At 64.2% G+C, this 54,798-nt stretch carries 57 protein-coding genes, 2 tRNA genes and 1 riboswitch (1 of these 60 only partly in view); of the genes, 34 read left to right on the top strand and 25 right to left on the bottom strand.

Going from position 1 to position 54,798, the window contains the following annotated elements; translation table 11 throughout:
- From V6M52_RS06445 to glyS, 4 genes are all read left to right on the top strand, one after another.
- Positions 1-613 carry the 3' portion of a glycine--tRNA ligase subunit alpha gene (locus V6M52_RS06445; protein WP_332700473.1) on the top strand. 290 nt of this gene lie to the left of the window's left edge, so 613 of the gene's 903 nt are visible here — the last part of the coding sequence; its start codon lies off the left edge, out of view; its stop codon occupies positions 611-613.
- Between the two features lie 238 nt (positions 614-851).
- A complete protein-coding gene (locus V6M52_RS06440) occupies positions 852-1,409 on the top strand; it encodes a LemA family protein (RefSeq protein WP_332688439.1) in 558 nt (185 codons plus the stop codon).
- A 6-nt stretch (positions 1,410-1,415) separates the two neighbouring features.
- On the top strand, positions 1,416-3,323 hold the full coding sequence (locus V6M52_RS06435) for a DUF2207 domain-containing protein (RefSeq protein ID WP_332700455.1): 1,908 nt from the start codon (positions 1,416-1,418) through the stop codon (positions 3,321-3,323).
- A 66-nt stretch (positions 3,324-3,389) separates the two neighbouring features.
- The gene (glyS, locus tag V6M52_RS06430; RefSeq protein WP_332700454.1) at positions 3,390-5,414 is read left to right on the top strand and encodes a glycine--tRNA ligase subunit beta; all 2,025 of its coding nucleotides are present in this window, start codon (positions 3,390-3,392) and stop codon (positions 5,412-5,414) included.
- A 30-nt stretch (positions 5,415-5,444) separates the two neighbouring features.
- Here glyS and rnhA read toward each other — a convergent pair whose 3' ends face one another.
- Positions 5,445-5,912: a ribonuclease HI gene (gene rnhA / locus V6M52_RS06425; RefSeq protein WP_332688443.1), complete on the bottom strand. Its 468-nt coding sequence runs from the start codon at positions 5,910-5,912 to the stop codon at positions 5,445-5,447.
- Positions 5,913-5,979: 67 nt separating this feature from the next.
- Positions 5,980-6,951, bottom strand: a complete 972-nt coding sequence (ispH, locus tag V6M52_RS06420) for a 4-hydroxy-3-methylbut-2-enyl diphosphate reductase (RefSeq protein WP_332700453.1) — start codon at positions 6,949-6,951, stop codon at positions 5,980-5,982.
- A gap of 99 nt (positions 6,952-7,050) precedes the next feature.
- On the opposite strand from ispH, the gene V6M52_RS06415 reads away from it, so the two are divergent.
- The 3 genes from V6M52_RS06415 to V6M52_RS06405 all read left to right on the top strand — a co-directional run bounded on the left by V6M52_RS06415 (position 7,051) and on the right by V6M52_RS06405 (position 11,281).
- Positions 7,051-9,333 (top strand): putative PEP-binding protein, encoded by a 2,283-nt coding sequence (locus V6M52_RS06415; protein WP_332700452.1) that lies wholly within the window; start codon positions 7,051-7,053, stop codon positions 9,331-9,333.
- Positions 9,334-9,407: 74 nt separating this feature from the next.
- Positions 9,408-9,965, top strand: coding sequence for a hypothetical protein (locus V6M52_RS06410; RefSeq protein ID WP_332700451.1), 558 nt, complete (start codon positions 9,408-9,410; stop codon positions 9,963-9,965).
- 272 nt (positions 9,966-10,237) lie between these two features.
- A complete protein-coding gene (locus V6M52_RS06405) occupies positions 10,238-11,281 on the top strand; it encodes a cell wall hydrolase (protein ID WP_332700450.1) in 1,044 nt (347 codons plus the stop codon).
- 4 nt (positions 11,282-11,285) lie between these two features.
- Here the strand turns inward: V6M52_RS06405 and V6M52_RS06400 are convergent, their stop codons facing one another.
- The 3 genes from V6M52_RS06400 to ygfZ form a co-directional block, all read right to left on the bottom strand.
- Complete coding sequence (locus V6M52_RS06400; RefSeq protein ID WP_332693018.1) at positions 11,286-11,735, bottom strand: hypothetical protein; 450 nt, start codon at positions 11,733-11,735, stop codon at positions 11,286-11,288.
- Positions 11,736-11,859: 124 nt separating this feature from the next.
- Positions 11,860-12,462: an HD family hydrolase gene (locus V6M52_RS06395; RefSeq protein ID WP_332700449.1), complete on the bottom strand. Its 603-nt coding sequence runs from the start codon at positions 12,460-12,462 to the stop codon at positions 11,860-11,862.
- Positions 12,463-12,533: 71 nt separating this feature from the next.
- A complete protein-coding gene (gene ygfZ, locus V6M52_RS06390) occupies positions 12,534-13,373 on the bottom strand; it encodes a CAF17-like 4Fe-4S cluster assembly/insertion protein YgfZ (RefSeq protein ID WP_332700448.1) in 840 nt (279 codons plus the stop codon).
- Between the two features lie 70 nt (positions 13,374-13,443).
- On the opposite strand from ygfZ, the gene V6M52_RS06385 reads away from it, so the two are divergent.
- The 3 genes from V6M52_RS06385 to V6M52_RS06375 all read left to right on the top strand — a co-directional run bounded on the left by V6M52_RS06385 (position 13,444) and on the right by V6M52_RS06375 (position 15,844).
- Positions 13,444-14,775 carry a dihydroorotase gene (locus V6M52_RS06385; protein WP_332700447.1) on the top strand — a complete coding sequence of 444 codons (1,332 nt, stop codon included), beginning with the start codon at positions 13,444-13,446 and terminating at the stop codon, positions 14,773-14,775.
- A gap of 145 nt (positions 14,776-14,920) precedes the next feature.
- A complete protein-coding gene (locus tag V6M52_RS06380) occupies positions 14,921-15,259 on the top strand; it encodes a hypothetical protein (RefSeq protein ID WP_332700446.1) in 339 nt (112 codons plus the stop codon).
- Between the two features lie 6 nt (positions 15,260-15,265).
- Complete coding sequence (locus V6M52_RS06375) at positions 15,266-15,844, top strand: DUF6680 family protein (protein WP_332700445.1); 579 nt, start codon at positions 15,266-15,268, stop codon at positions 15,842-15,844.
- 40 nt (positions 15,845-15,884) lie between these two features.
- Here the strand turns inward: V6M52_RS06375 and V6M52_RS06370 are convergent, their stop codons facing one another.
- The 3 genes from V6M52_RS06370 to V6M52_RS06360 all read right to left on the bottom strand — a co-directional run bounded on the left by V6M52_RS06370 (position 15,885) and on the right by V6M52_RS06360 (position 17,069).
- Positions 15,885-16,145 (bottom strand): hypothetical protein, encoded by a 261-nt coding sequence (locus V6M52_RS06370; protein WP_332687660.1) that lies wholly within the window; start codon positions 16,143-16,145, stop codon positions 15,885-15,887.
- A gap of 123 nt (positions 16,146-16,268) precedes the next feature.
- A complete protein-coding gene (locus V6M52_RS06365) occupies positions 16,269-16,637 on the bottom strand; it encodes a TIGR02301 family protein (protein ID WP_332687661.1) in 369 nt (122 codons plus the stop codon).
- Between the two features lie 27 nt (positions 16,638-16,664).
- Positions 16,665-17,069: an NUDIX hydrolase gene (locus V6M52_RS06360; RefSeq protein WP_332700444.1), complete on the bottom strand. Its 405-nt coding sequence runs from the start codon at positions 17,067-17,069 to the stop codon at positions 16,665-16,667.
- A 68-nt stretch (positions 17,070-17,137) separates the two neighbouring features.
- On the opposite strand from V6M52_RS06360, the gene V6M52_RS06355 reads away from it, so the two are divergent.
- Positions 17,138-17,866 carry an SOS response-associated peptidase gene (locus V6M52_RS06355; protein ID WP_332700443.1) on the top strand — a complete coding sequence of 243 codons (729 nt, stop codon included), beginning with the start codon at positions 17,138-17,140 and terminating at the stop codon, positions 17,864-17,866.
- Here V6M52_RS06355 and V6M52_RS06350 read toward each other — a convergent pair.
- Positions 17,863-18,444 (bottom strand): hemerythrin domain-containing protein, encoded by a 582-nt coding sequence (locus V6M52_RS06350; RefSeq protein WP_332700442.1) that lies wholly within the window; start codon positions 18,442-18,444, stop codon positions 17,863-17,865. The genes V6M52_RS06355 and V6M52_RS06350 overlap by 4 nt on opposite strands.
- Before the next feature lie 685 nt (positions 18,445-19,129).
- Between V6M52_RS06350 and V6M52_RS06345 the strand changes: the two genes are divergently transcribed.
- Positions 19,130-19,369, top strand: a complete 240-nt coding sequence (locus V6M52_RS06345; RefSeq protein WP_332700441.1) for a hypothetical protein — start codon at positions 19,130-19,132, stop codon at positions 19,367-19,369.
- Here the strand turns inward: V6M52_RS06345 and V6M52_RS06340 are convergent.
- The gene (locus tag V6M52_RS06340) at positions 19,366-20,781 is read right to left on the bottom strand and encodes an FAD-binding oxidoreductase (protein ID WP_332700440.1); all 1,416 of its coding nucleotides are present in this window, start codon (positions 20,779-20,781) and stop codon (positions 19,366-19,368) included. The two genes, V6M52_RS06345 and V6M52_RS06340, sit on opposite strands and share 4 nt — an antisense overlap.
- 328 nt (positions 20,782-21,109) lie before the next feature.
- On the opposite strand from V6M52_RS06340, the gene V6M52_RS06335 reads away from it, so the two are divergent.
- The gene (locus V6M52_RS06335) at positions 21,110-21,721 is read left to right on the top strand and encodes a histidine phosphatase family protein (RefSeq protein WP_332687667.1); all 612 of its coding nucleotides are present in this window, start codon (positions 21,110-21,112) and stop codon (positions 21,719-21,721) included.
- Between the two features lie 58 nt (positions 21,722-21,779).
- Positions 21,780-22,895, top strand: coding sequence for a chorismate synthase (gene aroC / locus V6M52_RS06330; protein ID WP_332687668.1), 1,116 nt, complete (start codon positions 21,780-21,782; stop codon positions 22,893-22,895).
- A gap of 37 nt (positions 22,896-22,932) precedes the next feature.
- On the opposite strand, the gene V6M52_RS06325 is transcribed toward aroC, so the two are convergent.
- Genes V6M52_RS06325 through V6M52_RS06310 form a run of 4 tightly spaced genes read right to left on the bottom strand, consistent with a single transcriptional unit; the run spans position 22,933 to position 25,512 of the window.
- Positions 22,933-23,667 carry a TlyA family RNA methyltransferase gene (locus V6M52_RS06325; RefSeq protein ID WP_332700439.1) on the bottom strand — a complete coding sequence of 245 codons (735 nt, stop codon included), beginning with the start codon at positions 23,665-23,667 and terminating at the stop codon, positions 22,933-22,935.
- Positions 23,664-24,269 carry an SCO family protein gene (locus V6M52_RS06320; protein ID WP_332700438.1) on the bottom strand — a complete coding sequence of 202 codons (606 nt, stop codon included), beginning with the start codon at positions 24,267-24,269 and terminating at the stop codon, positions 23,664-23,666. Before V6M52_RS06320 ends, V6M52_RS06325 begins: the two co-directional genes overlap by 4 nt.
- Positions 24,270-24,304: 35 nt before the next feature.
- Positions 24,305-24,553 (bottom strand): exodeoxyribonuclease VII small subunit, encoded by a 249-nt coding sequence (locus V6M52_RS06315; RefSeq protein ID WP_332686237.1) that lies wholly within the window; start codon positions 24,551-24,553, stop codon positions 24,305-24,307.
- 11 nt (positions 24,554-24,564) lie between these two features.
- Positions 24,565-25,512, bottom strand: a complete 948-nt coding sequence (locus V6M52_RS06310) for a histone deacetylase family protein (RefSeq protein WP_332700437.1) — start codon at positions 25,510-25,512, stop codon at positions 24,565-24,567.
- Between the two features lie 91 nt (positions 25,513-25,603).
- Between V6M52_RS06310 and V6M52_RS06305 the strand changes: the two genes are divergently transcribed.
- Entirely contained in the window at positions 25,604-26,536 is a 933-nt protein-coding gene (locus V6M52_RS06305) for an L-threonylcarbamoyladenylate synthase (RefSeq protein WP_332700436.1), read from the top strand.
- A gap of 148 nt (positions 26,537-26,684) precedes the next feature.
- Here the strand turns inward: V6M52_RS06305 and V6M52_RS06300 are convergent, their stop codons facing one another.
- Positions 26,685-27,638 carry a DnaJ C-terminal domain-containing protein gene (locus V6M52_RS06300; protein WP_332686243.1) on the bottom strand — a complete coding sequence of 318 codons (954 nt, stop codon included), beginning with the start codon at positions 27,636-27,638 and terminating at the stop codon, positions 26,685-26,687.
- Between the two features lie 115 nt (positions 27,639-27,753).
- Between V6M52_RS06300 and pdxH the strand changes: the two genes are divergently transcribed.
- The 4 genes from pdxH (at position 27,754) to V6M52_RS06280 (ending at position 31,740) form a co-directional block, all read left to right on the top strand.
- Positions 27,754-28,383, top strand: a complete 630-nt coding sequence (gene pdxH / locus V6M52_RS06295; protein ID WP_332686245.1) for a pyridoxamine 5'-phosphate oxidase — start codon at positions 27,754-27,756, stop codon at positions 28,381-28,383.
- 116 nt (positions 28,384-28,499) lie between these two features.
- Positions 28,500-29,678 (top strand): DUF898 family protein, encoded by a 1,179-nt coding sequence (locus V6M52_RS06290; protein WP_332686246.1) that lies wholly within the window; start codon positions 28,500-28,502, stop codon positions 29,676-29,678.
- Positions 29,678-30,832 (top strand): M48 family metallopeptidase, encoded by a 1,155-nt coding sequence (locus V6M52_RS06285; RefSeq protein WP_332700435.1) that lies wholly within the window; start codon positions 29,678-29,680, stop codon positions 30,830-30,832. Before V6M52_RS06290 ends, V6M52_RS06285 begins: the two co-directional genes overlap by 1 nt.
- A gap of 137 nt (positions 30,833-30,969) precedes the next feature.
- Positions 30,970-31,740 carry a DUF1499 domain-containing protein gene (locus V6M52_RS06280; protein ID WP_332694096.1) on the top strand — a complete coding sequence of 257 codons (771 nt, stop codon included), beginning with the start codon at positions 30,970-30,972 and terminating at the stop codon, positions 31,738-31,740.
- Here V6M52_RS06280 and V6M52_RS06275 read toward each other — a convergent pair.
- Positions 31,737-32,645 (bottom strand): MBL fold metallo-hydrolase, encoded by a 909-nt coding sequence (locus V6M52_RS06275; protein WP_332694093.1) that lies wholly within the window; start codon positions 32,643-32,645, stop codon positions 31,737-31,739. The two genes, V6M52_RS06280 and V6M52_RS06275, sit on opposite strands and share 4 nt — an antisense overlap.
- A gap of 95 nt (positions 32,646-32,740) precedes the next feature.
- Here V6M52_RS06275 and V6M52_RS06270 point away from each other — a divergent pair, with 95 nt between their 5' ends.
- Together V6M52_RS06270 and V6M52_RS06265 are read left to right on the top strand one after the other, a co-directional pair.
- Entirely contained in the window at positions 32,741-33,352 is a 612-nt protein-coding gene (locus tag V6M52_RS06270) for a biotin transporter BioY (RefSeq protein ID WP_332694088.1), read from the top strand.
- Positions 33,353-33,416: 64 nt separating this feature from the next.
- Positions 33,417-34,133: a spermidine synthase gene (locus V6M52_RS06265; RefSeq protein WP_332700434.1), complete on the top strand. Its 717-nt coding sequence runs from the start codon at positions 33,417-33,419 to the stop codon at positions 34,131-34,133.
- 15 nt (positions 34,134-34,148) lie between these two features.
- Here V6M52_RS06265 and V6M52_RS06260 read toward each other — a convergent pair.
- Positions 34,149-34,225: transfer RNA gene (locus V6M52_RS06260), tRNA-Pro, on the bottom strand.
- 177 nt (positions 34,226-34,402) lie between these two features.
- Between V6M52_RS06260 and V6M52_RS06255 the strand changes: the two genes are divergently transcribed.
- The 5 genes from V6M52_RS06255 (at position 34,403) to ribH (ending at position 38,258) form a co-directional block, all read left to right on the top strand.
- Positions 34,403-34,477, top strand: a tRNA-Gln gene (locus V6M52_RS06255).
- 261 nt (positions 34,478-34,738) lie between these two features.
- Positions 34,739-34,888, top strand: a riboswitch (FMN riboswitch).
- 89 nt (positions 34,889-34,977) lie between these two features.
- Entirely contained in the window at positions 34,978-35,991 is a 1,014-nt protein-coding gene (ribD, locus tag V6M52_RS06250; protein WP_332700433.1) for a bifunctional diaminohydroxyphosphoribosylaminopyrimidine deaminase/5-amino-6-(5-phosphoribosylamino)uracil reductase RibD, read from the top strand.
- Between the two features lie 9 nt (positions 35,992-36,000).
- Entirely contained in the window at positions 36,001-36,612 is a 612-nt protein-coding gene (locus V6M52_RS06245) for a riboflavin synthase (protein ID WP_332700432.1), read from the top strand.
- Positions 36,588-37,787, top strand: coding sequence for a 3,4-dihydroxy-2-butanone-4-phosphate synthase (ribB, locus tag V6M52_RS06240; RefSeq protein WP_332700431.1), 1,200 nt, complete (start codon positions 36,588-36,590; stop codon positions 37,785-37,787). Before V6M52_RS06245 ends, ribB begins: the two co-directional genes overlap by 25 nt.
- Before the next feature lie 9 nt (positions 37,788-37,796).
- Positions 37,797-38,258: a 6,7-dimethyl-8-ribityllumazine synthase gene (gene ribH, locus V6M52_RS06235; RefSeq protein WP_332694076.1), complete on the top strand. Its 462-nt coding sequence runs from the start codon at positions 37,797-37,799 to the stop codon at positions 38,256-38,258.
- A 123-nt stretch (positions 38,259-38,381) separates the two neighbouring features.
- Here the strand turns inward: ribH and treY are convergent, their stop codons facing one another.
- On the bottom strand, positions 38,382-40,811 hold the full coding sequence (gene treY, locus V6M52_RS06230) for a malto-oligosyltrehalose synthase (RefSeq protein ID WP_332700430.1): 2,430 nt from the start codon (positions 40,809-40,811) through the stop codon (positions 38,382-38,384).
- Between the two features lie 243 nt (positions 40,812-41,054).
- On the opposite strand from treY, the gene V6M52_RS06225 reads away from it, so the two are divergent.
- The 6 genes from V6M52_RS06225 (at position 41,055) to V6M52_RS06200 (ending at position 47,537) form a co-directional block, all read left to right on the top strand.
- Complete coding sequence (locus V6M52_RS06225) at positions 41,055-41,801, top strand: SDR family NAD(P)-dependent oxidoreductase (protein ID WP_332694070.1); 747 nt, start codon at positions 41,055-41,057, stop codon at positions 41,799-41,801.
- A 398-nt stretch (positions 41,802-42,199) separates the two neighbouring features.
- Positions 42,200-43,528, top strand: a complete 1,329-nt coding sequence (gene ugpB / locus V6M52_RS06220; RefSeq protein WP_332700429.1) for a sn-glycerol-3-phosphate ABC transporter substrate-binding protein UgpB — start codon at positions 42,200-42,202, stop codon at positions 43,526-43,528.
- A gap of 107 nt (positions 43,529-43,635) precedes the next feature.
- On the top strand, positions 43,636-44,520 hold the full coding sequence (gene ugpA / locus V6M52_RS06215) for a sn-glycerol-3-phosphate ABC transporter permease UgpA (RefSeq protein ID WP_332700428.1): 885 nt from the start codon (positions 43,636-43,638) through the stop codon (positions 44,518-44,520).
- Positions 44,521-44,536: 16 nt separating this feature from the next.
- Positions 44,537-45,385, top strand: coding sequence for a sn-glycerol-3-phosphate ABC transporter permease UgpE (ugpE, locus tag V6M52_RS06210; protein WP_332700427.1), 849 nt, complete (start codon positions 44,537-44,539; stop codon positions 45,383-45,385).
- Position 45,386: 1 nt separating this feature from the next.
- On the top strand, positions 45,387-46,436 hold the full coding sequence (locus V6M52_RS06205) for a sn-glycerol-3-phosphate import ATP-binding protein UgpC (RefSeq protein WP_332700426.1): 1,050 nt from the start codon (positions 45,387-45,389) through the stop codon (positions 46,434-46,436).
- Between the two features lie 84 nt (positions 46,437-46,520).
- A complete protein-coding gene (locus V6M52_RS06200) occupies positions 46,521-47,537 on the top strand; it encodes a LacI family DNA-binding transcriptional regulator (RefSeq protein ID WP_332700425.1) in 1,017 nt (338 codons plus the stop codon).
- A 140-nt stretch (positions 47,538-47,677) separates the two neighbouring features.
- Here V6M52_RS06200 and cobM read toward each other — a convergent pair whose 3' ends face one another.
- The 7 genes from cobM to cobF all read right to left on the bottom strand — a co-directional run bounded on the left by cobM (position 47,678) and on the right by cobF (position 54,109).
- Entirely contained in the window at positions 47,678-48,436 is a 759-nt protein-coding gene (gene cobM / locus V6M52_RS06195) for a precorrin-4 C(11)-methyltransferase (protein WP_332700424.1), read from the bottom strand.
- A 154-nt stretch (positions 48,437-48,590) separates the two neighbouring features.
- Positions 48,591-49,796, bottom strand: coding sequence for a precorrin-6y C5,15-methyltransferase (decarboxylating) subunit CbiE (gene cbiE / locus V6M52_RS06190; RefSeq protein ID WP_332700423.1), 1,206 nt, complete (start codon positions 49,794-49,796; stop codon positions 48,591-48,593).
- Entirely contained in the window at positions 49,793-50,554 is a 762-nt protein-coding gene (locus V6M52_RS06185; RefSeq protein ID WP_332700422.1) for a precorrin-3B C(17)-methyltransferase, read from the bottom strand. Before V6M52_RS06185 ends, cbiE begins: the two co-directional genes overlap by 4 nt.
- Positions 50,551-51,273 carry a precorrin-2 C(20)-methyltransferase gene (locus V6M52_RS06180; protein WP_332700421.1) on the bottom strand — a complete coding sequence of 241 codons (723 nt, stop codon included), beginning with the start codon at positions 51,271-51,273 and terminating at the stop codon, positions 50,551-50,553. The genes V6M52_RS06185 and V6M52_RS06180 overlap by 4 nt, the downstream gene beginning before the upstream one ends.
- Entirely contained in the window at positions 51,270-51,902 is a 633-nt protein-coding gene (locus tag V6M52_RS06175; protein ID WP_332700420.1) for a precorrin-8X methylmutase, read from the bottom strand. The genes V6M52_RS06180 and V6M52_RS06175 overlap by 4 nt, the downstream gene beginning before the upstream one ends.
- Before the next feature lie 2 nt (positions 51,903-51,904).
- Positions 51,905-53,089 (bottom strand): precorrin-3B synthase, encoded by a 1,185-nt coding sequence (gene cobG / locus V6M52_RS06170; RefSeq protein ID WP_332700419.1) that lies wholly within the window; start codon positions 53,087-53,089, stop codon positions 51,905-51,907.
- Between the two features lie 291 nt (positions 53,090-53,380).
- Entirely contained in the window at positions 53,381-54,109 is a 729-nt protein-coding gene (cobF, locus tag V6M52_RS06165) for a precorrin-6A synthase (deacetylating) (protein WP_332700418.1), read from the bottom strand.
- 91 nt (positions 54,110-54,200) lie between these two features.
- Here cobF and V6M52_RS06160 point away from each other — a divergent pair, with 91 nt between their 5' ends.
- On the top strand, positions 54,201-54,542 hold the full coding sequence (locus V6M52_RS06160) for an ArsR/SmtB family transcription factor (protein ID WP_332700417.1): 342 nt from the start codon (positions 54,201-54,203) through the stop codon (positions 54,540-54,542).
- Positions 54,543-54,568: 26 nt separating this feature from the next.
- Positions 54,569-54,798, top strand: a 230-nt coding sequence (locus V6M52_RS06155) for an SRPBCC domain-containing protein (RefSeq protein WP_332700416.1), incomplete at its 3' end; no start/stop codon positions are given.

Here is a 54,798-nt window from a genome sequence, read left to right as displayed (position 1 = left end):
CCAGTCGCTGGCCGAGATCGGCCTCGACGCATCCCTGCACGATATCCGCTTTGTCGAGGACGATTGGGAAAGCCCCACTTTGGGCGCCTGGGGCCTTGGCTGGGAATGCTGGTGCGACGGCATGGAAGTCAGTCAGTTCACCTATTTCCAGCAGGTGGCGGGCTTTGAATGCTCGCCGGTGCCGGGCGAAATTACCTATGGGCTGGAACGGCTTGCCATGTATGTGCAGGGCGTCGAGAACGTCTACGACCTTAACTTCAATGGCCGCGAAGGCGACGACAAGGTCACCTATGGCGATGTCTTCCTGCAGAACGAGCAGGAATCCTCGAAGTATAATTTCGAGGTCGCCGACACAGAAATCCTGTTCCGCCATTTCGCCGATGCCGAGCAGGAATGCCGGGCCATCCTGGCGCGCGGCGCCGACGGCAACCGCCAGTCCATGGCCATCCCTGCCTATGAGCAGGTGGTCAAGGCCAGCCACAATTTCAACATGCTCGACGCGCGTGGCGTCATCTCGGTGACCGAACGCCAAAGCTACATCCTGCGCATCCGCGAACTGGCCAAAAGCTGCGGCGAGGCCTGGCTGCAGACCGCGGGCGGCGGCGCGGAATAAGCTGCCCCTCCTCCCCCTCTCCCCTTGAGGGAGAGGGACGACCTGACGCGTTCAGCGGAAGGTCAGGGTGAGGGGTGCTGCGCCATCCCATGCCCGACGACTGGAAGAGACCTCTCATCCGCCCCTTCGGGCACCTTCTCCCTCAAGGGGAGAAGGCAGCAATTCCGCGCCTTGCGCTTATCCCACCCCAATGCCAATGTCCGCCGCAATTGCTGGTGCGCTTGAGGGAGCTACATCTATGTTCGGTTGGATCATTCTGGGCCTGGTCGTTGCGGCCGCCGCCTATGCCGTCGTCATCTATAACGGGCTGGTCAAGAACCGGCAGATGGTCGAAGAGGGCTGGTCGGGCATCGATGTGCAGCTCAAGCGCCGCACCGATCTCATCCCCAATCTGCTCGAAACCGTGAAGGGCTATATGGGCCATGAGCGCGAGACGCTCGAGGCCGTTGTGCAGGCCCGCGCTGCCGCCACCGGTGCGGCCAATGGCACACCCGATCAGCGCGCGCAGGCCGAGGGCATGCTTTCGTCGGCCCTGGGCAAGTTGCTGGCCGTTGCCGAGGCCTATCCCGACCTCAAGGCCAACACGACCTTCCTCGAATTCCAGGACGCCCTGCAAACCGTGGAAGACGAAATCCAGATGGCCCGCCGCTACTACAACGGCGCCGTGCGCAACATGAATGTCATGGTCGAGTCCGTCCCCTCCAACTTCATCGCCGGCCCGTTCGGCTTCCAGAAGGCGCAGTATTTCGAGCTTGAGAACGAGGCCGACCGGGCCGTCCCCACAGTCAAGTTCTGAGCCGTCATGCGCCTGCTGCTTCGCTTCGTCCTCGCTGCGCTCCTCGCGCTGACGCTGGCTTTGCCGGTGTCGGCGCGCGAGGAGATCTCGGGCTTCATCACCGATATCACCCTGCGCGACGATGGCTCCGTACGGGTCATTGAGACCATCGATGTCAACGCCGAAGGCATCGACATAAGGCGCGGCATCTATCGCGATATCCCCACGGTGCAGCTGTCCATCTCCGGCCAGAAGATCCGCTCGGACCTTGTGGTCGAGACCGTCACCCGCGGCGGCGCCGACGAGCCCTTCCGCACCGAGCGCATGGGCAATTTCGTCCGCATCTGGATCGGCAACAGCGAGCAGTTCATCGCCCGCGGCCAGCATCGATATGTGCTGACCTACACCATGGACCGCATGGCCCGCAGCTTTGCCGAGCATGACGAACTCTATTGGAATGCCACCGGCAATTACTGGATATTCCCCATTGTCCGCTCGCTGGCGCGGGTGACGCTGCCGGACGGCGCGGTCATCTCCGACCTGGTTGCCTATACCGGTCCCGTCGGCTCCACCGAGCAGGCCGTCACCATGACGCGGAACACCGACAATACCGCGACCTTCCGCACCAACCGCGGGCTGGGCGCTGGCGAGGGCATGAGCTTCGCGGTCAAGTTCCAGAAGGGCATCCTGGTGCCGCCCAGCGGCGCCAATGCCCTGTTGCAGTGGCTGTCGGATATGCGCGAGATCATCCTGCCGATCTTCGGCGTGGTGCTGGTGCTGGCCTATAATCTGATCGCCTGGAACAGGGTGGGCCGCGACCCGGCCAGGGGCACGATTATCCCCCTGTTCCACCCGCCCAAGGATTTCTCGCCGGCACTGACGCATTATGTGCATCGCTGGGGCTTCCAGGAATGGACGGCCTTCACCGCCACCCTGTTCGACCTCGGGGTAAAGGGTCTGGTCAAAATCGACAATCCCGCCAGCGGCCTCTCCGTCGAGGTGACCGGAAAGTCCCCGGAAGAACCGCTTCCAGCGGGCGAGCAGAAGCTGTTCCACTATCTGCAGTCCAAGGGCACCGTGAGCGTCGACAAGAGCAACGGCGTCGAACTGGCCAAGCAGCGTGCCGATTTTCAGTCAGCCATCGAGAGCGAAAACCGCAGCGTCTGGTTCAACCACAATTTTGGCTATGCCGCGCTGGGCTTTCTGATCACCATTGCGGTGCTGGCGGCCATGGTCTGGTTCGAGGCGCTGGGGCCGATCTGGCTTGTGGTTGGCGTGGTGGCCGGCGTGCTGCTCGGACTGTTCGGCACGGTCGCCAATGCCCTGTGGAAGGGCGGCGGTTTCCGGCGCTTCTTCCTGCTGCTCTGGATCGGCATTGTGGGGTTCAATTTCGTCGGCGGCGGCCTCGAAATGTTCACCCAGCTGACGGTGAACACGGCCGCTATCGCCGCCGCGTCCATCGTCCTGCTCACCGTGGTTTTTGCCGTGCTGATGCGCGCCCCGACCATCCAGGGCCGCAAGATCATGGATCAGATCGAGGGCTTCAAGCTCTATCTGGAGACGGCAGAAAAGGAGCGCCTGAACATTGTCGGCGAACCGCCGATGACCATCAGCCGCTTCGAGCGCATCCTGCCCTATGCTATCGCGCTGGGCGTGGAAAAGCCGTGGTCGGAACATTTCGAGGGCGAACTGGCGCGCAATGCCGTCAGCGATGCGGATAGCGGCGCGATCTACCAACCCCGCTGGTATTCGGGCAGTACCTCCTTCTCCCCCGGCAAGATTTCCAACGCGATCAGCGCTACCGCAGCCGGCATGACGGCGGCCATGGTCGCCGCCCAGCCGGTGCAGGCCAGCTCGTCCGGCTTCAGCTCTGGTGGCGGTGGCGGCGGATCGTCAGGCGGTGGCGGCGGCGGTGGTGGCGGCGGCGGCTGGTAATCGCCAATAGACATCCCGGCCTGCCCAAGCTAAGCAAACCCGCGCTTTCCAACCTTGGTATCCACCATGCCCGAACTGCTGCTCGAACTCTTTTCCGAGGAAATCCCGGCCCGCTTCCAGCGGCGCGCGGCCGATGATCTCAAGAAGGCCGTGACCAATGCGCTGGTCGATGCCGGGCTGGTCTATGAGGGCGCCAAGGCATTCGTGACGCCGCGCCGGCTGGCGCTGACCGTTACCGGCCTGCCGGGCCGCTCGCCCGATACGCGCGAGGAAAAGAAGGGCCCAAAGGTTGGCGCACCGCAGCCCGCCATCGATGGCTTCCTGCGCTCGGCCGGCTTGAGCTCGATCGATCAGGCCAAGGTCGAAAGCGACCCCAAGAAGGGTGATTTCTATGTCGCCCATATCAACAAGCCGGGCGCTGAGGCGGTGGACCTTCTGTCTGCCATCCTGCCGAAAATCCTGACTGACTTTCCCTGGGCCAAGTCGATGCGCTGGGGCAATGGCAGCTTCAATTGGGTGCGCCCGCTGCGCGCCATTACAGCCACTTTCGGCGCGGAAAACGAAGAGCCGGTCGTCATCCCCTTCGCCTCCAACGAGTTGGATTCCGGCCAGACCACGTTCGGGCATCGCTTCCTGGCGCCCGAGCCGATTCGCGTGCGGCGCTTTGACGATTACGCCGCGGCGCTCGAGCGCGCCAAGGTGGTGCTCGACATCGACCGCCGCAAGGACATCATCAAGACCGACGCCGAGCAACTGGCCTTTGCCCAGGGCCTGACCGTGATCGCCGACGAAGCCCTGCTCGAAGAAGTGGCGGGCCTCGTCGAATGGCCCGTGGTGATGATGGGGTCGTTCGATCCCGCTTTCCTCGAGCTTCCCGAGGAAGTCATCATCGCCACCATCCGCGCCAACCAGAAATGCTTCTGCCTGCGCGATGCAGCGGGAAAGCTGGCGCCCAATTTCATCATCACTGCCAACACCGAAGCCAGCGATGGTGGCGCGGTGATCATTGCTGGCAATGAGCGCGTCATTCGTGCCCGCCTCTCCGACGCCGCCTTTTTCTATCGCGGTGACCTGGCGCTGCCGCTCGAACACGGCCTGCCCAAGCTCGAAGAAACCGTGTTCCACGCCAAGCTGGGGACGCAGTTCGCCCGCGTCGAACGGCTGGTCAAGCTCGCCGCCGAAATCGCGCCAAAAGTCGGTGCCGATCCCGAACGCGCCAAGCGTGCGGCCATGCTCGCCAAGGCAGACCTGACCACCGGCATGGTCGGCGAGTTCCCCGAACTGCAGGGCCTGATGGGCCGTTACTATGCCACCGCGCAGGGCGAACCGGCGGATATAGCGACCGCTGTCGAGTTGCATTACAAGCCGCTCGGCCCCACCGACAAGGTGCCGACCGAGCCGACCTCGATTGCAGTTGCGCTGGCCGACAAGCTGGATCTCCTGACCGGCTTCTGGGCCATCGACGAAAAGCCGACCGGCTCGCGTGACCCCTTTGCGCTGCGCCGCGCTGCGCTGGGCGTGATCCGGATCATTTCGGAAAACGGGCTGCGCTTCCCGCTCAAGGTGGAACCGGATCTGCTGGCGTTCTTTCATGACCGGCTCAAGGGCACGCTGCGCGACGCGGGCGCCCGCCACGATCTGGTCGACGCGGTGATCTCGGCCGATAGCGACGACATCCTCGAAATCATCCAGCGCGTCGGCGCCCTGTCCGAACTGCTGTCCTCCGACGACGGTGTCAACCTGCTCGCCGGCTACCGCCGTGCCGCCAACATCCTGGCGGCCGAGGAAAAGAAGTTCAACCTGACCTATAACGGCGCCATTGATCAGGACCTGTTGCGCCTGTCCGAGGAAACCGATCTGGCCTTCTCGGTCGATGCCGTCCACGCCGCTGCGCTGAGCCATGTCAGTGCCAATGACTACAAGGGCGCCATGGCCGAACTGGCGACGCTGCGGGGTCCCGTCGATGCGTTCTTCACCGCCGTCATGGTCAATGACGACGACTCCATGGTTCGCGTCAACCGGCTGAACCTGCTCAGCCGCCTGCGCGATACCATGCATCTGGTGGCCGATTTCTCCAAGGTCGCGGGCTAGGCCTCTCCCGCTCGGCGGAGGCAGGAAGGCTCAGACCGGCGGCATCAGCTTTTCGCGCTTGGGCTTGAACGGCGCCATGCCTTCATTGGCCAACTGGTCGGCGCGTTCGTTCAGCTCGTGCCCGGCGTGACCCTTGACCCATTTCCACGCGATGGTGTGGCGCTTGGTGGCCTCGTCCAGCGCCTGCCAGAGTTCGAGGTTTTTCACCGGCTTCTTGTCGGCGGTCTTCCAGCCGTTCCTCTTCCAGCCATGCATCCAGCTCTGCACGCCATTCTTGACATACTGGCTGTCGGTATGGATTTCGACCGTGCAGGGGCGCTTGAGCGCATTGAGAGCCTCGATGGCGGCGGTGAGCTCCATCTTGTTGTTGGTGGTCAGCGCCTCGCCGCCCTTGAGTTCCCTGGTGTGCCCGCCATATTCGAGAATGGCCCCCCAGCCGCCAGGACCAGGATTGCCCGAGCAGGCGCCGTCGGTGTGGATGATGACTGTGTCGGTCATGGCCGGCTCCAAAATCATGCAGGAGCGGTCAGGCTAATGCCTGCCGACGCATAGGGGGATAACTCCATCATCGCGCGACGGCGGCTTCGATGGCGCGCAGTTCACGCGGAATGTTGAAGGCGATGTTTTCCTTGGCGGTGACGCGCGCCTCGACCTTGATGTCGTAGCGCTGGGCAAAGGCCTCGATCACTTCGTCCACCAGCTTCTCCGGTGCCGAGGCGCCAGCCGAAACGCCCAGCGTGCGGATGCCCGCAAGCCGGCTCCAGTCGATTTCCAACGCTCGGTCTACCAGCATAGAGACCTTGCAGCCGGCCCGTTCGGCGACCTCAACCAGCCGCAGCGAATTGGACGAATTGGGCGAGCCGACGACGATCATCGCATCCACCTCCGGTGCCACCGCCTTGATGGCCTCCTGCCGGTTGGTGGTGGCGTAGCAGATGTCTTCCTTGTGCGGACCATTGATCGCGGGGAAGCGCTGCTTAAGCGCACTCACGATCTCCTTGGTATCGTCCACCGACAGGGTGGTCTGCGTCACGAAAGCCAGCGTCTGCGGGTCGCGCGGCTCGAACACCATGGCGTCGGCAACGGTCTCGACCAGGCTGATGGCGCCGGGCGGCAGCTGGCCCATGGTACCGACGACCTCCGGATGCCCCTTGTGGCCGATCAGCACGATCTCGTGCCCCTCGGCAAAGTGCCGCTGCGCTTCCACATGCACCTTGCTGACCAGCGGGCAGGTGGCGTCGAGGAAGAACATGTTGCGGCTCTTGGCGTCGGCCGGCACCGATTTGGGCACGCCATGCGCCGAAAACACCACCGGAGCATCGGTCTCGGGGATCTCGCTGAGTTCCTCGACAAACACCGCGCCCTTGTCACGCAGTCCGTCCACGACATATTTGTTGTGCACGATGGCATGGCGCACATAGACCGGCGCGCCGTATTTCTCCAGCGCCAGCTCGACAATCTGGATGGCCCGATCGACGCCGGCGCAAAATCCGCGCGGGGCGCAGAGCAGAATGTCTAGTTGTGGCCGCTTTTCCATATCAGTCAGATGCTTTCGTGGCTGGCGCAAGTCAAGTCTTGTTGCAGCGCCAAAGCTGCGCAGGCATGATGCGCACGCAATTAAGGCAAGGACTTAACGGTGAGTCTGGCTCAGGAAATGTTTGCGATTGCCCCGGCCATGGGGAAGGCGAACCTGTCCGCCAGCCAGCTGAAGCTGCTCAGCGGCAAGGCGCGCTGGATTTTCCGGGTCGGGGAGGCGGGTTTCCCCACCGTTCCCACCATCGTCCTGACGCGCGCCGCATGGGAAGCCCTGCAAGGCGAGCGCACGCACAGGGAGCACAAGCTGCGCACCCACTGGGTCGCCTGCCTGTTCAAGCTGGTCGGCAAGGATGCCGTCCCTCCCATGCTCGTGGTGCGAACCTCGGCAGCCGCGCACAATGGCGGGCTGATGCCGGCCAAGCTGGGCATCGCCGCACCCGCCAACCCTGAGGATTCGGTCGATCCCACCAGGCCCCTGGCCAAGGCGATCAAGGCGGCTTTCGACAGCTATGGCTTCGGACAGGGCTGGACCAGCCGTCCGGACGAGGACCGCGGCCGCCAGATCGTGCTGGTGCAGGCGGTGGCGGACGGCGAGATCGAGCAGTTCCTCACGCGCAATGCAGTGACGGGAGAGATGGGTCCGGCGCCGGTCAATGGCGCGCCATTGCCGCGCATGTCGGAATCCATCGATGCCCTGGTGACCTTGCTCGACGCCAAGGCGGGCCGGCACATGAACTGTCTCGTATCCATCACGCGCAGCCAGGTGCGGTTCCTGTCGGCCCGACCGGTGCAGGTGACCGCTGCGGCCGAGCTGGAAGCGGCGGTGGACCGCGTCAATCGCAAGATCTGGTCGGCACAGAACGCGGTGAGCCGCGTCGATCCCACCCGCCTCACGCAATTGCTGCATCCTCGCCTGAAGTCCGCTGAGGGCGCCGCACCCATCGCCACGGGCCTTGGCGTGTCGCCAGGCGCCGCCAGCGGCGTCATCGTCTTCAACACCGAGGATGCGGCGCGGATGCGCGCGCGCGGCAAGCACTGCATCCTCGTGGTCAACGAGACCGGACCGGCCGATATCGAGGGCATGAAGGCCGCAACTGGCATCCTGACGGCCCGCGGCGGCATGTCCAGCCACGCCGGCGTCATCGCCCGCATCACCGGCAAACCCTGCGTTGCCGGGGTGCGGACCATGTCCGTCGATACCACAGAAATGGTGTGCCGCATCGGCGACCGCGAACTCCGCACTGGCGACCGCATCACCATCGATGGCAGCGACGGGCGCGTCTATATCGGCATGCTGCCGCTGGCCCAGCCGCATATCGGCGGCGCCATCGGCACGCTGCTCGGCTGGTCGGATGCCAGCCGCACCATCGCCGTGCGCACCAATGCGGAAACCGTGGAATCGGCCAAGACGGCGCTGAGCTTCGGTGCCGAAGGCATCGGGTTGGCTCGAAGCGAGCATATGTTCTTTTCTCCCGAGCGCATGGTGGCGCTGCGCCGTGTCATTCTGAGCGAGGACGAGGAAGATCGGAATCGCGCCATAAATGGTCTTGTCGACTACCAGACCGGCGACTATTCGGCGCTGTTTTCGACCATGAACGGCCTGCCGGTCACGGTGCGCCTGTTCGATCCGCCGCTGCACGAATTCCTGCCGCGTACCGATGAGGAGATCGAGGAGACTGCAGCCTCGTTTGGCCTGGCCGTGCGCGCGCTGCGGCTCCGCCTCGACCGGATCGCTGAGATCAACCCTATGCTGGGCCATCGCGGCGTGCGGCTGGCGATCACCTATCCCGAAATGCTGCAGATGCAGATGCAGGCGCTGATGGCGGGTGCGCGCGCGGCCAGTGAAACGCAGACCGAGCCGGTGGCGGTCGAGGTGATGGTGCCCTTCGTCTCCACGGCCAGCGAGGTGGCCTGGGTGCGTGAACGGGTCAGCGCCATTGCTGCCAATTCAGGCCTGTTGCGCACGGGCCGGGTTAAGTTCTCGTTTGGCACCATGATCGAACTGCCCCGCGCCTGCCTTCGGGCGGCGGATATCGCGCAGATGGTCGATTTCATCTCCTTTGGCACCAATGATCTGACCCAGACCACTTTCGGCATTTCGCGTGACGATGCACCGACTTTCCTGGCCGCGTACCAGCGCAAAGGGATCTATGAACGCGATCCCTTTGTGACCATTGACGAGAAGGGCGTGGGCGAATTGATCACTATTGCCATTGAGCGGGGCAGGGCTGCCAATCCCCGCCTCAAGATCGGTATCTGCGGCGAACATGCCGGCGATCCAGTCTCGCTTAAATTCTTTGCCGGTCTGGGCGTCGACTATGTCAGCTGCTCACCCTATCGTGTGCCGGTCGCAAGGCTGACGCTGGCGCAGGCTTCTGCTTAAATAGCGGGCGGACGACCCCCATATGCAGGGGACCAGGCCGGCTTGCCGGCCGGTACAAGGGAGATAGTACCAACGTGAGACTTTTGCCGGTACTGGCGCTGTTGCCGATATTGTTTTTTTCGACACCTGCCGTCATGGCCCAGCAAACGGGCATGCAATGCACCACGATCGCCGATAACGCGGAACGGCTGGCCTGTTTCGATGCGGCTTTCGCCGCCCCCAAGAGTGACGCCGGCGGCATCCAAATTGTCTTCGAATCCGAGCAGCTTATTCCCGCCCGCCCAAATGGCCGCCGCCCCGCCACCATTACCGTCGCCTGCGACGCCGGGGTGCTGAGCGTGGCTTTTGCCTTCGCGGGCAATACCATGTCGGCGCTGGGCAGGGACGCGGGGATCACCTGGCAGTTCGACCTGCAGGCCGCGCGCAGTCGCACGCTGCCGGTGAATGGCGACAACACTGCCATCCTGCTGGACAATACCAGCGACGCGCTGGCCTTCATCCAGAGCCTGGAGGGCGCAACAAACCTGACGGTGCGCGTAACGCCGGTGAACTCGCGCTCGCTCTCGGTCCGCTATCGCGTCGACAGCTTCGGCGATCAGGTAGCGCCCGCTAGGGCGGCTTGCGGCGTTTAGCCAGGGAGCCGTTCCCGCCATTCGGCCGTAGGCCTCGTGGCCTTCTCGCCTCAAATCACTCCACTGGAGCGATTTGCCCTGCGGGACGGCTCGAAGTGCGACAAATCGACCGTTCACATTTCTGCCCGGCCAGCGCCTTGGTTGGTCCATGGCCGCGCCGCAAACCCTGTTTACCCGCTGCTAACCCTAATCAGACATCATCACGACCGTCGGCATTTTAGCGTCACTTTCGCCGATCAGTAGTTTTGTTGCGTAGTGTTGAGTAGCGTTTAATGGCTTCATCCCACCGGCCGGTGGCGCGTTTGCGTCCGGTCAGAGCGGTTCGCCGACATCCCTTCACCAGATTTCTGGTCGTCGGGATTTTTTGTGGCCTGACCTATGCCGGGCTCACCAACGGCGCTTTCGGCCCCGCTACCGGGCTCGCCGACGCCTTGCCGGCCGAGATCGATCTGGTCGCAGCAAGCATCTCCTATTCAGGCGTGGATCCGGTTATCACCGGCTCCGTCGACCATCTGTTCGATACTGCCAGCTTCACTGGCCCCAACCGCGCCGAAAAGGCCGACCGCCTGCGCCCGCCCGTGGACGTTCTCGCGATATCGCGCAGCTTTGCCGAAGTACGCACGCGGCTGGCCGCGCTGCGCACCGGCGCCGCCGATCCGACAGATCTCGGCCAATCTCGTCTGGCAGATGTGACCATCGAAGCGACGGGCGATGTCGAGTATGGACCGCGCATGTCGGTCGCCGCCATCGACCCCGCCACGGCCTCGGCGCTTGACGCCATCGCCGGCATTGCGCCGGCTTCGAGCACGCCTCTGCCGGTCCTGGCTTCAGAACAACTGGCTTACGCCCGCGCCACGGCGCCCGTTACTGGCGGTTTTTCAACGGGGCCGGCGGTCGCGGTATCGGACAAGGAACTCTGGTGCCTGGCTACGGCCATCTATTTCGAGGCTCGTGGCGAAAGCTATCGCGGGCAGGTGGCGGTGGCACAGGTGGTGCTCAACCGAGTCAAGGATCGTCGCTATCCCGACACTATCTGCGGCGTCGTGTTTCAGAACCAGAACCGGCGCAATTCCTGTCAGTTCTCCTTTGCCTGCGATGGCATTCCAGAGACGATCAGTGATCGCCAATCCTGGGCGCAGGCGGAAGACATCGCCAGCCGGTTCACCGCTGGTGAGCTGTATCTGACCGAAGTGGCCGACGCGACGCACTATCACGCCACTTATGTGCGCCCGGCCTGGGCCCCGCGCATGAACAAGGTCACCCAGATCGGGCTGCACGTCTTCTACAAGTTCAAGCGCGGCTGGTTGTTCGGTTAGGGGTTCAGCGCCGCCAGGCGCGGTAATAGGTGAAGGAACCCGCATTGCCCGTGCTGAACGCTGACCACTTGCCGTTGGTCCAGTACGAGAACCGGTTCGCACGGGGCTCGGCGTCCTCGACACTTATCCCCGGATACTGGACGTGCTTGGAGAACATGGCATCGGTCGAGTAAGTGCCGCTCGCCGTGGTGGTGATGGTCACATAGCTGACCTTGCCGGCCTCCACCTTCTTGACGCGCGTGGTCGACAGCGGATCGGTCGCGACCCAGTCTTCGTAATCGACATTGTAGTCGCGGTTCTCGAAGCGAACGAGCCGCGCGGCATCGACGCCAGTGATCACGCCCTCGTCGCCAAAGGCCTGCAGCACCATGCCGGGACCTATGGCCGCCAGGGCTGTGGCGCAGATAGCGCCCAGAGTCATGCCGAGGAGGAGATGGCGATCTGGCAGGTTCATGGCGGTCTGTCCCGAAATGACGCGGATGGGGTCTTCGTCTTAACGGATTAGAAACCATAATTGCCCGGCAGGGGCAAAGTTCATCCTTTGTTAGGGTTAATCTTCACAGGCCAAACCATTGTCGCTAAATGGAAATTGCCTCGAAGGCGGCGACGAACCGATCGTGCGCTTCGCGTGTCGGCCAGGGGCGGATCAAACGGTCGAACGCATCGACATCGAAGGCCGGCAGGCTGGGCTCGCCGAAGAACTTGCGCGCCTCACTGTCCTCGAAGCCGGCAAGATGGATCGCCTCGAAGAAGGCCGCTTCCCGATCGGCCTTCTTGACCTGCTTGGCGAGGGCCGCGGGCATGCTGGCGGGCAGGGAGAAGCGCAGGTAGATCGCCGAGAGCAGGCGGTTTTCCACGTCCTTGTAATTGCCGCCCATGGCCGCCTTGAACGGCGAGATTATGTCGCCCATTACATATTCGGGCGCGTCGTGCAGCAGCGCCTGGACCTGCGCTACGGGCTCGCTACCGGGATTGTGGGTGCGGAAGAGTTCAAGCACGAGCACCGAATGCTGGGCCACCGAAAACGGGTAGTCCCCATGCGTCTGGCCGTTCCAGCGGGCGACACGAGCCAGGCCATGCGCGATGTCGGAGAGTTCGACATCCATTGGCGAGGGGTCAAGAATATCGAGCCGGCGCCCCGACAACATACGTTGCCAGGCCCGTGCATGAGCGCGTGCCATGATGCCCCAATTGGTTAGCAGCCTGTTAGCGTCGAGCCTAGCAGTTGGGCCCGATTCGGCGAAGCTGGCGCCTATTCTTCCGGTGTGCTTTCACCGAACGCGTAGGTCGCCCAGACGGGCAGCGCCACGCCGACCGGCTTGCCGTCGACCGTGACGGCAGATGGATCGGAAATGCGGTCGAGCCGGAGAATGGCGACGGCCACGCCATCGACCACCTGGCCGATTGTACCCGCTTCTCGACCGCCGGCGATAACGGCGCTGCCCGCCGGTGCTTCGATACCGAGGACAATGACCGGACGGCGGCGGGCGGTGCCGCGATGCTTCATGCGGCTGACGACTTCCTGGCCGACATAGCAGCCCTTGGCGAAGTCGATGCCGTCGAGAATGTCGAGCCCGATATCATGTGCGAAGGCGTCATTGGCCGGGAAGTCATTGCCTTGATGCGCGATGCCGACACCAATCCGCTCGGCGTGGTAGAATTCGTCGTTTTGCACCCAGTCTGCCGTCGCTTCCACTGGAGCAATGGTGCGGTAGCCCATGTCGATGGGGCCCATGCGGTCGGTATGGCGGATGCCGCTGGGCTCCTCATCCTGCGCGAAGCCGACGCGATGGGTTCCCCGCAGGTCGTCTATCGTCGCCTGAGCACGCAGGCGATACATCTTCATGCGCTTGAGGAAGTCATCGGCGACCGATTGGTGCACGTCGACCCAGATGGCGTCCTCTGCGTGGCCAGCCAGTCCCTCGGCCAGGATCTTGCCCTGCGCGGACAGCAGCGCCCAGGCCGCCGCCACTTCGCCATCTCCGCTTCCGGTTGCCGGTATCTCGCCGGTCACGACATCGTTGAGCAGCTTGTGCGCGTCCGGCCCCGAAAATCGGAAAACGGCACGGTCGGCACGCAGATGGATGGTCATGATCTCTTGCTTCCCGAACGGAGCGTCCGCTACACCGGCCCAAGGCATTGCACACAGGCGGGACCAAGACATGGCGCAGTATGACACCATTTTCAAGAACGCCACGCTGGTCAACCAGGACGGCGAAGGCCTCGGCGATATCGCAGTGCGCAATGGCCGTGTCGCGGCTCTGGGCAGCGTCGGCGACAGTGCCGCCGAGATCGTTGATTGCAAGGGGCTGCACATCCTGCCAGGGGTCATCGACACGCAGGTGCATTTCCGCGAACCAGGCCTGACGCATAAGGAAGACCTCGAGTCCGGTTCGCTCTCCGCGGTGATGGGCGGCGTGACGGGCGTCTTCGAAATGCCCAATACCAACCCGCTGACCACCAGCCGCGAAACATTCGAGGCCAAGATCGCTGCCGGCACCAACCGCATGCATTGCGACTTCGCCTTCTATATCGGCGGCACGCATGAAAATGTTGGAGAGCTGGCCGAGCTGGAGAAGCTGCCGGGCTGTGCCGGCATCAAGGTCTTTATGGGCTCGTCCACCGGATCGCTGCTGGTGCAGGACGATGCCGGCGTCGAAGCCATTCTGCGCGCCATTTCGCGCCGCGCCGCTTTCCACTCCGAAGACGAATATATGCTCGAAGAGCGCAAGCACCTCCGCGTGCCGGGCGATCCGTCGAGCCACCCCATCTGGCGCTCGCCCGAGGTGGCGATGAGCTGCACGACCCGACTGGTGAACCTCGCCCGCAAGACCGGCAAGCGCATCCACGTGCTGCATATCTCGACCAAGGAAGAGATTATCTACCTGGCTGACCACAAGGATGTGGCGAGCGTCGAGGTGACGCCGCACCATCTGACGCTGGACGAAACCGCCTATACCCGCCTTGGCACCTATGCCCAGATGAACCCACCAGTGCGCGACAAGGCCCACCGCGAAGGCATCTGGAAGGGCGTAGCCAACGGCGTCGCCGACATCCTGGGCTCGGACCACGCGCCGCATACCCGCGAGGAAAAGGATCATCCTTATCCGGCGTCCCATTCCGGCATGACCGGCGTACAGACGCTGGTGCCGACCATGTTGGACCACGTCAACGCCGGCAAGCTGAGCCTGCAGCGTTTCGTGGATATGACCAGCGCCGGCCCCAACCGCCTGTTCGGCATCGCCAACAAGGGCCGCATCGCGGTGGGTTATGACGCCGATTTCACCATAGTCGACCTGAAGCGCCGCGAAACCATCACCAATGAATGGGTGAAGAGCCGCGCGGGCTGGACGCCTTATGACGGGGTGACGGTGACCGGTTGGCCGGTGGGCACCGTGGTGCGTGGCAATACGGTGATGTGGCAGGGCAAACTGGTGACGCCCTCGGTGGGGCAGCCGATGCGGTTTCTGGAGGCATTGCCGGCTCAATCATAGGCCTTGCTGCTCGTCGGCGCCTAACCACCGGCGAGCAGCAGCCGAGCTGAACGGTACGTCAACGAGCGGGATTTCCGATCCGTGCCTATCAATTTCTAGAAACTGCGACCAATATACGCGGCTTAGGTCACGAGGAGACGCTGCAGTGGATGGATTCTATTCGGCCTACTTTACGGGCGTTGCGGGCAATAGCCTTGGCCTATTTGCTTTCAAAGAGGGACGTATAACTGGGGCCGACGTTGGCGGCATGCAGTACGACGGCAATTACGTTGTCGATGAACAGCGTTCTGTCATTTCGGGCAAGATCGTCTACATAATTTTGCCTGGTCATCAGCTGGTCACAGGCATTGCGGCGGGGGCGGAACCAATACGTGTGGAGTTTCCCCTAGAGCTTCCGGTTGGGTTTTCAGACGGACGAGTTCTGCAGATCCCAACGCCAAGTGGCGTGGTGAACGCACGTTTTCAGAAGCTTCGTGATTGGTAGAGACGAATGACCGCCTATGAGACTCTGAATGTTTGGATTCTGGTAGTGACAGTTGCCGCCATCATAGCTGGTCCAATTGCGGCTGTTGTCGTTACGCGTTGGGGCGACGGGCGAAGAGAAACTCGGCGTCGCAAGTCAGAAATATTATCTGCTTTGATGAAGACTAGACCGATGCGGTTATCGTTTGAGCATGTCGCCGCATTGAATCTTATCCAGCTGGAATTTCACGGTGAGAATGAAATCCAAGCTGCGTATGGAAACTATGTAGCCCACCTCAATCAGGAAATGCCCAAGGAAGGTGTGGCGCTAGACAAATTTGTTGAGCTGCGGGCGGACCTGTTCATTGAGTTGCTTCATTCCATAGGGAAACATCTCGGCTTTGGCTTTGACAAACGGGACTTGGCAAAATTATCCTATGGTCCGGTCGGGTGGGAAAACGATGAAAACTCGATCCGGATGCTTCGATCGCTTTCGGTCGATGTGCTAACTGGCCGGCAGGCGCTTTCTGTCATAATGCGTCCGTCGGCGGCACCTAGCACCATGTTTCCTCCGCCACCCGAGGTGCAGAGTGACCCTGCTGGCTGAAGGGCGTTCTCTCGAGCCCACCTGACTTTGGTCTTCAAGCCTATTGCAGGATACGCTCGAGATTGTATTCGCCGGAGCGGATGCGGTCGGGCAAGAGGGCGATGAGGTCGGCGGTGGCTTCGTCGCCGTGCATTTTGACGAAGGTGGCAAGCGCCGCAAACAGCGAAGCATGCGCCAGCGCGGCGCTCTGCACGCCGTCGTCCTCCGCGCCATTCCACGCCTCGGCCAGATATTCCAGCGCGAGCTGTCGCTCACCCTGGTCACGGTCAAAAACGGCCTTCCCCGAGGCAGGCGCAAACATGGTTTTGCTCGTCGTCATGGACTTGGGGTTAGCACGAGAAAATGAGGCAGGCCCGCAAGAAGTAACCCGAAGGTTAACAGGATGTGCGCAACTGTATGAAGAGCGCTCGCGTCAGTCGGTCGCCTATTCGGCAAAACGGGTATGGATGTCGCGCGCGGTGCGTTCGGCCTCGACCAGCAGGCGCGTCAGCGCCTCGCGCGCCGCGGGCGTGCAGGCCCGGTGGAAGCGTGAATAGGCCGTGTAGCCGACATTGAATGCACCGGCCAGGCGTTGACGGCGATCCTCGTCCGGCTCGTCCAGGGTGATGAGTTCGGCCATCTGGGCGCGCCAGTCTTCCGGGCCGGCATCGCAGAGCGGCTGCAGGAAATAGAGGCTGCCCATGATCTCGGCCAGCCGCTCCATCTGCCGCTGATAGGGCGGGTCGATGGCGAGGCTCGGCGCGGTGCCAAGGGCAAGCAGCAGGGCGATGATGGTCAGTTGAAGCTGTTTCAAGATGGCGGTCCGCACGGTCGGCTTTGTTTACCAGTTTTCCGCCAGGACCGCGAAGGCCCTCGCAAGCACGTCATCGAGTCGAGTCGTGGTGCGCAGGGCGATCAGCGCCGCCGGGTCCAGCCACTTGTGATCGGCCACTTCGTCGGAGGCCCTGACTTGGCCGGTGAAATCGCGTGTGGCGAAGACGGCGAGCCGGAAAGTGCCGTCGCGGCCCAGTTCCTGCACCAGTACGGGGCGGGGATTGCGGATGACGAGACCGACCTCCTCGGCGACCTCGCGGACGGCGCATTGCTCGATGGTCTCACCAGCCTCGATGCGGCCGCCGGGCAGGGTCCACAAGTGCTGGTAGGGTGCATAGGCGCGCTTGATCAGCAGCACCTTGCCCTCGCGCACGATGGCGACGCTGGCGGCGTTGGGGAGGTCGTCGGTCACACTGTGTCCATTTGCGATTCGTAAGGCCAGAGACTACCTCTATCTGGCTGATTCCGGAGACATGAAACATGTGCGGACGCTACGCTTCGACGCTGCCGCCCGAGATGATGCAGGAGCTGTTCAAGCTGCTCAACCAGGTAGAGTTGGTGCCGCGCTACAATATCGCGCCAACCCAGCCGATCGTTGCCATCTGGGAGCAGGAGGGGCGGCGCGAGGCGCATTTCGCGCGCTGGGGACTGGTGCCTGGCTGGGTCAAGGATCCGCGTGAATTTCCGCTGCTGATCAATGCGCGGGTCGAGACCATGGCGGAAAAGCCGGCATTCCGCGACGCGCTCAAGCATGGTCGCTGCATCATTCCGGCCAGCGGCTACTATGAGTGGCACACCAATCCCGACAAGACCAAGCAGCCCTATTACATCACCATGGCGGACGACCGGCCTATGGCGCTGGCCGGACTCTATGCCAGCTGGATGGGTCCCAATGGCGAGGAGATCGACAGCGTCGCGACGATCACCGTCGCAGCCAACCATCAGCTCTCGGACATCCATGATCGCATGCCGTCCATTCTGGACGGGGACGCAATCGAGCAGTGGCTGAATGTGCGCGAGGTGCGGGCGCGTGAGGCCGGGCAACTGGCTTTGCCGCTGGCCGATGGCGCGCTGAAATTCCACCCCGTGTCGACGCGGGTCAATTCAGCGCGCGACGATGATGCCGGGTTGATCGAGCCAGTGACGGTGCAGAAGCCGGAGCCGCGACCGAAAAAGGTCGCGGGCGGCGGACAGTTGGATTTGTTCTAGCTACCCAGTCCGAAATAGCCCAGCGCATCGCCCATGGCCTCCTCCTCGTAGCCGAGGTGTGACAGCAGCACGCGTTCGAGCGCGTGATAGACGGTCATCGCGTCTCCGAAGCGCGCCGGGGTGGTTTCCTCTGCGAGGGCATTGAGCGCGTCGACCAGCCGCACCAGCAGCTCATGGACGACGACATGCTCGGCCTGCAGCCGGTCGGCTATGGCCTTGAAAGCCGCCCCCTGCTGCGCCAGTCCGGGGAAGATGGCATAGTCCTCGATGGAATGATGGCCGTGGACGAACTGGCAATACTGGCCGCAGAGATTGCCGAAACGGCGATAGTTGGCGACCATGGCCAGATCGCCGGTTTCCGCGGCAATCTCGGCCTGTGTGGCGGTGCCGGCATTGGCCCGCTCGATCAGCTTGCCGAGGGTGTGCATGTTGTCGCGCAGATGATCGTGGATCATCCGCAGATGCTGGCCCGGCGCGCGCTGGGCTTCGGTCAGGCCTTCGAGTTTTTGCACGGGGGGACGGGTGGCGTCGTCGAGAAAAGCGATGTTGAGCAGCATGCGGCGATAGATGGAGCTCAAGCATGGCGAGTGCAAGACGGCACAAAATGGTGACCGGGTATTCCATGAGACCTCATGGTGAGCTTGTCGAACCACGAGGTCGGTTGCGCAGACCGTGCCACGACCTCTCCTTCGACAAGCTCAGGATGAGGTCTACTGGGCCTCTATCCCAACATCTTCTCGGAATTGCATCTAAACCCCACCCCACTCTGCCCTCACCGCGGCTTGCGCTACCCCGCCTGCCGCGCTTCCGCCGGTCCAACCGCATACGCTCAGGTCCAGCTGTCACCTCAGACTTATCCCCATTGAACGGACATCGCGTATCTTGAGGATGCAACGGAGGACCGAATGAGAGAAATTGTCTCTGGCTTGAAGCAACTGACCACTTCGCTGCGGAGCCATACCGCAAGGACGAACCTTGATCTGGCAAATTGGCATCGGCGGTAAAAGCGGGCTTCAATCCGTCGCAACCACGGCACCCTGCCGGACGCGAAGAGGGAGGCCAATGGAGCGGCCCAGGTAACTCAGATATAGAGAAAATCGTCAGGGCGGCCAGCAGGATCAAAGGAGCATTCGATCAGAGGTATTCCGACTGCGTGGACCTCTGCTACACGCTCCTTGAACGGCGTCAGGCGCCGGGTTCAGACTTCAACTTGTGGGACTTCCACAAGTGCCTCAATAGATGCCTCAAGCGCTGAGACGGGAAATGGACATACACCTCGCCAGAAAAATGGTCTCCGCCGCTTTTGAAAGCGGCCGTGTGCTGGGCAATCTCCTGCCGGTGCTCAAACAATCTCTGCCCCCTGAGGAGTATCGCGCCTGCGCCCACGACCTGGGGGTGGCTATCGATGCAACCAACACGGCGCTGTTGGCGCGGGCGATAAGTGCGCATCCGGAATTGGAAGCCGAGATTGACGCCGCGATGCAGCAGCGTGGCTTTTACTAGCCCAACATCTTTCCCGGATTCAGAATCCCCTTGGGGTCCAGCGCCGTCTTGATGGCGCGCATCATGTCCAGTGCCACCGGATCCTTGACCTGCCTCAGCAGCTCGCGCTTGAGCTGGCCGATGCCGTGTTCGGCTGAGACGGAGCCGCCCAGGCGCAGCACGATCTCGTAGATCGCCTCGTGCATTCTTTCGTCCGAGGCGGCCATGAAGCCCTTGGGGTCGGCGTCTGCAGGCTGGCTGAAATTGAAGTGGATATTGCCGTCGCCCATGTGGCCGAAGGGAACCGGGCGGATGCCGGGGAACAGGCGCTCGGCGGCGGCGCTGCCTTCGGCGATGAGCTGGGGCACAGCAGCGATGGGCACGGAGACGTCGTGCTTGATCGAAGCGCCTTCCTTGCTCTGCACCTCGCTCATCTGCTCGCGGAAAGCCCACATGCGGGTGCGGTCGGCGAGCGATTCAGCAAAGACGGCGTTGTCGATGAGGTCATCGGCGAAAGCGGCCTCGATTGCGGACTGGAGCGCACCGGGTGCACCGCCCTTCATGCGGCTGACTTCGATCAGCGCATACCAGGGGGAGGGACCGGCAGTGGGGTCGCGGTCGAGCATGCCATGGCGGAGCTGCATATCGAGGCCCAGCCAGGGGATGATCTCGAAGGCATTGAGCCGGCTGCCAGTGCGTTCGCGCAGCAGCTGGAACAGGGTGAGCGCGGCCTCGGGGCCGGCAATGTTGATGATGGTGGTTTCGTAGTCTTCCGGCTTGGGGAAGATCTTGAGCGTCGCGGCGGTGATGATGCCCAGCGTGCCTTCGGCCCCCACCAGCAGATCCTTGAGATCGTAGCCGGTATTGTCCTTCTTCAGCGAATTGAGGCCGCGGTAAAGACGGCCATCCGCCATCACGGCCTCGACACCCATGGTGAGTTCGCGCGCATTGCCGAAGGCGAGCACGTTGACGCCGCCCGCATTGGAGGAGAGTAGGCCCCCGATGCGGGCCGAGCCCTGCGACCCTAGCCAGAGTGGAAAGATGGTCCCCTCGGCCTCGGCCGCCTTGTGGACGTTTTCGAGGATGACGCCGGCTTCGGCGGTCATGGTGCCGGCAGCGACATCGACCGAACGAATGCGATCGAGCTTGGAGAGGCTGACGATGACCTCGTCGCCGCGCAGCGGAACCTGCGCGCCCACCAGCCCGGTATTGCCACCCTGCGGGATGATGCCGACGCTATGCTCGTTGGCCCAGCGCAGGATGGCCTGCACCTGTTCGACCGAGCCGGGCAGGGCAATGGCGGCGGCGCCGGTGTGGAAGCGCTTGCGCGGTTCGTTGAGATAATTGCCCATCCGCTCGGGCTCGCCGATGACCGCATTTGTGCCCAGGAGCGCGCTGAGTTGGGCGACGGTATCGGCGGCGGAAAGTGTCATTGAACAACCGGAGCTTGGCGGGCGGTGAACGTGCCCCTGCATTTCGGCCATGTGCCACAAGCGGCGCAACGACTCCAGCACGGGACGACAACAATGGCCACTCGATTGCGGACAGGCAAGCACGGCCTGCTTGCGGATGGCGCTGAAACATAGCTGCTGAGCGATCTGGCAGGTGGCGCGGCCGATAAAATCCAGTACGTTGCTACCGGCTGCGCCGTCATCGGCATGAGACTGCCCGATACTGTTGCGTCCGAGGCGAGCGAATAGTCGCTCGCCGCTCACTCTAGCCTTGTAGGACGCGCCAATGCAGCGGCGCGGGAATGAACCGATGACAGCGCTTGTCTGGCCGGAAATCTACTTTGTCCGACACGGTGAAACCCCCTGGAATGCCGAGCGCCGCTATCAGGGGCGCAAGGATATTCCGCTCAACGACAAGGGTCGCGGCCAAGCCAACCAGAACGGCAAGGCGTTAGCCGCCCTGTTCGCGGCACGCGGGCTCGATCCCATGGCCTTCGAGTGGCATGCCTCGCCCCTGGGCCGCACGCGCGAGACCATGGACCGGGTGCGCGCCGGCTTCGAAACCCATCTGCCCGAGGTTAAATATGACGTGCGGCTGATGGAAATTTCCTTCGGCGTGCTCGAGGGCGAATTGTTCGAGCAATTGCCGGCCAATATGGCCATCGCGCCGGGTTCCCGCGACGAGGACTATTGGGACTATCGCCCGGAAAACGGCGAGAACTACCGCGACGTCGAGGCCAGGCTGGCCGAATTTTCGAGTGTGCTCAAGGGCCCCTCGGTGGTGGTGGCGCATGGCGGCATCGCGCGGACCTTGCGGGTGCTGATCGAGCATGCACCCATCATCGACGTCATCAACTGGGCGCCGCCGCAGGACGCGATCATGCACTTCACCCCCGGCAAGATGGAACTGCTGCGGGACTAGGTCCGATTGACCTTCCCGCCCGTGGCTCCTAGAAAGCCGCCAACCACGGGGCCGCGCCATGTCTTTCAATACGTTCGGACATCTGTTTCGCTTCACCACCTGGGGCGAAAGCCATGGGCCAGCGCTCGGTGTGGTCGTCGATGGCTGCCCGCCGGGACTGGTCCTGACGCCGGAGATGATCCAGCGCGACCTCGACCGCCGCAAGCCCGGGCAGTCGAAATACACCACGCAGCGGCGCGAGGCCGATGAGGTCAAGATCCTCTCCGGCGTGTTCGAGGACGAGCGCACCGACGGGCCTCGCACCACCGGCACGCCGATCTCGCTCATGATCGAGAACACCGACCAGCGCTCCAAGGATTATGCGGAAATCCGCGACAAATACCGGCCGGGCCACGCCGACTATACCTATGACCAGAAATACGGCATCCGCGACTATCGCGGCGGCGGCCGCACCTCGGCGCGCGAGACCGCGGCGCGTGTGGCGGCGGGCGCCGTAGCGCGGCAGGTGCTGGCGGGGATCACCATCCGCGCCAGCCTGGTGCAGGTCGGGCCGCACAAGATCGACTATGCCAATTTCGATTGGGATCAGGTGGGTGAAAACCCCTTCTTCTGCGCCGACGCCCAGGCGGCCGAATTGTGGGCCGGCTATCTTGACGGCATCCGCAAGGAAGGCAATTCCGTGGGCGCGGTGATCGAGGTCGTGGCCGAGGGCGTGCCGGCCGGTTGGGGCGCGCCGATCTATGGCAAGCTGAGTGCCGATCTCGCTTCGGCGATGATGAGCATCAACGCGGTCAAGGCTGTGGAAATCGGCGCCGGCTTCGAGGCGGCGAGCCTCACCGGCATCGACAATGCCGACCAGATGCGGGCAGGGGCGGACAAGCCCTACTTCCTGTCGAACCAGGCTGGCGGCATTCTGGGCGGGATTTCCAATGGCGACCCCATCGTCTGCCGCTTTGCGGTCAAGCCGACTTCATCGATCCTGACGCCGCGTCAGACCGTGACCACGGCCAACGAGGATACCGACATCGTCACCAAGGGACGGCATGACCCCTGCGTGGGCATCCGCGCCGTGCCGGTGGGCGAGGCGATGATGGCACTGGTGCTGGCCGATCATGCGCTGCGGCATCGCGGGCAGACGGGCCGGGACGGCGCCGTGGGGTTCGAGCGGAACTGAGTTGTCACCTCTCCCCCAAAGGGAGAGGTGAAGAAGGTCATCGCTGGAAAACCAGCACCGTCTCCACATTGCCGTCACCACCGGCAATCGGCGATGTCACCGAATGCCGGTGCGTGAAGCCCTGGCCTTCCATGAAGGCGATAACGTCAGCCAGCGCGGTCTGAATCGCCTCTTCGCTGGTTACGATGCCGCCCTTGCCCACATTCTGCCGGCCGACTTCGAACTGCGGCTTGAACAGGATCACTGCATCGGCCTTGGGTGTGCACAACGCCAGCGGTGCTTCGAGCACCTTGATCACCGAAACGAAGCTGACATCTGAAACCAGCAGGTCTATCGGCTCGGGGATCATCTCGGCCGTCAGATCGCGGGCGTTGACGCCTTCCATGCTGACCACCCGGTCACTGCCCTTGAGGCGCTGGTGCAACTGGTCGTGGCCGACATCGACGGCGTAGATGCGCCGGGCGCCGCGCTCCATAAGTACCTGGGTGAAACCGCCGGTGGATGAACCGACGTCGATACAGGTCTTGCCGGCCGCATCGATATTGCCGGCGTCAAGGCCGGCTACCAGCTTGAGGGCGGCCCGCGAGACGTAATTGGCGGCGGGGTCGCTGAGGTCCAGCTTGTCGTCGCGGCTGACCATCTGGTTCTGCTTGTGGGCGATGACGCCGTTGATGGTGACGGTGCCACGCAGGATGGCGTCGCGCGCCCGGGCACGGCTCGGCACCAGGCCGCGCTGTTCGAGCGCCAGATCGAGGCGGATGCGCTCGCTCATCCCTCGACCAGGCGCTTGACCTTTGCCAGGGCCGTCTCCTGGGCTTCCTCGTAAGCGATGGTGCCTTGGAAGCTGCCATCGTCATCGATGAGGAAGGTCAGCGCCGTGTGGTTGACCAGATAATAGGGGTCGCCCGGCTCGCCGACCTTTTCGGAGAACACCCCGAATGCCGCCTTGGCGTTTTCGGTTTGCTCCAGATCATGGCCGACCAGGCCGATGATGCTGGGGTCGAAACCTTCGACATATTCTCTGACCTTGTCGAGCGTGTCGCGCTCGGGATCGACCGAGACGAAGATGATGCGCAATTCGTCTTCCGTCAGCCCCAGCTGCGAGCGCAGGACCGTCGTCTCGGCCAAGGTCGTCGGGCAGACGTCGGGGCAGAAGGTGTAACCGAAGAAGATCAGGCTCGGCACGCCGCGCAGATCGTCCTGCGTGAAGGCGCCGCCCTTGGTGGAATTGAGCGCAAATTCCTGGCCGGTGACGCCAAGGGGGCGGGCCGGGGGGCGAAACAGGTAAAGCGCTGTTGCGCCGATCGCCACAAGGGCGACGAGAGTCCACAGGACGATGCGGAAATTGCGGATGGATTTCTGTGTGGTGGTCATGTTGCCTCTGTGCCGCGCCTGCGTGCGAGTGCGATCTAGGCGTCGAGCGGTTCGGTGCCGGTCGGCTTGCCGTCGCGGCTGAGGGTGATCTTTTCGATGCGGGCCTCGGCCGTGCGCAACAGGGCCTCGCAATGGGCCTTGAGGGCCTCGCCGCGCTCGTAGATGGCAATGGATTCGGCCAGCGGAGCACGGCCCGACTCGAGCTTGCCGACGATCTCCTCAAGCTGGGCGAGGGCGGCCTCGAAGCTCAGGGTCTTGACGTCGTCATTGCTGGTTTCGGCCATGGGGAAAGGTCCTAATCCTCGAGACGCCCGATGGCGCCGTCCATCAGCATGGCGACGTGATGGGAAGCACCCCCCGCCAGGCCTTTGAGGTCATAGCCACCTTCGAGCAGTGATACAATGCGATTGCCGCAGGCGCGCCCGGCCACATCCATCAACTTTCCCGTGAGCCAGCCATAGTCGGCCGATTGCCAGTTGAGCTGCGCCAATGGGTCGCGCTCATGGGCGTCGAAGCCGGCCGAGATGAGGATCAGGTCGGGCGAGAAATCGATCAGCGCCGGAATGATGCGGGTGAGATATGCATCGCGCATGCTGGTCCCGTCGCTATTGGGATCGAGCGGGACATTGGTGATGTTGCCGACACCGGTTTCGCTGGGCTTGCCGGTGCCCGGAAAGAGCGGCATCTGATGGGTGGATGCGTAGAAGACCGTTGAATCTGCTTTGAAAATATCCTGCGTGCCGTTGCCGTGATGCACGTCGAAATCGATTATGGCGATGCGCTCGGCGCCGTATTTTCGTTGTGCTTCGCGGGCGACGATGGCGACGGTGTTGATGAGGCAGAAGCCCATCGGCGTGGCGATTTCGGCGTGGTGGCCGGGGGGGCGGATGGCGCAGAAGGCGTTGTCGACTTCGCCCAGCAGGACCGCGTCGAGCGCACTGAGCGCGCCGCCGAGACCGGTGGCGACCACCGCCAGCGAGTTGGCGGAAATGAAGGTGTCGGCATCGATCTGGCCGATCCCCTCGGCCGGGCGTCCATCACGCAACCGCGACAAGTATCTGGAATCATGGACCAATTCGGCCAGCATCAGATCGCCCGAGGGCGCGTTGCGGCGCAACAATTTGTCGAAACGCGGCCGGCTGAGCGCCTCTTCGATCGCGCGGATGCGGTCGGCGCGCTCGGGGTGTCCCTGCGGCGTCACGTGATCGGCAAAGTTGGGCTGGCTGACGAGCAGCGTGGTCACGCGGGGCGAGTCTCCTGTCGATTCGTCACTTCGTCTTGACGCGCCGGGGTCCGGTTGTCAAACAACCGCCACCAGTATGAACGGTCGATGTATGACAGATGAACCAAAATCGGTGGAAGAGGCGGCGGCGCTCCTCCGCGCCGGCAAACTCTGCGCCTTCCCGACCGAAACCGTCTATGGCCTGGGCGCCGACGCGACCGATGCCGACGCGGTGCTGTCGATCTATGAGACCAAGGGGCGGCCACGCTTCAATCCGCTGATCATCCATTGTGCCGATCTGGCCATGGCCGAGACCCTGGCCGAGTTCTCACCGCTGGCGCGCCGGGTGGCCAGCCTGTGGCCAGGGAGCCTCACTCTGGTGCTGCCGGCACGGCCCAGCAACGGGCTGGCCGATGTGGCGACGGCCGGGCTCGACAGCGTGGCGATCCGTATTCCCGACCATCCGCTGGCGCTGGCGCTGATCGCCGCGGTGGGCAGGCCACTGGCTGCGCCATCGGCCAATCCGTCAGGGCGCCTGTCGCCGACCACGGCGGAACAGGTGCGGCGCGGCTTTGCGGGCCGGGTGCCGGTGCTTGATGGCGGGCCCTGCCGGGCGGGCGTCGAATCCACCATCATCCGGGTCGAGGGCGAGCGGCTGGTGCAATTGCGGGCCGGGGCGGTATCGCGCGAGGAGATCGAGCGCCGGTTGGGTGTGCCGGTGGACCTGGCGGAGAAGGACGAGGCGGTGGCAGCGCCGGGCATGCTGGCCAGCCACTATGCCCCCAACGCGCTGCTGCGGCTCAATGCCGAGCCGCGGGCGGGCGAGGCCTATCTGGCGTTTGGGAGCGTGGCGGAATTTGGCGGGCCGATGCGCAACCTGTCACCCAATGGGGACCTGCATGAGGCGGCGCGGAATCTGTTCTCGATGCTGCATGAGTTGGACGCCGCCGGGGCTGGCATGATTGCCGTGGCGCGGATTCCCGATGAGGGACTGGGCGAAGCGATCAATGACCGATTGCAGCGGGCGGCGGCGCCGCGGGGGTAGGGTGCCTCTTCACCTCTCCCTTTGGGGAGAGGTCGACCCCCCTTGGGTCGGGTGAGGGGGCCTTTTCTTGACGCGGTGAAGGGGGAGGGCCCCCTCACCCGTCGGCTGCGGCGCCGACCTCTCCCCCAAAGGGAGAGGTGAAGAAGGCCTAGTTGTCCCTGACCTTATACGGCTTTTGGTCCCGCATGAACCTTGCCAGCGCCTCTAGGTCCGGATCCCCGCCGGGCGGCAGGATGACCTTGAGGTTGGCGTAGAGATCGCCATCGCCATAGAGGCCCTTGCCCTTGAGGCGCAGGGCTTTGCCGGTGTCGATGCCGGGCGGCAGGTTGAGCTCGACCGAACCATCGAGCGTCGGCACCCGCACCTTGGCGCCCAATACGGCTTCGTAAAGCGTGATCGGCACATCGGTGCGCAGGTCGGCGCCATCGCGTCGGAACTGCTTGGACTTGCCGAAGCGCACGGTGACCAGCGCATCGCCGGGTTCGCCGAGGCCAGGCGCGCCCTGGCCCTTGAGACGGATCTGCTGGCCTTCCTCAAGCTTGTCGGGCAGCTTGACCGACAGCACCTTGCCTGACGGCATGCGCACCGGGATCGAGCCGCCCTTGTGGGCATCTTCGAGCGAGACCGTGGCATTGACCACGATGTCTTCGCCCTTGAGGCTGCGTCCGGCGCCAGCGCCGCCGGCAGCCGCTCCGGCAAAGGGGTCCCATTGTGCGCCGCCGGCCGGGCCGCGGCCCGCACCGGGCCCGCCGCGCTGCTGGCCGCCGAAGCCGCTCATGAATTCCTTGAGAATATCCTCGGCCGAAAAGCCGCCGGCAGCATTACGGCCGCCGCGCTGGCCACCCGAGAAACCGCCCGGATTGAAGCCGGCAAATTTGGGATTGCCGTCGGCGTCGATCTCGCCGCGGTCGAACTGCCCGCGCTTTTCGGCGTCATTGAGCAGGTCATAGGCGTTGGTCGCCTCGGCAAACTTGCCGTGCGCCGAAGGGTCTTCGGGGTTCTGATCGGGGTGATACTTCTTGGCCAGCTTGCGATAGGCGGACTTGATGTCCTTTTCGCTCGCCGATCTTGGCACCCCAAGCACGGTATAGGGATCGCGCATTTGGTCCATTCAGTGAGTCGGGCGTTGCTTAGCCCAAGTTTCCTGTCCTATATGGCGACCACCCCCGGCCTTGTCCAGTTTTGAGCCGCAGGCTCGCGACTAAGGGATGAAATTCATGCTGCAAACGCTGACTGAACGCCTGTTTGACGACAGCGACCGGACCGACCTCGACCCCTTCGCCGTGTTCGAGGAGTGGTTTGCGCTGGCCCAGGAGTCGGAACCCAACGATCCGAACACCATGGCATTGGCCAGCGTCGATGACGATGGCCTGCCCGATGTGCGCATGGTGCTGCTCAACGCCCGAGACGCGCGCGGGTTCAGCTTCTTCACCAATTTCGAGAGCGAGAAGGGGCGGCAGCTACTGGCCCATCCCAAGGCCGCCATGGCGATGCACTGGAAATCTTTGCGCCGGCAGGTGCGGATGCGCGGCCCGGTCGAAGTAGTTTCTTCCGAAGAGGCCGACGCCTATTTCGCCAGCCGTCCCAAGGGCAGCCAGATTGCCTCCTCGGTGTCGGAGCAGTCGCGCGTGCTCAACAGCAAGATGACCCTGCTCGACCGCGTTTCGGAGATGGCGACGCGCATTGACGACGGCCCGGTCGTGCGGCCGCCGCACTGGTCAGGCTTTCGCCTCGTGCCGACCAGTATCGAATTCTGGAAGGACGGCGAGTTCCGGCTGCATGACCGCGTGCGGTTCACGCGGGACGGGGTGGACCAACCCTGGACGAGCGTTCGGCTTTATCCGTAGGGTCCGCGCCCGTGATGGGGCCTGGTGCGGCCCCACCTTCCCAATCCCCGCCACCTCGCCTAAAACCCAAGAGTGTGAGGGATGCGATGGTTTGGGGTGGGACAGAGGAGCAGCCGGTGCCGGTGGTATTCACCGGGACACGGCGCGAACTGGGTGGCGTGCTGCTGCGCGGCTATCTGCTGCTGGTTCCCACCATCGGGCTCTACCGCTTCTGGCTGACCACCTGGAAGCGGCGCTTCTACTGGTCCCATACCGAAATCGCCGCCGATCCGCTGGAATATACCGGTAATGCGGTGCAGTTACTGCTCGGCTTCCTGATGGCACTGGCGATATTCGTGCCGCTCTACGGGCTGTTCTTCTATTTTTCCACGCTGTCTTCGCAGGCCGCCATTGTCGGCTATGGTGGGGTCGGCATCCTGCTGTGGTTCCTCACTGGCTATGCCATCTACAGGGCGCGCGACTTCCGGCTGTCGCGCACGCTGTGGCGCGGCATTCGCTGCGACCAGGGCGGCAGCGCCTGGAACTATGCCTTCCGTCGCTTTTTCTGGTCGCTGCTGGTGATCGTGACGGCGGGGCTGGCCTATCCCTTCATGGCCGCCAATCTGTGGACCTATCGCTATCGCCACAGTTGGTATGGCGACCGGCAATTCAGCTTTGTGGGGACTTGGCGGCAGCTCGCCCGGCCATTCTATCTCGCCTATGGCATCGTCCTTGTGATTGGGGCGAGCGGGCTGGGCCTGGGCTCGGCCATGGGCGCCTTCAGCGGCCCGCCAGACCCCGTTGGCTTCCTACCGCTGATGCTGGCTGCCCTGCTGATTGGCCTGGTGTTTCTCTACTATCGCTCGCGCGAGCTGACGCAGATGTTCTCCTCGGTGCGGTTGGGCGAGGCAGCGCTGACGGTCAAGGTGCGGGCGCGCAGCCTTACCGGGCAGCACGCATTGTTCGGCCTGGGACTGGTCGCGAGCTATATCGTGCTCGCCATTGGCGGCGTGGTGGTGCTGGGCGTGGTCGCGGGCAGCGCCTTTGCCGGTGGGCAGTTCGACCTTGAGATATTCATGCAGCACATGCAGGGGAGCCTGGTAACCCTGCTGGCCATCATTTTCGGCTACCTGCTGATCCTGGCGGCCTTCAGCCTGATGGCCGAGCTTTTCCTCGGCCTGGGCCTATGGACGCTGGTGGCGCGGGGCGCCACCATTACCGGGCTCGACAGCCTGCACAATGTGCGGGCGCGCGATGAAGACAAGGCGCTGGCCGGCGAAGGCTTGGCCGACGCGCTCAATGTCGGAGCCTATTGATGCCCATAGCAGCACGTTTTCACGATGGGCTGGTGGCCGAGATACACGCCGTCGCGCTCGAATACGAGGCCATGGGCCCCATGGGTACGCTGGTGATCCGCCGCAGCGCGGACGGTGTCGAGCTTGGTCGCTGGCCCGCCAGCGCGCTTTACGCGCTGCATGGCCGCCGCGACGAATTGCGGCTGGGGGCCAACGGCCAGCCCGCGGGTGCGCGCGTGGTCGTGCAGGGTCACCAGGACGTGGCGCGCGTGCTTGCCACGCTGCCGGTGCTGACCGAAAAGCGGCGGCAGGAAACGGGGCGGCAGGTGCGGCTCGCGGTGACGGCGACCGTGGCGCTGGCCTCCGTCATCGCCGCCTATCTCTATGGCGTGCCGCTACTGGCCAGCCGTATCGTCGGCATGGTGCCGCCCGCCTGGGAGGCCAGCCTGGGCGAAACCGTGGCCGAGCAGATGGAAGCCAGCCTTGGCGAAAGCGGCGGGTTGCAGCTCTGCGATGCCGATCCCGATAGCCTGGCCAACCGCGCCATTGCCCGCTTCGGTGCGGCGGCGCTGGCCGGATCGGGCTCACCCTTCGAGCTGGATATCCGCGTCGTCCGCTCCGACATTCCCAATGCCTTCGCCCTGCCGGGCGGACAGGTGTTCTTCTTTTCATCGCTCCTTGAACAGGCCGAGACGCAGGACGAATTTGCCGGCGTGCTGGCCCATGAAATCGGGCACGTGGCCTATCGGCACGGCATGGAACAGCTGATTTCGACGGCCGGGACGGGCGCGCTGATCGGCTTCATCCTCGGCGACATGACCGGCATTTCGGTGGCGGCAGGTCTGGGCGCGACCATGATCGACGCCCGCTTCTCGCGCGATGCCGAGCGGCAGGCCGATGCCTTTGCCGCACTGGTGGCGCAGCGGCTGGATTTCAATCCGGCGGGCCTCGCCGATCTCATCAACCGCGTCGGTGCCGACGACGAATTCGCCCGTGCCCTGGCGCTGCTCAACACCCACCCGCTGACCGAGGACCGCAAGGCGGCGCTGGAAATTTTGAGCCAGCAGCGCCCCACCGGGCTCGAGCCGCCCTTCACCGCCGCCGAATGGACCGCGATCCGCCGCATGTGCGGCGGCGCTGCGCCCGCCATTGTGCCAAAGGCCAAGAGCAAATGATCGCCTGGCGGCCAAATCTTCAAATTCGCGCAACACCTTGCCGCTAATCTTCGGGCGCCAGTGAAGGGGCTGCGGTGCGCATACTGATCCGGACATCGAGATGGGCCATTTGGGCGCGCCGACTGGGCAGCATCGCAGTGCCGCTCGTCGTCATCTCGGTGGTGCTGCATCGCCTGCGGCTCATCACCAGCGATCTGTTTGTCGTGACGGCATTGGCAGCATGCCTCGTGGCGCTGCTGGCCGTCGCCATCGCGCTGATCGCCCTGGCGCGACTGTGGCAGACCGGCGATCGGGGCTGGGACAGGGCGTTGGTCGGGCTGTTGTTCGGGCTCAGCAGCCTCTTGCCCTATGGCTGGTATGCCAGCCTGATGCTGCGCTATCCGGCCGTGACCGATATCGCCACGAGCGATCGGGGACCGATGCCACTGGTGTTCGAGCCGGGAACGGCAATGATGCCGCCGCCCAAAATGCTGTCGGCTCCCGAACTGGCGGTGGAATTTCCCAATGTCGAGCGTCGCCTCTATCCGCTCGGCCTGGTGCCGACCTTTGCCGTCGTCCGCGACCTGGTCGATGACCGGGGCTGGGAGATCAGAATGCTGCGCGAACCGGGGGCCGGTGCGGATGTGGGCCAGCTCAACGCCCAGATCGTGACGCTGCCCGGCTGGCGCGAGGAAGTGGTGGTCCGGGTGACCGGCACCGACACCAATGCCGTCGTGGACATGCGGTCGGCCTCGCTCAATGCCCAGCACGATTTCGGCTCGAACGGGCGCCGCATCGAGACATTTCTCGGCGCGCTGGACGACGCGGTGACCACCCTGCTGCGCGACAATCCCAACGCCAACCAGCCGCTCGAGACGGTTCCCGAGGACAACGTGGCGCCGGACCTGCCGGTAGTGATTAGGCCCTAAATCGCGACGCGCGTGCCGAACGGGCCGCGGCTGACCTTCAACTGGCCCAGGCTTTCGAGATATTCGACATGCGCTGTGATGGTCATGCGGGCGGCGAGCCGCACCGGCAGGGGCTGGTCCGGGTAGATGACTGCCACGATGGCCGGGACGCTGTTCGCCCCGGCCCTGACCGCGGCGATGACCTGTTCGTTGCGCATCTGGCGATGGGCCCGAAGGGCGGTTGCATAGGCCGGGCCATCGGCGATGGGGCCGCCATGCGCGGGCAGATACTGGCGGCAGGGCAGGGCGATAACCTTGTCGAGCGAGGCGAAATAGTCGGCCATGGAGCCATCGGGGACCGAGACCAGGGTAGAGTTCCAGCCCATCACATGATCGCCGCTAAGCAGAGTGGAGCCAATGGCGAAGGCCAGGTGATTGGCGCAGTGCCCCGGCGTGGTGTGGACGGTGACGGCAAGGTCACCGGCACTGATGGCTTCGGCATCGACCAGGGTGCGGTCGGGCACCAGATCCCAGTCGCAGGACCGGCGGATGGGGTTGCGCTCGAATCGGCGCAGCGGCCGCGACAGCCGATGGCGGCCGCCAAACCACAGCGGGGCATCAAGCGCCTGCGCCAGCCGCGCCGCCAATGCGCTGTGGTCGCGGTGGGTATGCGTCACGATGATGCAATCGACCGGCCTGCCGGCAATAGCCCGAACCAGCGCGGCCATGTGGACGGGGTCGTCCGGTCCCGGATCGACCACTGCAAGGCGTTCATGCCCCAGCAGAAAGCTGTTGGTTCCGGTAAAGGTATAGGCGCTGGCATTGGGCGCGGTGACGCGGGTAATACCTTCAGCCACCGCGACCGGTTCACCGGTCTGTGGTAGAAAGCTTCTGTCGAAGGACAGGGCGGGGGCGGGCGATGCCATTGCACTCACTTTACCGAGAGAATAAGAAGTCGAGACCTGAATGACAGAGCGGCCCGGGAGGGGACGCCGGTTCAGACAAGCATGGAAGGTATGAAATGGCCGTGACTTTGACCACGCCCAACACGCTCCTCGGCATATTCCAGCCCAAGGGCGATGCCGCCAAACTGGCCGCCAACATTGCCACGGTCGTGCTCGGCACGCTGCTCATCACCATCTGCGCCAAGATCAACGTGCCGGTTTGGCCCGTGCCGGTGACCCTGCAGGGCTTTGCCATTGCCGCGCTCGCCGCCGCTTTCGGCATGCGCATCGGCGTCGCCACCGTGGCGCTCTATCTGCTCGAAGGCGCCTTCGGCCTGCCGGTCTTCGCCACCGGCGGCGGCCTTGCCTATATCGCCGGCCCGACGGGCGGCTTCCTGCTCGGTTTCCTCGTCATGGCCGCCATCATCGGCTTTGCCGCCGACCGCGGCGCTTCGGGCAAGCCCCTGACGCTGTTTGCCGCCATGCTGGTGGCCGATGCGGTGCTGCTGGTGCTGGGCTTTGTCTGGCTGCTGGCGCTGTCCGGCCAGGCCGGCTGGATCGACCAGAACGACGTGGTCGCCTCGGCCTTTGCCAAGGCTATCCAGCCTTTCATCGTCTGGGATATTCTGAAGATGGCTCTCGCTGCGCTGACCGTTACCGGCGCCTGGAACCTCTTCGCCAAGCGCTAAGCCACTCCGATCTTTTTTCACGAAAGCCGGCCCCAGCGGCCGGCTTTCTTTTTTGCGAGGCAGCATGGCGGTCAATCCCTGGCAATTGCTCGATACGGCCACCGTGCCCGGCGGGGAGGGCACGCTTCGCCTGATGCGGCGCGGCAGTGAATTTTCCATCATGGCCGGCTCGACCTCGCTGATGAACAGCCGGATGAGCGGCTCCGAGGAGGCCCTGGCGAGCCTCGCCTGGGAGCGGATCAGCGGTCAGAAGCACCCCCATATGCTGATCGGGGGCCTCGGCATGGGCTTCACCCTGCGCGCCGCCCTCGCCATCCTGCCGGCCGAGGCGAGGGTCACAGTTGCCGAACTGGTCCCCGCCGTCGTCGCCTGGGCGCGCGGCCCGATGGCCGAGGTGTTCGGCGCCGGCCTCACCGATCCGCGCCTGACGATCCGCGAGGCCGATGTCGGCGCCCTGCTGAACGGGGAAAAGCTCTATGACGCCATTCTGCTCGATGTCGACAACGGCCCCGAGGGCCTGACCCGAGACGCCAATGACAAGCTCTATACCGTAGCCGGCCTGCGGCGCACCCTACGGGCGCTGCGCGATGGCGGGATGCTGGCCGTCTGGTCATCCCACACCAGTGCGCCCTTCACCAAGCGGCTGGCCACGGCGGGCTTTGACGTCGAGGAGGCCAGGGTCCGCGCCCGCGGCGCCAGGGGCGGCGAACGCCATCACATCTGGCTGGCCACCAAAAGCGCAAAAGCGGCCCCACGGCCAACAAAAAACCCGACCTCCTGAGAGGCCGGGCTTGATTGGTCGGAGTAGAGTGATTCGAACACTCGACCCCCTGCTCCCGAAGCAGGTGCGCTACCAGGCTGCGCTATACTCCGTCAGGAAGGCGACACGGGATTGTATGGCGGCGCCGCATTTTCAGCGATCGCTGCCAGTCGCGATGCGCCGGGTTATAGCCGCGCTTGCCATCGCGTTCAAGCGTCTCGCTCAGGGATTTTGCGGGGTCAGCGGTCGTGTTGCGAAGCACTTCCAAAACGTGTAGGAACCGCGCCAGTTGGGGCGTCGCCAAGCGGTAAGGCACCGGTTTTTGGTACCGGCATTCCCAGGTTCGAATCCTGGCGCCCCAGCCAACCTCCATCAGTTAAGCTATTGACGTCGCAGTATTATGCTCCTCGTGCGCAACCCGGAGCCGACTTTGGAGTCAAGCTGGATCGCGGTCATCGCTCGTCGGGGCGGTATCCGCACTGGCCGGTCGGACAGCCACCGCGTCGTGCGGTGACAGTGTTGGGCCGTCGTCCCTGGCCAGCAAACTGACACACCGTTCGGTGAAGCCGACTTGCGTGTGAGGGCGCTGCCCGGTATATGGCAGCCGTCAGTCATTGTGATCTGGCAGACGTTCTCAGGGCGGGGTGCAATTCCCCACCGGCGGTGTTTGCGCTTCGGCGCATCAGCCCGCGAGCGCTTGTCTCTTCGGAGACAGGGTCAGCAGACTCGGTTCAATTCCGAGGCCGACGGTATAGTCCGGATGGAAGAGAACACATGATCGGGTGACCTCGTTTCCGGTTTCAGGGAACGGGGCGAAGCCGTCATTAGCCCTGGGCTGCGTCTTGGTTTAGCAAGACGAACAGGCATGGACAGGGCACAGAGTTCTCCAGACGGGCCATTATCGAGCAGCGTCATCGCGGCAGCCTTCGGCAATGCGCTCGACTTGGCCAGCCAATGGCGAGGCTCCACCGCGCCCAATCCGCCCGTCGGTTGCGTCCTGCTTGATGCATCGGGCGATATATTGGCCGCTGCTGCTCATCACAGGGCGGGTGGACCGCACGCCGAAGCGCTCGCCATCTCGCTCTGCCGCGCCAACGGAACCCTCCATCGCATCCACACCGTGGTAGTGACCCTTGAGCCCTGTAACCATGCCGGGCGAACGCCGGCCTGTACGGGCGCCATCCTCGAAACACCTGCGCGTCACGTATGGATTGGGACCAGAGACCCCAATCCGCTCGTTGTGGGTGGCGGTGGCGAGCATCTTGCCGATGCGGGCCTGTCAGTACATGCCCTGGTTGACCTGGACGATCCAGCCGCGCCCCAACTCGCCGAGGCGGCGGCCCGCCTGATCGCGCCCTTCGCCAAGCACGCGGTCACGGGAAAACCGTGGGTGACGGTCAAGCAGGCGCTCGACCGCCATGGCAGCATGATCCCACCCGCGGGGCAAAAAACCTTCACATCCGGCGCCTCACTCGATCTGGCGCACCAATTGCGCAAGCGGGCCGACGCGGTCCTCACCGGGTCCGGAACGATCCTGGCGGACACGCCTGAATTTACCGTCCGAAGGCTGCCAGATTTCCCGGGCAAGCGACGCCACCTGGTCATTCTCGACCGGCGCGGTCGCGTGCCGGCGTCCTATGTCGAGGCGGCGCAGGCGCGCGGCTTCCTGGTGTCGATAGAAACCGACCTTGCCGACGCGTTGACCCAGCTCGGTCGGGCCGGGTGCCTCGAGGTTCTGGTCGAGGCGGGCGTCGACCTCACCCAATCTATACTGATCAGCCCGCACTGGGACGAACACGTGCTGATACGCCAGCGTCCCGATCCTGCAGCGGACGACGACATCACCGTCCGTTACCGGGCCAACTCCGAACCGCATTGAGAGGTATCCATGTTTTCCGGAATTATTGAACGATTGGCACCCGTAATCGGCGTCAGCCAGCAAGGACGAACCCGCGTCCTGGTTCTCCAATCGGGTTGGGATGACCTGTCTCTGGGTGAGAGTGTCGCGATCAACGGAGTTTGCCTGACGGTCACCCATCTCGAAGCGGGTGGGGCAGCCACATTCTTCGTCAGTCCCGAAACCACGGCGCGCTCCAGCCTTGGCCGGGTCGCAGAAGGCGACCGGCTGAACCTGGAACGCTCCGTGCGCCTGGAAACCCGGCTATCGGGCCACCTCGTCCAGGGCCATGTCGATGGAACGGCACGGCTGGTTGCAGTGACACCTGAAGAGGGAGCTTATCGGCTGGAATTGGCGCTGCCTGCCGCACTGGCCCGCTACTGCGTCGAGAAGGGCTCGATCGCGCTCGACGGCATCAGCCTCACTATCAACAGCGTCAGTCCCACCTCCGATGGCTCAGCCATCATCGGCATCACCATCATCCCTCATACCTGGGAACACACCAACCTGCACGCCGCCCGCCTGGGCGACGAGATCAATGTCGAGGTCGACGTGATTGCGAAATATGTGGAGCGCCTATGCCAGCCCTATCCAAAGCCCTAGAACGCCTTCGTCTGGGCGGCATGGTAATCCTCGTCGATGACGAGGACCGCGAGAACGAGGGCGACCTCATCGTCGCTGCCGAGTTTGCCACCCCTGAAGCCGTCAATTTCATGGCGACCCATGGGCGCGGTCTCATCTGCCTGGCCCTGACCGGCCAGCAGGTGGATCGGCTTCAACTGCCTGCCATGACCACAGCCAACAAGGCGCGCCGATCGACTGCATTCACGGTTTCGATCGAGGCACGAGAAGGCATTACTACCGGCATTTCCGCCCACGATCGGTCCCGCACGATATTGGCTGCCGCGAGCCCAAACGCCGAGGCTGCCGACGTCGTGTCGCCGGGCCATGTCTTTCCGCTTCGGGCTGCGGAGGGCGGTGTTCTCGTGCGGAACGGTCATACTGAAGGGGCAGTTGATCTGATGCGCCTCGCCGGCCTCCAACCCGCAGCAGCCATTTGTGAGATCATGCGCGATGACGGTGCGATGGCAAGACGCCCCGATCTGGAACTTTTCGCCGCGCAACACGACTTGCCCATCCTGACCATTGCCGATCTTGTTGCACATCGCTGCAAGACCGAGTTGCTGGTCGAGCAGGTGGCGTCGGCGGATTTGCCATCATCCCTGTCGGGCGATGCGATGCGGGTTCATGCTTTTCGCAGCCTGTTGGATGGCACTGAACACCTGGCAATGGTCAAGGCGCCCATGGCGGAAGCGCCTCTGGTGCGGGTTCATTCCGAGTGCCTGACGGGGGACGCCCTGGGCTCGCTGCGGTGTGATTGTGGCGCACAGCTGCAAGAGTCACTGCGCATGATCGGCGAGTCAGGAGGCGTTCTGGTCTATTTGCGCGGCCAGGAAGGCCGTGGCATCGGCCTCGCCAACAAGATCCGTGCTTACGCGCTGCAGGACGGAGGTCGCGACACAGTCGAGGCCAATACCGATCTCGGTTTTGCGGCCGATGCCCGCGATTACGCGATTGCCGCCCAGATCCTTCGAGCACTCGATGTCGTCGCCATCACGCTGTTGACCAACAATCCACAAAAGGCCGAGACGCTTAGGGCCAACGGCATCGATATTCGCGAACAGCAGCCTCTGATCATCCCTCCCAATCCGTTCAACCTGCGCTACCTCGAAACCAAGCGCGAGAAGTTCGGCCACACCCTTACCCACCAAAATTGAAAGCCGGATATGACCGACACCAATGCTTCCTCTGCTCTCCGCATCGCCATCGTGGTGAGCCGCTTCAATCAGGATGTGACCAACGGACTTCTCTCCGGCGCCCGCGCCAGCCTTGCCGATAACGGCATCAACCTGTCCGATCGTGACATCTATTCCGCACCCGGCGCGTTCGAAATTCCCTTGATTGCGCAAAGCTTGGCCAGGACTGGCAAATACGACGGCGTGATCTGCCTGGGCTGCGTCATCAAGGGCGATACCGCCCATTTCGAATATATCAGTCAGGCGGCAAGTACCGGCTTGATGGCAGCCTCGCTGGCGACGGGCGTGCCGCTGACCTTCGGTATCCTGACGACCTATACGGACGAACAGGCAATCGTGCGCAGCCGCGACGATTCCCATAACAAGGGGCGCGAAGCCACTCTTGCCTGCCTTGAGGCGATCCAGACCCTGGCTGCCGTCAAGCAGCACTGAGGTGTTGCGCGATGGGCAACCTGCCAGATGGTTTCCAGCTCGGCACCCTGGGGCACCATACGGTCCACTGGGCGCCCGATCGGGGGGCAGTCATGACCCTGCCCCGGGCGGCGCCCACATTCTCTAGGTCGACAGCACCGTCAGGACATCGGAGCGATACACCTCCGTGCTCGACGCCAGGGCGATGTTGGGCTGGGTTGCCAGACCAGCATCGTGTCTTGGGGATAGATCGGCGATCACCACCACCTCATCGGCGCCATGACGGCGCCGAAAGGCAAGCACCGACGGGCCAAGCTCGAGGGGGTCGTAGCTGCCTTCGGCAAACACCTGCGGCAACCGGCGGCGGAGCTGCAGCAGCGTCTGCGTCAGCATCATCTTGTCGTCGCGCTGGGCCATGGGACGGGCCAGTCGCCGCGCCAGGGCCGCAAAATCGAGCGGGCGCCGGTTGTCCGGGTCGACAAAGCTCTGTTCCCAGTCCTCGGCACCACGATAGATGTCCGGCACGCCCGGGATTGTCAGCTTCAGACCCAGCTGGATCAATGCCTTGCGGCGGCCGATATCGACCAGAGGCAATCGCGCAGCGTGGAAACTGCTCAAAAAGTCCTGATTGGCCAGCGCCGCGTCGATGAATGCGGACACGCGGCTTTCGTAGTCCGAGTTGTTGACGCCCCAGTCGCTTCGCTGCCTTGCCTCCCGCAGCGACTTGGTCATGGCGGCCTTGATGCGCTCAGCAAAGCCCTCGGACTTGCCCTGGATCGGCCAGCCGCCAAGCAGCAGCTGGAACAGCAGATAGAGGTCGTTGGCTGCGATTGCTTCCCCGTCATCGGCCGCGAGAATGCTCCGCCATTCGCGCGTCGCCATGCGCCAGAGATCTGGGTCGCCGGCAATTGCCGCGACGATGGCGCGTAGGTCTTCACCACGCTTGGTGTCGTGCGTCGAAGTCAGGATCATGCAGGCCGGATGGGTGGCGGCGCGGCGGCGATTGCTGTCGTGGAAGGCAGCGACGGAGATGGCGAACCGGTCCGGATGGGCCCCCACTTCATTGAGTGCGACCAATCGGTTGTAGCGATAAAGCGCGGTGTCCTCGAGCCCCTTGGCCATGACCGGCCCGCTATATTGCTGGAAACGGCCGACCGCGGCTGCGACCGGCTTCGGATCATACTCGTGGCCCAGCCGGCCGCAGAGCAGAGCCCCGACAAAATCGAACAGCGCCGGCGGCAGGTGCGAGGCAGAACGCCGGGCCTTGCCGATGGCGACCCCGATCTCGCGCCTGTCGCGGTCAGACGTCCCCATGTCGTCCGCATAGATGCGATAGACCTCAAGCTGGGCGATGGTTTCGCGCAGGGCGCGACGCAATCCGGCCTCGGTCAGGTCGGCGGTGGCGCCTGCCGACCAGGCTATGGCGGCCACATCCCGGGCGAGCGCGGCCAGCTCGGCCGCCAGCTCATTGTCCATCACCCGCAGCTTGCAGCGATAGGTTTCTTCAGCGGGCTCGTCCACGGCGCCGACAAACGCCTGATAGGCCGCGCTCACGGCCGGTTCAGCGCCCGCCGGCATGAGGACGCGGGTCAGCTGCGCACCCACTTCGTAGCCGGTGGTGCCCTCCACCGGCCAGTCGCCGCGCAACTGCTCATGCGGCGCCAGGATCTTCTCCACGATAAGGTAAATGGGCCTGGACGAGTGCTCACGCAGCTTGGCGAGATAAGATTTGGGATCAAGCAGTCCGTCGATGTGATCGATGCGCAGACCGTCCACCAGGCCCTCCTCGATCAGGTCGAAGATCAAGGCATGGGCGTACTCGAATACATCCGGCCGATCGATGCGGATGCCGGCCAGGTCGCTGTTGATGAAAAACCGCCTGTAGTTGACCTCGTCAGCCGCGACAGCGTGGTGCGCGAGCCGCCAGTGCTGGCGGGCAATCAGCGCGTCCAGTGCCGACCAGGAGCCAGGCTGACCCGGATTGCCGGTATGGGTTGCAATCGCCGCATCGGCAGTGCCATGGCGCTGGATCAGCTCGCATTCATCCTCAGGACGGATGGGCAGCTTGTGATCGTCCCCTACCCACAGGGCAAAGCCACCGGCATCGGCTTTCAGCTGCAGGTGACCGGCCGACAGGCTCTCGGCATAGCTGGCGCCGAGAAATGGCACCAGCAGCTTGCCGTCCATGCCGGGCCGGGGCGGGTGCCAGTCAATGTCGAACCAATCGGCGTAGCGACTCGCTTCGCCGTGTTTGAGCACATCGAGCCATAGGTCGTTGTCTGCCCCGCCCACGCCCATGTGGTTGGGCACGAAATCGAGAATGATGCCCATGTCGTGCTGTCTGAGCGCGGCGGCCAGGGCGCGAAAATCGTCCAGCGATCCGAGCTCCGGATTGATCTGCTGATGATCGACCGTGTCGTAACCATGCGTGCTGCCGGGCCGCGCCTTGAGGATGGGGGAGAGGTAGGCGTGACTGACCCCGAGCGCATTGAGATAGGGTGCCAACGCCTGCGCGTCGGCGAAGGTGAAGTCACTGTTGAGCTGCGGCCGATAGGTCGCGCGGGGCGGGATCACGCCCGATCCCCGGTGGGCAGAGCGTCGCAGCAAGGCGTCTGGGAGATCATGAGCGGTCCGAGCAGGGGAGCAATTGCCACAACGAACCGCGCCCAAGTCGGTTCCAGGCCTCAACAGTTTCCCGTGCCTCATGTGGGCGCGGGTACGCGGGCTTTCTCCAAATGGACAATGGGCCGAGCCGGTACTACCGGTAGTGCGCGCGGAGTCGGCCTCGCGCCGTGTTCGTCACCGAGGTGCTGCCCCATGAATGCCATCGACCTCAACGACCAGATCGCCGTCGTCACCGGGGGTGCGCAGGGCCTTGGCTTTGCCATTGCGCGGCGGCTGATCGCCTCGGGCGCCAGGGTCAGCCTCTGGGATACCAATGCCAAAGCGCTGGCGTTGGCGCTGGACAATCTGGGCCCCGCGGCATCGAGCAAGCATGTCGACATCACCGATCTCACGGGCCTGCTGCAGGTCCATGCCGAGGTGGAAACCGAACTCGGGCCGGTGTCGATCCTGGTCAATTCGGCCGGCATTGCCGGGCCCAATGCAACGCTGGAAGACTATGACCCCGAGGAGTGGCGCCGCGTCGTCGAGATCAATCTCAACGGCACTTTCTATGTCAACAAGGTGGTGGTCCCGGCGATGAAGGCGCGCAATTACGGCCGCATCGTCAACATCTCGTCGGTCGCGGGCAAGGAGGGCAACCCGAACCTTTCGGCCTATTCTGCGGCCAAGGCCGGCGTCATCGGGCTGACCAAGTCGCTGGGTAAGGAATTGGCCAAGTACGATATCGCGGTCAATGCCATCACCCCCGCCACCGCCAAGACGCGCATCCTCGATACGCTGACCAAGGAATTTATCGACTACATGCTGGTGCGCATTCCGCGCGGCCGGTTCCTCGAAGTCGACGAGGCGGCATCCATGGTGGCTTGGCTGGTCAGCCGGGAAAATAGCTTCACCACCGCCAGCGTGTTCGATCTGTCCGGCGGCCGCACGACCTATTGAGGACTTGAGACTCGGATCAAGCCTCTTCCACCAGGGCGCAGCTAGGGCTGCCGAGGCCGCGCGACGCCCGTGACGGCTGCCTTGCGGGCTGCCATCGACGCGTCGACGGCACGTTGATTGAACCGGAGCAGGGCCCGGCGTTCGCGGTATTGTCCACAGTCACATTTCTGTTACCTTGTTGTCACGTGGCCGTTATCTGGCCTGACTAGATCGGGGTCGCACACCACGCGTCCCCGCCACGAGGAGGGTGGCGTGCGCGCCTGAAGTTTCGCTTTTTGTCTGGTGTATTTCGCTTCTATTTCGCGAAGCCGCCGGCGACGATCTTTCAGCGTTCGATTTAATAAATCTGGCAGGAGCTGGTCGGTCACAAGGCCGAGCCGGCAAAACGGGAGATAACCATGAAGAATCTGAACGGCGTTGCCGGGCTTGCCGCCCTGTCGCTCGTGCTTTCCACGTCGGCCGCCTTCGCTCAGACCGAAATCGCCTGGTGGCACGCCATGGATGCCGAACTCGGCCAGCGGCTTGAAGCCATCGCCACCGGCTTCAACGAAAGCCAGAGCGAGTTCGTCGTCGTCCCCAGCTACAAGGGCAGCTATCCCGAGACGTTGACCGCCGCCATTGCTGCCTTCCGCGCCAACGAGCAGCCCGCCATCGTGCAGGTCTTCGAGGTCGGCACGGGCACCATGATGGCCGCCAAGGGCGCCGTGAACCCGGTCCATTCGCTGATGACGGAAAATGGCGAAGCCTGGGATCCGTCAGGCTTCCTGGCTCCGGTGACCGGCTACTATTCAGACGTCGATGGCAACATCCTGTCCATGCCGTTCAACTCCTCGACCCCGATCATGTACTACAACAAGGACGTGTTCGAGAAAGCCGGCCTCGACCGCGAGACCCCGCCCAAGACCTGGGCTGAGCTTGAGACGATGAGCCGCCAGATCATGGAATCGGGCGCCGCCCCCTGCGGTTTCACCTCCGGCTGGATTTCCTGGGTGCAGCTCGAAAACCTCTCTGCCATCCACGATCAGCCCTATGGCACGCTGGAAAACGGCTTCGGCGGCCTGGGCAGCGAGTTCACCTTCAATGGTGACGTCCAGGTCAAGCATTGGGACAACCTGAAGAAGTGGGCCGACGAAGGCCTGTTCCAGTATGGTGGCCCGGTCGGTGGTGCTGATGCTCCGCCGAAATTCTACGCGCAGGAATGCGCGATCTACATGAACTCGTCGGCCTCGCGCGCTGGCGTCGTCAACAATTCCAAGGAGTTCGAAGTCGGCTTCGCGCCCCTGCCTTTCTATGACGACGTGATCGCCGAACCGAAGAACTCGATCATTGGTGGCGCCACCCTTTGGGCCCTCAATGGCAAGGATGCCGAAGTCTATAAGGGCGTCGCCCAGTTCTTCACCTACCTGTCGAGCCCGCAAGTACAGGCCGATTGGCACCAGGCGACCGGCTACCTCCCGATCACCAATGCCGCCTTCGACCTTGGCAAGGAACAGGGCTATTACGAAGCCAATCCCGGCTCGGACATCGCCATCAACCAGATCACCCGCGGCACGCCTTCGGCCAATTCCAAGGGCATCCGCTTCGGCAACCTGACCCAGGCCCGCACCGTGGTTGATGAAGAGTTCGAGGCCCTGCTCGCCGGTAGCAAGACCGCCCAGGAGGCGCTCGACGCCGCCGTTGAGCGTGGCAACCAGATCCTGCGCGACTTCGAAGCCGCCAATCAGTAAGCCTCCCCGGGCCGCCCGCGATCGCAAGGTCGGGGGCGGCCCACTCACCAATCGGCCCATGCCGCCCGGCTTGTCTGGCCGTGACCGTCGGGGAGTTCTCGGCCCGAATGCAAACCAAGCGCACGATCTTCCCGAACAAGCTGCTGCCCTACGCGCTGCTCGCGCCGCAACTTGCAGTGACGCTGATCTTCTTCATCTGGCCGGCAGCGCAGGCGGTGAAGTCATCCTTCGAGCGCGAAGACCCCTTCGGTTTCCGCACTACTTTCATCTGGTTCGAGAACTATTCGCGCCTGTTTGCCGACCCGGGCTATGTGAACTCGCTCACCAAGACGGCGGTGTTTGCCGCGTCGGTGACGCTGCTGTCCATGACCCTGTCGCTCATTCTCGCGCTGGCTGTCAGCCGCGTGCTGCGCTCAAACCGCGTTTATACGACCCTGCTGGTCTGGCCCTATGCCGTTGCCCCTGTGGTCGTGGGCATCCTGTGGTGGTTCATGTTCAACCCCACTATCGGCATCGCCCCCTATCTGATGCGCGCCGTGGGCATTGCCTGGAACCACCGCGTGGATGGCAACCAGGCCATGATCTTCGTCATCATCGCGGCGAGCTGGAAACAGATTTCCTACAATTTCCTGTTCTTCGTGGCGGGGCTCCAGTCGGTGCCGCAATCGCTGACCGAGGCGGCCGCCATCGATGGCGCCGGACCCTTCAAGCGCTTCTGGACCATCGTCTTTCCGCTGCTCTCGCCGACCACCTTCTTCCTGCTGATCGTCAACATCAACTACGCCATGTTCGACACCTTCGGCATCGTCGACGCGACCACATCGGGCGGGCCCAACCAGGCCACCAATATCCTGGTCTACAAGGTCTATGCCGACGGGTTCCTTGGGCTCAATATCGGCTCGTCCGCCGCCCAGTCCGTGGTGTTGATGGCCATCGTCATCGTGCTGACCGCCATCCAGTTCCGCTATGTCGAGCGGCGCGTACAGTACTGAGGAGCGCAGCAAGAACATGGTCGAAAATCGTCCCCTCCTCGCCATCCTCACCCATCTGGTGCTCATCGTGGGCGTCGTGGTGGTGGTGTTCCCGGTCTATCTGGCCTTCATCGCCTCCACCCATGGCAGCGGCGACTTTATGCGCGGGCTGGTGCCGCTGCTGCCGGGGCCGCACCTGATGGAGAACTACGGCAAGATGCTCACCGAGGGTATTTCCACCTCGGGGGCGCCGCCGCTCTGGATCATGCTGATGAACTCGCTGATCATCGCCATCATCATCGCCGTAGGCAAGATCACCATCTCGCTGCTGTCGGCCTATGCGATCGTGTTCTTCAAGTTCCCGTTCCGCATGGTGGCGTTCTGGATCATCTTCATCACGCTGATGCTGCCGGTCGAGGTGCGTATCATCCCCACCTTTGCGGTGGTCGCCAATCTGGGGCTGCTCAACTCCTATGTCGGGCTGACCCTACCGCTCATCGCCTCGGCGACGGCCACCTTCCTGTTCCGCCAGTTCTTCCTCACCGTCCCCGACGAATTGATGGAGGCGGCCCGCGTGGACGGGGCCGGCCCGATCAAGTTCTTCCGCGATATCCTTCTGCCGCTGAGCCGGACCAATATCGCGGCACTCTTCGTCATCCTCTTCATCTATGGGTGGGTGCAGTATCTCTGGCCGCTGCTGGTGACCACGGATAGCAAATATTACACCGTCGTCATGGGTATCAAGCGCCTCGCCGCCAGTGCCGATTCCGAACCGCTCTGGAACCTGGTCATGGCCGCGGTGATCCTGGCCATGCTGCCCCCCGTCCTCGTCGTCATCTTCATGCAGCGCCTGTTCGTCAAGGGCCTGGTCGAAACGGAGAAATAGCATGGCCGCCATCGAGCTTTCCGGCGTCAAGAAGACCTATCCCGGCGGCGCCCAGGTGATCCACGGCATCGACCTTGCCATTGCCGATGGCGAATTGGTCGTGCTCGTGGGGCCATCCGGCTGCGGTAAGTCCACCCTGCTGCGCATGATTGCCGGCCTCGAAACCATCAGTGATGGCACGATTTCCATCGGTGGCGACGTGGTCAACAAGCGCGAGCCGGCCGAGCGCGACATTGCCATGGTGTTCCAGAACTATGCGCTCTATCCGCACATGACGGTGCGCGGAAACCTGGAATACGGGCTCAAGAACCGGGGCACGCCGCGCGCCGAGATCGACGCCCGCGTCGAAGCTGCGGCGCAGACGCTCGAGATTGCCCCGTTCCTCGACCGCAAGCCGCGCCAGCTTTCGGGCGGGCAGCGCCAGCGCGTCGCCATGGGCCGGGCAATTGTCCGCCAGCCCAAGGCTTTTCTGTTCGATGAGCCGCTGAGCAATCTCGACGCCAAGCTGCGCGGCCAGATGCGGATCGAGATCCGCCGCCTGCAGCGTTCGCTCGGCACCACCAGCGTTTACGTAACCCATGACCAGCTCGAAGCCATGACCCTGGCCGACCGGCTGGTGGTGATGAATGGCGGCCATATCGAACAGGTCGGCAAGCCGATCGAACTCTACGACCGCCCGGCCTCGCTGTTCGTGGCCGGCTTCATCGGCTCGCCGCCGATGAACCTGATCGACGTCGAGAGGATACGGGCACTCCCCGGCGTGACCCTGCCCGAGAGCCTGCCGGCAGGGACCGATATTGTGGGTGTTCGCCCCGACGCTATCACCATGGGCAAGGGCGCATCGGGGGATATCCCGCTCTCCGGCACCCTGGAACTGATTGAGCCCGTGGGCGGCGAGAGCCACCTCTATGTGCGGGTGGCTGGTCTGGAGCAGATATTCGTCATCGTGGCGCAGGGCCGCACGACCCTGGAGGAAACAGGGCAGGTGGATTTCGCCGTACCTGTCGCCACGCTGCACCCCTTCAACCGGGCCAGCGGTCGCCGTCTCTAGCGGGTCCGGATGTTTCCCTCGAATTTGGCGCTGCGAGCCTAAGGTGATAGGAGGCGGTTAGCGCTAATACGATGGGACCCGTTCATGGGCAGACTGGTTGTTCGTCTCAAGGACATTGCGGACCGGACCGGCTTTTCGGTCAATACGGTGTCGCTCGCCTTGCGCGACAGCCCGCGCATTCCGCCCGAGACGCGGCAGGTGATCCAGGCGGCCGCGGAGGCACTGAATTACCTGCCCAACCAGGTCGCCAAATCCCTGGTCAGCCGGGAGACGCGGACCATTGGCCTGGTGCTGACCGACATCACTAACCCGATCCTGACGCAGGTGGCCCAGGCCATCGAACTGCGGCTGGCGGAGCAGGGCTACTCGACCCTGTTTGCGACCTCGAACAACGATCACGCCGAGGAAAAGAAGGTGATCGAGATGTTCCGCTCGCGCCAGGTGGACGGCATGCTGATCTATCCGCGCAGCCACCGCGAGCTCGACCACATCCGCCGCTTGCGGCAGGCTGGCTATCCGCTGGTGCTGCTGGTGGCTGACCCCGATGCCGGCGTCGATGCGGTCTGTGTCGATGAGCGGCGCGGTGCCTACAAGGCCGCGCGCCACCTGATCGACCTGGGCCACAGCCGCATCGGCCTGATTGATGGCGCCAGCGCCCGGGGCAATCACGAAAAGCGCGAGGGCTACCAGCAGGCTTTGTCCGAGGCGGGAATCGGCGTCGATGACGCTCTGACGATCGAGCCGCGCGGCCATTCATTGCTGGCCGGGCATGGCGCCATGGCCGAGCTTGCAGCACGGGGCAATGGCATGACAGCGCTGCTGGCGGGGACGGACTCGCTGGCGCTGGGGGCGCTGCGCTGGACCCAGCAACACGGCCTGCGCGTGCCAGAGGACCTGGCGATTGTGGGTTTCGACAATATCGAGTTCGCCGAACACGCGGCCACGCCGCTGACCAGCGTCGACTATGCCGTTGGCCGTGTGACCGAATTGGCCGTGCAACGGCTTATCGACCTCATTCAGGCGCCCGACCTGCTCCCCGAACCGCAGGTCACGCTGATCGAACCCGAACTGCTGGTGCGCGAGAGCACGATCGGGCGGTAGGCCTTACCTCTCCCTTTGGGGGAGAGGTCGGCGCGCAGCGCCGGGTGAGGGGGCCTTCCCCACGCGCTGCACCCGGTAAAGGCCCCCTCACCCGACCCAAGAGGGTCGACCTCTCCCCCAAAGGGAGAGGTGAAGGATATCTAGGTCCGATCCCGGAAGCGGCGCTGGTAGTCGGGATCGTAGAGGCTGCTCTCGCGGAAGTTGGCGGCGCCGAGGCCGCGGCCGACGAAAATGATGGCGGTGCGTTCCACCGGGTCGGCGGCAAAGCGGGCTTCGATGTCGGCGAGGGTGCCCACGGTGATCTTTTCGTCGGGCCAGGAGGCGTGGAAGACGATCGCCACAGGGCAGTCGTCGCCGTAGAGCGGCCGCAATTCCGTCACGACCCTGTCGAGCGCATGAACGGCCAGATGGATGGCCAGCGTCGCGCCCGTCGCGCCGAACGCGGCCAGCGTCTCGCGCTCCGGCATGGGAGAGGCGCGACCGGATATGCGGGTAAGGACGAGGCTTTGCGCTTCGGCCGGAATCGTCAGCTCACGACCCAGCGCCGCGGCGGCCGCGGCGAAGGCGGGGACGCCCGGCGTCAAGGTGTAGGCAATGCCGAGACGATCGAGCCGCCGCATCTGTTCGGCCACCGCGCTCCACACCGAGAGGTCACCGGAATGGAGCCGGGCCACGTCCTCGCCAGCAGCGTGGGCCCTGGCATATTCGGCTTCGATTTCGTCGAGCGATAGCGGGGCCGTATCGACGAGGCGCGTATCCGGGCCGCACCAGGCCAGCATTTCCGGCGGCACGATGGAGCCGGCATAGAGGCAGACGGGGCTGGCGGCGAGCAGCTTCATGCCGCGCACGGTGATCAGATCAGCCGCGCCGGGACCGGCGCCGATGAAGTGGACTGTCATGGCAGCACTTTCTTACCTCTCCCCCTGGGGGCGAGGTCAACCCTCTTGGGTCGGGTGAGGGGGCCTTTACTGGGTGCGGTGCGCGGGGAAGGCCCCCTCACCCGTCGCCCGCGGGCCTCACCCCCGAAGGGGGAGGTGAAGAAGGGTGCGGCTGTCATGGCTTGGTCCAGGCCCATTGGGTGATCGGCATGGCGGGGCGCCAGCCGGTCATCGAACCGACGGCGTCGGCGCGCGAGATGGCGATGCGGGTCAGGTGGCCGCCGAGCCTGACATGCCGCTCCAGCAGCACGGCTTCCAGCTCCAGCGTCACCGCATTGGCGACCAGTCGCCCGCCGGGGCGCAGCGCCGCTATGGCGGCGTCGAGCACGCCGGGATCGGAACCGCCGCCGCCGATGAAGACGGCGTGGGGCGCTTCGAGCCCGGACAGGGCGTCCGGCGCCGTGCCGATGACCAGTTTGAGGTCTGGTACACCACAGGCTGCGGCATTGCGGGTGATGCGGCCGGCGCGTTCCGAATTGGCCTCTATGGCAATGGCGCGCAGGCTCGGATCGGCCAGCATCCACTCGATGCCCACCGAGCCCGATCCGGCCCCGATATCCCAGAGCGTTTCGCCGCGGCGGGGGGCCAGCGCCGAGAGCGTGAGCGCGCGAACCTCTCGCTTGGTGATCTGGCCGTCATGCTCGAACAGCGCGTCGTCGCGCCCCGGCGTCAGCGGCAGGATGCGGGCGTCGGGCAGGGCGACGACGCTGATGGCGCAGATATTGAGCGGGTTGATATCGGCGATCGCAAAGCTCATGGCGACATGGGAACGCACGCGTTCGCTGGGACCGCCGAGCGCTTCGAGCACCGTGACGATGGAAATCCCGAAGCCGGCTTCGGTCAGCAGCCCCGCCAGCGCCGCAGGCCCGTGCTCGTCCGAAGTCAGCGCCAGGATGCGGGCGCCGGCATGCAAATGCGGACGGATCAGATCGAGCGGCCGTCCATGCAACGATAGGCTCAACACATCCTGCAGCGGCCAGCCGAGGCGCGCGGCAGCAAGACTGAAGGAAGAAGGATGCGGGAAGACCTGCATCTGGCTGGCATCAATCTGGCGGGCAAGCGTGACGCCGACACCATGATGAAACGGATCGCCGGAGGCGAGGACGCAGACCTTGCGACCACGCAGCGCGACAACGGCGTCGATGGACTCCGAGAAGGGCGAAAGCCAGGGGCGGGCCTCGCCGGTGATGGCCGGGGCCGCCAGTTCAAGGTGGCGCGCGCCGCCAAAGACGATTTCGGCACCGGAGATGGCAGCCATGGCGGCGTCACCAAGCCCGGCAAGGCCATCCTCGCCAATACCGACGATGGACAGCCAGCTCATTGCCCACCCCCGGTGGAACGGGGCGAATAGACCAGCGGGGCGCGGTCTGGGCGTTCAATGACGCGGGTTTCGGGCGAGCCGATGATGACGCAGGTGGCCATGTCGGCCCTGCCGGCATCGGCCTCGGCCAGCGTCATCAGGGTGATGGCCTCGTCGGGGCGCCCCGCTGCTCGGCCGAAGATGACTGGTGTCGACCAAGGCAGCACTTCGCGCAGGATGGCAAAGGCGGTGCCCAGCTGCCACGGGCGGGCCTTGGAAATGGGATTGTAGAGCGCGATGACGAGGCCCGCGCTGGCGACGGCGCGCAGCCGCGCTTCGATCACCGTCCAGGGCTTGAGATTGTCCGATAGCGAAATGGCGCAGAAATCGTGGCCCAGGGGCGCACCGGCGCGGGCCGCCACGGCCAGCATGGCGGTGACGCCGGGCACGATGGTGAGATCGACGTTGCGCCAGGCGGGAGGGCCTTCCTCGATGGCTTCGCAAATGGCGGCGGCCATGGCAAAGACCCCGGGATCGCCGCCCGAGACGACGCAAACCTGCTCGCCGCTGGCGGCCGTCATCAGCGCATCCTTGGCGCGCGCCAGTTCCTCGCGATTGTCGGAGGCGACACGGCGCTGGTCGGCGCGCAGGGTGAGGCGGTCGAGATAGGGGCCGTAGCCGAAAAACACGTGGGACGTGGCGATGGCGGCCAGTGCCTCGGGCGTGGTCTGGTCCGGATTGCCCGGGCCAGTGCCGACGACGGTGAGCTTGCCCGTCATGGCCGCGTGCTCCAGCCGGGAACGAGGATCAGCGCGAAATAGGGCGCGATATCGTCGGTCTTGTCGGCGAGGCGCATGGAGCGCCCCTCGGCCATGGTGCCGCGCTCGACATAGACCGCGTCTTCGAGGCGCCCGGCAGCCTCGATGGCGCGGCGGATCTTGGATAGGTTGCGGCCCACCTTCATGATCACGGCGCCATCGGTATTGGCGAGCCGGCCGCGCAGGTCGACCTCATCGAGCGTTCCTGGCAGGACCGAAAGGATGTCGTCGCCCTGCACCAGCGGCAGGCCGGCGGCGGACCAGCAGCCGGACATGGCCGTGATGCCGGGGATGACCTCGGTGGGGTAGAGCTGCGACAGCCGCACATGGATATGCATATAGCTGCCATAAAACAGCGGGTCGCCCTCGCTCAGCACGGCGACATTGCGGCCGGCATCAAGATGGGCGGCGACGCGAGCAGCGGCCTCGCCATAGAAGCCGTTGGTGGCCGATTTGTAATCGTCATGGCGACGGTCGATCTCGGTGGTGACCGGATAGCCCAGCTGTTCCTCGATCTGGCCGGTCATCAGGTCTGCCACGATCCTGCGGGCATTGCTGGCATTGCCCTGCTTGGCGAAATAGGCAACGACATCCGCCCCTTCGATGGCGCGGACGGCCTTGATGGTGAGCAATTCCGGATCGCCCGGTCCGGTGCCGACGCCGATGAGCTTGCCGGTCATATGCCGGGCCTCGCCAGGGCGTTGAGTGCCGCGGCCGTCATGGCCGAACCACCCAGGCGCCCGCGTATGATGGCATAGGGCACGCCATAGGAATTCTCGGCCAAAGCCGCCTTGGATTCAGCGGCGCCGACGAAGCCCACCGGCATGCCGACAATGGCGGCGGGGCGGGGCGCGCCATCGCGCAGCAGTTCGAGCAGGAAGAACAGCGCTGTGGGCGCATTGCCGATGGCCACGACTGCCCCGGCAAGGCGCGGCAGCCACAGGCGCAATGCGGCAGCCGAGCGCGTATTGCCGATTTCAGCCGCGATGGCCGGCGTCTGCGGATCGCGCAAGGTGCAGATGACCTCGTTGCTGGCGGGCAGGCGGGCCGCCGTGACGCCGCGCGCCACCATTTCGGCATCGCAGAAGATCGGCGCGCCAAGGGCAAGCGCCGTGCGGGCGGCGGCCACAAAGCCGGGGCCAAATTCGAAATGCTGCGCCGCCTCGACCGAGCCGGCGGCGTGGATCATGCGGATGGCGAGCTCGGCTTCATCCGGGGAGAAGGCCGAGAGGTCCGCTTCGGCGCGGATGATGGCGAAGGACTGCGCATAGATCGCATCGCCATCCTTGATGTAGTCGTAGTCGGTCATCGTCATCCCTGGGCCGCGAGCAGCGCGGTTTCGAGCTGATCTGCCCGCAGCACTGCCCGTGGCGTATCGCCCGCCCGGCCGTCGATGACAAGACCATAGCCATCCGCACGCCCGATAAGCGTCACTTCGGCGCGGCCCGGATGGGCACAGCCCTTCTGGCAGCCCGAGACGTGAAGGTTGCTGCCGGGTGCCAGGCTCGGCGCCAGCCGGGATGCAACGGCGCGTGCCGCGATATGGCCCGAGGCGCAGCCATCGCTGCCGATACAGGCGCTGATGCGCGTGCGGGGGTCATTGGGATGCGTGATAAAACCGATTTGCGATGCCTCCTCGATGAGGCTGCCATCGCCACCGATGGCGATCAGGGAATGGTGCGGACCGGGGCGGAACGCACTGATGCCGGAACGCCAGGCGCCATCGGCCAGAGCGGCGATGGACTCGCAGGCCATAGCGCCAAATGGCAGACCAAGGCCCGTCGCTTTGCCGCGATGCATGGGAAACCGGCCGATCGGCGAGCTGACGGGCTGGCGCACAGGGGCCGAGGAGCTGACCAGGTCGTCAAGCTCAGGCGCGAGGTCAGCCAGGGGCAGGTCCGTGGCGCGGCCCTGCAGCCCCAGGGATGCCAGCGCGGTCAGCACAACACCGGCACAATCGAGAGGCCGACGCGTGGTGCCCAGCAGCGTCGCGCCGACCGAAACCAGCCAGATGTCCGGTCCGACGGCCACCAGGCGCAGATCGGCCTTGAGCGCGCCCAGGCCGATCTGCCCATTGCCATCGACAATGACCGCGACCTTGGGCCCCAGCCGATGCGCAAATGGCGCAGCAAGCGCCTTGATCGACGCGGCGAGGGGACGGGGGTCGATAAATTCCAGCGGGTCGTCTCCCGCCAATGGCGGCGTCTCGACGACGAGGCCTGTTTCGACGTCAATGACCTGCCGGACCGCGCTGGCAAAAGCGGGCGCCAGTGCTGCCGTCAGCCCGCGCACCTGCAGATTGCCACGGGCGGTAATCTCAATAACGCCATTGCCATAGGTGCCGCCGAGCACGGCCAACTGTTCCAGCCGCACCGGGTCGAGCTGGCCACCCGCGATACGAATGCGCGCCAAAAGGCCATCGCCGGTCTGCATCGGCATGTCGAGCGACGGACAGGCGCCGCGACGGCTGGGTTCTAAGGGTAGGGCGAGGGACATGCCGAGAGGTTTAGCGGATTGGCAGGGCATATCCAACTGCGACACGCCGCCGACCCCTGCCTTCCTTCTCCCCTCGTGGGAGAAGGTCTATCGCATATCGACCGTGGCACGATCTTGCAGTGCACCGGGCGGCACCTCCCCCTCGACGGGGGAGGCTGGGAGGGGGTGGCGGTTGCCCCAAATATCCGGGCCCCCCCTCCCTTGATCCCTCCCCGCAAGGGGGAGGGTGTCGACTGCACCAGCGCGGGCAAGTGAAAGGCGGAGGGACCCGCTCCTGCCTGAAGTTGATCCTCACTCCCGCTTGCGCAGCAGATACGTATCCATGATCCAGCCATGCCGCTCCCGCGCGGCCTTGCGCGTCGCGACAATCTGCTCGCGCACCGCGCCTAACCTGCCGGCAATGGTGATCTCGTCCGGCGTGCCCAGATAGGCGCCCCAGAAGATGTCGAGATCGGGATCGGCATTGAGGAAGGCCGTCTGCCCATCGAGCATGACCACGGTGTCATCGACGACCGGTCCGAGTTGGCGGCCCGTGGTGATGTGGACCGGCTCGCCGATGCGGTTGAGGGCGATGCGGTGGGCGGCGGTGAGGGCCTGGATGCTGGTAATGCCGGGAACGATCTCCACTTCATGCTCGGACCGCAGGCGTTCGACGATACGAATGGTCGAATCGTAGAGCCCCGGATCGCCCCAGACCAGGAAGGCGCAGGCGCCGTTGCCGGGAACATTTTCCAGCAGGGCGCCGAAGCGTGCGGCCAGCGCCGCATGCCAATCGTCGACGCCGGCGCCGTAATCAGGATTGGCGGCGTCGCGTTTGGGCATCGTGTATTCGACGGTGCGGCTGTTCGGATTGGTCACGTAACGCGCAACAATCTCGCGGCGCAGATCGGCCAGATCGGCCTTGCCTGCACCCTTGTCCGGGATGAACAGCACATCGGCCCGGTTGAGCGCATTGATGGCCTGCACCGTCAGATGCTCGGGGTTGCCGGTGCCGATGCCCACGATGAGAATTGTCTTCATGCGGCTTCCTTGCCTCAGGGCAGGGGTGTTGACAAGTCACGCACATCGTCGTATTCAACCAACTAGTATTATATAAAACGGTTGAATAAAGATGACCGATGCCCTGAGCACCACGCTCGCTGCCCTTGCCGACCCGACCCGAAGGGCAATTCTCGCCCGGCTGTCGCTGGGCGAGGCCAGCGTCAACGAGCTGGCCGAACCCTTCGACATGACGCTGGCCGCGGTCTCCAAGCACATCAAGGTACTGGAGCATGCCGGTCTCGTCAGCCGCGGCAGGCAGGCGCAATGGCGCCCCTGCAAGCTGGAAGCGGCGCCCATGCGCGACGTGGCTTCCCTGGTCGAGCTCTACCGCAAGTTCTGGGAGCAGAACCTGGACCAGCTCGATGCCTATCTCAAGAAACTGCAGACCCCCGAAACCGACAGCAAGAACTGACCAAGACACCGACAAGGAGACAACAAATGAACACCCAGGCAGCGCCCAACCTGTTCAAGACCGAACTGCCGGCCGACGAGCCGGTGATCATCATGACCCGCACCTTCGACGCTCCGCTCGACCTGCTCTGGACCGTGTGGACCCGACCCGAACACGTCGCCTATTGGTTCGGTCCGCGCGAGGACAACGAAATCGTCGAATACGACGTCCGCAAGGGCGGCAAGTGGCGCGTCATCTCGACGATGAGCGATGGTTC

Source organism: Devosia sp. (assembly GCF_036676215.1).
GTDB lineage: Bacteria > Pseudomonadota > Alphaproteobacteria > Rhizobiales > Devosiaceae > Devosia.
Note: the sequence above shows the minus strand (reverse complement) of the source record. Positions and strands in the feature narration are given on the sequence as shown.

What these genes read in the sequence shown, in the direction of transcription:
- V6M52_RS06440 (WP_332688439.1), top strand. Translation starts at nt 852, where the DNA reads ATGTTCGGTTGGATCATTCTGGGCCTGGTCGTTGCGGCCGCCGCCTAT.
- V6M52_RS06435 (WP_332700455.1), top strand. Translation starts at nt 1,416, where the DNA reads ATGCGCCTGCTGCTTCGCTTCGTCCTCGCTGCGCTCCTCGCGCTGACG.
- glyS (WP_332700454.1), top strand. Translation starts at nt 3,390, where the DNA reads ATGCCCGAACTGCTGCTCGAACTCTTTTCCGAGGAAATCCCGGCCCGC.
- rnhA (WP_332688443.1), bottom strand. Translation starts at nt 5,912, where the DNA reads ATGACCGACACAGTCATCATCCACACCGACGGCGCCTGCTCGGGCAAT.
- ispH (WP_332700453.1), bottom strand. Translation starts at nt 6,951, where the DNA reads ATGGAAAAGCGGCCACAACTAGACATTCTGCTCTGCGCCCCGCGCGGA.
- V6M52_RS06405 (WP_332700450.1), top strand. Translation starts at nt 10,238, where the DNA reads ATGGCTTCATCCCACCGGCCGGTGGCGCGTTTGCGTCCGGTCAGAGCG.
- V6M52_RS06400 (WP_332693018.1), bottom strand. Translation starts at nt 11,735, where the DNA reads ATGAACCTGCCAGATCGCCATCTCCTCCTCGGCATGACTCTGGGCGCT.
- V6M52_RS06395 (WP_332700449.1), bottom strand. Translation starts at nt 12,462, where the DNA reads ATGGCACGCGCTCATGCACGGGCCTGGCAACGTATGTTGTCGGGGCGC.
- ygfZ (WP_332700448.1), bottom strand. Translation starts at nt 13,373, where the DNA reads ATGACCATCCATCTGCGTGCCGACCGTGCCGTTTTCCGATTTTCGGGG.
- V6M52_RS06385 (WP_332700447.1), top strand. Translation starts at nt 13,444, where the DNA reads ATGGCGCAGTATGACACCATTTTCAAGAACGCCACGCTGGTCAACCAG.
- V6M52_RS06375 (WP_332700445.1), top strand. Translation starts at nt 15,266, where the DNA reads ATGACCGCCTATGAGACTCTGAATGTTTGGATTCTGGTAGTGACAGTT.
- V6M52_RS06370 (WP_332687660.1), bottom strand. Translation starts at nt 16,145, where the DNA reads ATGTTTGCGCCTGCCTCGGGGAAGGCCGTTTTTGACCGTGACCAGGGT.
- V6M52_RS06355 (WP_332700443.1), top strand. Translation starts at nt 17,138, where the DNA reads ATGTGCGGACGCTACGCTTCGACGCTGCCGCCCGAGATGATGCAGGAG.
- V6M52_RS06345 (WP_332700441.1), top strand. Translation starts at nt 19,130, where the DNA reads ATGGACATACACCTCGCCAGAAAAATGGTCTCCGCCGCTTTTGAAAGC.
- V6M52_RS06340 (WP_332700440.1), bottom strand. Translation starts at nt 20,781, where the DNA reads ATGACACTTTCCGCCGCCGATACCGTCGCCCAACTCAGCGCGCTCCTG.
- V6M52_RS06335 (WP_332687667.1), top strand. Translation starts at nt 21,110, where the DNA reads ATGACAGCGCTTGTCTGGCCGGAAATCTACTTTGTCCGACACGGTGAA.
- aroC (WP_332687668.1), top strand. Translation starts at nt 21,780, where the DNA reads ATGTCTTTCAATACGTTCGGACATCTGTTTCGCTTCACCACCTGGGGC.
- V6M52_RS06325 (WP_332700439.1), bottom strand. Translation starts at nt 23,667, where the DNA reads ATGAGCGAGCGCATCCGCCTCGATCTGGCGCTCGAACAGCGCGGCCTG.
- V6M52_RS06320 (WP_332700438.1), bottom strand. Translation starts at nt 24,269, where the DNA reads ATGACCACCACACAGAAATCCATCCGCAATTTCCGCATCGTCCTGTGG.
- V6M52_RS06315 (WP_332686237.1), bottom strand. Translation starts at nt 24,553, where the DNA reads ATGGCCGAAACCAGCAATGACGACGTCAAGACCCTGAGCTTCGAGGCC.
- V6M52_RS06305 (WP_332700436.1), top strand. Translation starts at nt 25,604, where the DNA reads ATGACAGATGAACCAAAATCGGTGGAAGAGGCGGCGGCGCTCCTCCGC.
- V6M52_RS06300 (WP_332686243.1), bottom strand. Translation starts at nt 27,638, where the DNA reads ATGCGCGATCCCTATACCGTGCTTGGGGTGCCAAGATCGGCGAGCGAA.
- pdxH (WP_332686245.1), top strand. Translation starts at nt 27,754, where the DNA reads ATGCTGCAAACGCTGACTGAACGCCTGTTTGACGACAGCGACCGGACC.
- V6M52_RS06285 (WP_332700435.1), top strand. Translation starts at nt 29,678, where the DNA reads ATGCCCATAGCAGCACGTTTTCACGATGGGCTGGTGGCCGAGATACAC.
- V6M52_RS06275 (WP_332694093.1), bottom strand. Translation starts at nt 32,645, where the DNA reads ATGGCATCGCCCGCCCCCGCCCTGTCCTTCGACAGAAGCTTTCTACCA.
- V6M52_RS06270 (WP_332694088.1), top strand. Translation starts at nt 32,741, where the DNA reads ATGGCCGTGACTTTGACCACGCCCAACACGCTCCTCGGCATATTCCAG.
- V6M52_RS06265 (WP_332700434.1), top strand. Translation starts at nt 33,417, where the DNA reads ATGGCGGTCAATCCCTGGCAATTGCTCGATACGGCCACCGTGCCCGGC.
- ribD (WP_332700433.1), top strand. Translation starts at nt 34,978, where the DNA reads ATGGACAGGGCACAGAGTTCTCCAGACGGGCCATTATCGAGCAGCGTC.
- V6M52_RS06245 (WP_332700432.1), top strand. Translation starts at nt 36,001, where the DNA reads ATGTTTTCCGGAATTATTGAACGATTGGCACCCGTAATCGGCGTCAGC.
- ribB (WP_332700431.1), top strand. Translation starts at nt 36,588, where the DNA reads ATGCCAGCCCTATCCAAAGCCCTAGAACGCCTTCGTCTGGGCGGCATG.
- ribH (WP_332694076.1), top strand. Translation starts at nt 37,797, where the DNA reads ATGACCGACACCAATGCTTCCTCTGCTCTCCGCATCGCCATCGTGGTG.
- V6M52_RS06225 (WP_332694070.1), top strand. Translation starts at nt 41,055, where the DNA reads ATGAATGCCATCGACCTCAACGACCAGATCGCCGTCGTCACCGGGGGT.
- ugpB (WP_332700429.1), top strand. Translation starts at nt 42,200, where the DNA reads ATGAAGAATCTGAACGGCGTTGCCGGGCTTGCCGCCCTGTCGCTCGTG.
- ugpA (WP_332700428.1), top strand. Translation starts at nt 43,636, where the DNA reads ATGCAAACCAAGCGCACGATCTTCCCGAACAAGCTGCTGCCCTACGCG.
- ugpE (WP_332700427.1), top strand. Translation starts at nt 44,537, where the DNA reads ATGGTCGAAAATCGTCCCCTCCTCGCCATCCTCACCCATCTGGTGCTC.
- V6M52_RS06205 (WP_332700426.1), top strand. Translation starts at nt 45,387, where the DNA reads ATGGCCGCCATCGAGCTTTCCGGCGTCAAGAAGACCTATCCCGGCGGC.
- V6M52_RS06200 (WP_332700425.1), top strand. Translation starts at nt 46,521, where the DNA reads ATGGGCAGACTGGTTGTTCGTCTCAAGGACATTGCGGACCGGACCGGC.
- cobM (WP_332700424.1), bottom strand. Translation starts at nt 48,436, where the DNA reads ATGACAGTCCACTTCATCGGCGCCGGTCCCGGCGCGGCTGATCTGATC.
- cbiE (WP_332700423.1), bottom strand. Translation starts at nt 49,796, where the DNA reads ATGAGCTGGCTGTCCATCGTCGGTATTGGCGAGGATGGCCTTGCCGGG.
- V6M52_RS06185 (WP_332700422.1), bottom strand. Translation starts at nt 50,554, where the DNA reads ATGACGGGCAAGCTCACCGTCGTCGGCACTGGCCCGGGCAATCCGGAC.
- V6M52_RS06180 (WP_332700421.1), bottom strand. Translation starts at nt 51,273, where the DNA reads ATGACCGGCAAGCTCATCGGCGTCGGCACCGGACCGGGCGATCCGGAA.
- V6M52_RS06175 (WP_332700420.1), bottom strand. Translation starts at nt 51,902, where the DNA reads ATGACCGACTACGACTACATCAAGGATGGCGATGCGATCTATGCGCAG.
- cobG (WP_332700419.1), bottom strand. Translation starts at nt 53,089, where the DNA reads ATGTCCCTCGCCCTACCCTTAGAACCCAGCCGTCGCGGCGCCTGTCCG.
- cobF (WP_332700418.1), bottom strand. Translation starts at nt 54,109, where the DNA reads ATGAAGACAATTCTCATCGTGGGCATCGGCACCGGCAACCCCGAGCAT.
- V6M52_RS06160 (WP_332700417.1), top strand. Translation starts at nt 54,201, where the DNA reads ATGACCGATGCCCTGAGCACCACGCTCGCTGCCCTTGCCGACCCGACC.